49 protein-coding genes, 2 tRNA genes and 1 pseudogene (2 of these 52 running past the window's edge) are annotated in these 56,471 nt (G+C 72.6%); 17 read left to right on the top strand and 35 right to left on the bottom strand.

Annotated elements, in window-relative coordinates; translation table 11 throughout:
- Both ACTWM8_RS23250 and ACTWM8_RS23255 read right to left on the bottom strand, forming a co-directional pair.
- A protein-coding gene (locus tag ACTWM8_RS23250) for an FAD-binding protein (RefSeq protein ID WP_446210883.1) crosses the window boundary here: on the bottom strand, nt 1–712 show its 5' portion. It extends 533 nt beyond the left edge of the window; the window shows 712 of its 1,245 coding nt (coding positions 1–712); the start codon lies at nt 710–712; the stop codon falls past the left edge of the window.
- Complete coding sequence (locus ACTWM8_RS23255) at nt 709–1,455, bottom strand: hypothetical protein (protein WP_446210884.1); 747 nt, start codon at nt 1,453–1,455, stop codon at nt 709–711. Before ACTWM8_RS23255 ends, ACTWM8_RS23250 begins: the two co-directional genes overlap by 4 nt.
- A 79-nt stretch (nt 1,456–1,534) precedes the next feature.
- Between ACTWM8_RS23255 and ACTWM8_RS23260 the strand changes: the two genes are divergently transcribed.
- The gene (locus ACTWM8_RS23260; protein WP_446210885.1) at nt 1,535–1,933 is read left to right on the top strand and encodes a hypothetical protein; all 399 of its coding nucleotides are present in this window, start codon (nt 1,535–1,537) and stop codon (nt 1,931–1,933) included.
- Nucleotides 1,934–1,945: 12 nt separating this feature from the next.
- Here ACTWM8_RS23260 and ACTWM8_RS23265 read toward each other — a convergent pair whose 3' ends face one another.
- Complete coding sequence (locus ACTWM8_RS23265) at nt 1,946–2,875, bottom strand: LLM class F420-dependent oxidoreductase (RefSeq protein WP_446210886.1); 930 nt, start codon at nt 2,873–2,875, stop codon at nt 1,946–1,948.
- 96 nt (nt 2,876–2,971) lie between these two features.
- Between ACTWM8_RS23265 and ACTWM8_RS23270 the strand changes: the two genes are divergently transcribed.
- Nucleotides 2,972–3,277 (top strand): ArsR/SmtB family transcription factor, encoded by a 306-nt coding sequence (locus ACTWM8_RS23270; protein WP_446210887.1) that lies wholly within the window; start codon nt 2,972–2,974, stop codon nt 3,275–3,277.
- A gap of 2 nt (nt 3,278–3,279) precedes the next feature.
- Nucleotides 3,280–3,822: an SRPBCC family protein gene (locus ACTWM8_RS23275; RefSeq protein ID WP_446210888.1), complete on the top strand. Its 543-nt coding sequence runs from the start codon at nt 3,280–3,282 to the stop codon at nt 3,820–3,822.
- 17 nt (nt 3,823–3,839) lie between these two features.
- On the opposite strand, the gene ACTWM8_RS23280 is transcribed toward ACTWM8_RS23275, so the two are convergent.
- Nucleotides 3,840–5,054: an FAD-dependent monooxygenase gene (locus ACTWM8_RS23280; protein WP_446210889.1), complete on the bottom strand. Its 1,215-nt coding sequence runs from the start codon at nt 5,052–5,054 to the stop codon at nt 3,840–3,842.
- A 71-nt stretch (nt 5,055–5,125) separates the two neighbouring features.
- On the opposite strand from ACTWM8_RS23280, the gene ACTWM8_RS23285 reads away from it, so the two are divergent.
- Nucleotides 5,126–5,704, top strand: coding sequence for a TetR/AcrR family transcriptional regulator (locus ACTWM8_RS23285; RefSeq protein ID WP_446210890.1), 579 nt, complete (start codon nt 5,126–5,128; stop codon nt 5,702–5,704).
- A gap of 176 nt (nt 5,705–5,880) precedes the next feature.
- Here ACTWM8_RS23285 and ACTWM8_RS23290 read toward each other — a convergent pair whose 3' ends face one another.
- From ACTWM8_RS23290 to ACTWM8_RS23300, 3 genes are all read right to left on the bottom strand, one after another.
- Nucleotides 5,881–6,918: a hypothetical protein gene (locus ACTWM8_RS23290; protein WP_446210891.1), complete on the bottom strand. Its 1,038-nt coding sequence runs from the start codon at nt 6,916–6,918 to the stop codon at nt 5,881–5,883.
- Nucleotides 6,918–7,187 (bottom strand): hypothetical protein, encoded by a 270-nt coding sequence (locus ACTWM8_RS23295; protein WP_446210892.1) that lies wholly within the window; start codon nt 7,185–7,187, stop codon nt 6,918–6,920. The genes ACTWM8_RS23290 and ACTWM8_RS23295 overlap by 1 nt, the downstream gene beginning before the upstream one ends.
- 437 nt (nt 7,188–7,624) lie before the next feature.
- Nucleotides 7,625–8,179: a Uma2 family endonuclease gene (locus ACTWM8_RS23300; protein WP_334570305.1), complete on the bottom strand. Its 555-nt coding sequence runs from the start codon at nt 8,177–8,179 to the stop codon at nt 7,625–7,627.
- Between the two features lie 177 nt (nt 8,180–8,356).
- Here ACTWM8_RS23300 and ACTWM8_RS23305 point away from each other — a divergent pair, with 177 nt between their 5' ends.
- Genes ACTWM8_RS23305 through ACTWM8_RS23315 form a run of 3 tightly spaced genes read left to right on the top strand, consistent with a single transcriptional unit; the run spans nt 8,357 to nt 12,224 of the window.
- Nucleotides 8,357–9,091 carry an NUDIX hydrolase gene (locus tag ACTWM8_RS23305; protein ID WP_446210893.1) on the top strand — a complete coding sequence of 245 codons (735 nt, stop codon included), beginning with the start codon at nt 8,357–8,359 and terminating at the stop codon, nt 9,089–9,091.
- A complete protein-coding gene (locus ACTWM8_RS23310; RefSeq protein ID WP_446210894.1) occupies nt 9,088–10,242 on the top strand; it encodes a 5'-methylthioadenosine/S-adenosylhomocysteine nucleosidase family protein in 1,155 nt (384 codons plus the stop codon). Before ACTWM8_RS23305 ends, ACTWM8_RS23310 begins: the two co-directional genes overlap by 4 nt.
- A complete protein-coding gene (locus ACTWM8_RS23315; RefSeq protein ID WP_446210895.1) occupies nt 10,239–12,224 on the top strand; it encodes a hypothetical protein in 1,986 nt (661 codons plus the stop codon). The genes ACTWM8_RS23310 and ACTWM8_RS23315 overlap by 4 nt, the downstream gene beginning before the upstream one ends.
- A gap of 91 nt (nt 12,225–12,315) precedes the next feature.
- On the opposite strand, the gene ACTWM8_RS23320 is transcribed toward ACTWM8_RS23315, so the two are convergent.
- Both ACTWM8_RS23320 and ACTWM8_RS23325 read right to left on the bottom strand, forming a co-directional pair.
- Nucleotides 12,316–12,702, bottom strand: a complete 387-nt coding sequence (locus ACTWM8_RS23320; RefSeq protein WP_446210896.1) for a hypothetical protein — start codon at nt 12,700–12,702, stop codon at nt 12,316–12,318.
- A 47-nt stretch (nt 12,703–12,749) separates the two neighbouring features.
- Nucleotides 12,750–13,553 carry a class I SAM-dependent methyltransferase gene (locus ACTWM8_RS23325; RefSeq protein ID WP_446210897.1) on the bottom strand — a complete coding sequence of 268 codons (804 nt, stop codon included), beginning with the start codon at nt 13,551–13,553 and terminating at the stop codon, nt 12,750–12,752.
- A gap of 305 nt (nt 13,554–13,858) precedes the next feature.
- Here ACTWM8_RS23325 and ACTWM8_RS23330 point away from each other — a divergent pair, with 305 nt between their 5' ends.
- The 3 genes from ACTWM8_RS23330 (at nt 13,859) to ACTWM8_RS23340 (ending at nt 17,797) form a co-directional block, all read left to right on the top strand.
- Complete coding sequence (locus ACTWM8_RS23330) at nt 13,859–16,687, top strand: ricin-type beta-trefoil lectin domain protein (protein ID WP_446210898.1); 2,829 nt, start codon at nt 13,859–13,861, stop codon at nt 16,685–16,687.
- A gap of 239 nt (nt 16,688–16,926) precedes the next feature.
- Nucleotides 16,927–17,472: a hypothetical protein gene (locus tag ACTWM8_RS23335; protein WP_446210899.1), complete on the top strand. Its 546-nt coding sequence runs from the start codon at nt 16,927–16,929 to the stop codon at nt 17,470–17,472.
- Nucleotides 17,408–17,797, top strand: coding sequence for an ATP-grasp domain-containing protein (locus ACTWM8_RS23340; protein ID WP_446214640.1), 390 nt, complete (start codon nt 17,408–17,410; stop codon nt 17,795–17,797). The genes ACTWM8_RS23335 and ACTWM8_RS23340 overlap by 65 nt, the downstream gene beginning before the upstream one ends.
- Nucleotides 17,798–17,857: 60 nt before the next feature.
- On the opposite strand, the pseudogene ACTWM8_RS23345 reads toward ACTWM8_RS23340, so the two are convergent.
- Both ACTWM8_RS23345 and ACTWM8_RS23350 read right to left on the bottom strand, forming a co-directional pair.
- Nucleotides 17,858–18,128, bottom strand: a pseudogene (locus ACTWM8_RS23345) (hypothetical protein); the annotation flags it as partial.
- A gap of 3 nt (nt 18,129–18,131) precedes the next feature.
- Complete coding sequence (locus ACTWM8_RS23350) at nt 18,132–18,632, bottom strand: hypothetical protein (protein ID WP_446210900.1); 501 nt, start codon at nt 18,630–18,632, stop codon at nt 18,132–18,134.
- Nucleotides 18,633–19,404: 772 nt separating this feature from the next.
- On the opposite strand from ACTWM8_RS23350, the gene ACTWM8_RS23355 reads away from it, so the two are divergent.
- Nucleotides 19,405–19,554: a hypothetical protein gene (locus ACTWM8_RS23355; protein ID WP_446210901.1), complete on the top strand. Its 150-nt coding sequence runs from the start codon at nt 19,405–19,407 to the stop codon at nt 19,552–19,554.
- A gap of 93 nt (nt 19,555–19,647) precedes the next feature.
- Here the strand turns inward: ACTWM8_RS23355 and ACTWM8_RS23360 are convergent, their stop codons facing one another.
- On the bottom strand, nt 19,648–20,163 hold the full coding sequence (locus ACTWM8_RS23360) for a GNAT family N-acetyltransferase (protein WP_446210902.1): 516 nt from the start codon (nt 20,161–20,163) through the stop codon (nt 19,648–19,650).
- A gap of 163 nt (nt 20,164–20,326) precedes the next feature.
- Here ACTWM8_RS23360 and ACTWM8_RS23365 point away from each other — a divergent pair, with 163 nt between their 5' ends.
- Complete coding sequence (locus ACTWM8_RS23365; protein ID WP_446210903.1) at nt 20,327–20,887, top strand: YciI family protein; 561 nt, start codon at nt 20,327–20,329, stop codon at nt 20,885–20,887.
- A gap of 13 nt (nt 20,888–20,900) precedes the next feature.
- Entirely contained in the window at nt 20,901–21,056 is a 156-nt protein-coding gene (locus ACTWM8_RS23370) for a hypothetical protein (protein WP_446210904.1), read from the top strand.
- Nucleotides 21,057–21,070: 14 nt separating this feature from the next.
- On the opposite strand, the gene ACTWM8_RS23375 is transcribed toward ACTWM8_RS23370, so the two are convergent.
- The 4 genes from ACTWM8_RS23375 to ACTWM8_RS23390 all read right to left on the bottom strand — a co-directional run bounded on the left by ACTWM8_RS23375 (nt 21,071) and on the right by ACTWM8_RS23390 (nt 25,034).
- Nucleotides 21,071–21,147: transfer RNA gene (locus ACTWM8_RS23375), tRNA-Ile, on the bottom strand.
- Nucleotides 21,148–21,287: 140 nt separating this feature from the next.
- Entirely contained in the window at nt 21,288–22,529 is a 1,242-nt protein-coding gene (locus ACTWM8_RS23380; protein WP_446210905.1) for an NAD(P)/FAD-dependent oxidoreductase, read from the bottom strand.
- Nucleotides 22,519–24,642 (bottom strand): MMPL family transporter, encoded by a 2,124-nt coding sequence (locus ACTWM8_RS23385; protein WP_446210906.1) that lies wholly within the window; start codon nt 24,640–24,642, stop codon nt 22,519–22,521. Before ACTWM8_RS23385 ends, ACTWM8_RS23380 begins: the two co-directional genes overlap by 11 nt.
- A gap of 319 nt (nt 24,643–24,961) precedes the next feature.
- A tRNA-Asn gene (locus ACTWM8_RS23390) sits at nt 24,962–25,034 on the bottom strand.
- Nucleotides 25,035–25,319: 285 nt separating this feature from the next.
- Here ACTWM8_RS23390 and ACTWM8_RS23395 point away from each other — a divergent pair.
- From ACTWM8_RS23395 to ACTWM8_RS23410, 4 genes are all read left to right on the top strand, one after another.
- Nucleotides 25,320–25,712, top strand: a complete 393-nt coding sequence (locus ACTWM8_RS23395; protein ID WP_446210907.1) for a hypothetical protein — start codon at nt 25,320–25,322, stop codon at nt 25,710–25,712.
- 284 nt (nt 25,713–25,996) lie between these two features.
- Complete coding sequence (locus tag ACTWM8_RS23400; protein ID WP_446210908.1) at nt 25,997–29,317, top strand: ThuA domain-containing protein; 3,321 nt, start codon at nt 25,997–25,999, stop codon at nt 29,315–29,317.
- Nucleotides 29,318–29,404: 87 nt separating this feature from the next.
- Complete coding sequence (locus ACTWM8_RS23405) at nt 29,405–30,475, top strand: sugar phosphate isomerase/epimerase family protein (protein ID WP_446210909.1); 1,071 nt, start codon at nt 29,405–29,407, stop codon at nt 30,473–30,475.
- 107 nt (nt 30,476–30,582) lie between these two features.
- Nucleotides 30,583–31,767: an ROK family protein gene (locus ACTWM8_RS23410; protein ID WP_446210910.1), complete on the top strand. Its 1,185-nt coding sequence runs from the start codon at nt 30,583–30,585 to the stop codon at nt 31,765–31,767.
- Nucleotides 31,768–31,847: 80 nt separating this feature from the next.
- On the opposite strand, the gene ACTWM8_RS23415 is transcribed toward ACTWM8_RS23410, so the two are convergent.
- The 19 genes from ACTWM8_RS23415 to ACTWM8_RS23505 all read right to left on the bottom strand — a co-directional run.
- Entirely contained in the window at nt 31,848–32,855 is a 1,008-nt protein-coding gene (locus ACTWM8_RS23415) for a sugar phosphate isomerase/epimerase family protein (RefSeq protein WP_446210911.1), read from the bottom strand.
- Between the two features lie 217 nt (nt 32,856–33,072).
- Nucleotides 33,073–34,044, bottom strand: coding sequence for a sensor histidine kinase (locus ACTWM8_RS23420; RefSeq protein WP_446210912.1), 972 nt, complete (start codon nt 34,042–34,044; stop codon nt 33,073–33,075).
- A 114-nt stretch (nt 34,045–34,158) separates the two neighbouring features.
- Nucleotides 34,159–36,273, bottom strand: coding sequence for a ThuA domain-containing protein (locus ACTWM8_RS23425; protein ID WP_446210913.1), 2,115 nt, complete (start codon nt 36,271–36,273; stop codon nt 34,159–34,161).
- 73 nt (nt 36,274–36,346) lie between these two features.
- Nucleotides 36,347–39,214 carry a PQQ-dependent sugar dehydrogenase gene (locus tag ACTWM8_RS23430; RefSeq protein ID WP_446210914.1) on the bottom strand — a complete coding sequence of 956 codons (2,868 nt, stop codon included), beginning with the start codon at nt 39,212–39,214 and terminating at the stop codon, nt 36,347–36,349.
- Nucleotides 39,215–39,553: 339 nt separating this feature from the next.
- Nucleotides 39,554–40,621 carry a polyprenyl synthetase family protein gene (locus tag ACTWM8_RS23435; RefSeq protein ID WP_446210915.1) on the bottom strand — a complete coding sequence of 356 codons (1,068 nt, stop codon included), beginning with the start codon at nt 40,619–40,621 and terminating at the stop codon, nt 39,554–39,556.
- Nucleotides 40,618–42,108: an alkaline phosphatase family protein gene (locus ACTWM8_RS23440; RefSeq protein WP_446210916.1), complete on the bottom strand. Its 1,491-nt coding sequence runs from the start codon at nt 42,106–42,108 to the stop codon at nt 40,618–40,620. Before ACTWM8_RS23440 ends, ACTWM8_RS23435 begins: the two co-directional genes overlap by 4 nt.
- A gap of 37 nt (nt 42,109–42,145) precedes the next feature.
- On the bottom strand, nt 42,146–43,351 hold the full coding sequence (gene eboE / locus ACTWM8_RS23445; protein ID WP_446210917.1) for a metabolite traffic protein EboE: 1,206 nt from the start codon (nt 43,349–43,351) through the stop codon (nt 42,146–42,148).
- Nucleotides 43,351–44,205 carry a TatD family hydrolase gene (locus tag ACTWM8_RS23450; protein WP_154942557.1) on the bottom strand — a complete coding sequence of 285 codons (855 nt, stop codon included), beginning with the start codon at nt 44,203–44,205 and terminating at the stop codon, nt 43,351–43,353. The genes eboE and ACTWM8_RS23450 overlap by 1 nt, the downstream gene beginning before the upstream one ends.
- Entirely contained in the window at nt 44,206–44,805 is a 600-nt protein-coding gene (locus ACTWM8_RS23455; protein ID WP_446210918.1) for an EboA domain-containing protein, read from the bottom strand. It lies immediately after the preceding gene.
- Between the two features lie 31 nt (nt 44,806–44,836).
- Entirely contained in the window at nt 44,837–45,808 is a 972-nt protein-coding gene (locus ACTWM8_RS23460) for a sugar phosphate isomerase/epimerase family protein (RefSeq protein WP_446210919.1), read from the bottom strand.
- Nucleotides 45,805–46,827: an SCO3242 family prenyltransferase gene (locus tag ACTWM8_RS23465; RefSeq protein ID WP_446210920.1), complete on the bottom strand. Its 1,023-nt coding sequence runs from the start codon at nt 46,825–46,827 to the stop codon at nt 45,805–45,807. Before ACTWM8_RS23465 ends, ACTWM8_RS23460 begins: the two co-directional genes overlap by 4 nt.
- Nucleotides 46,828–46,903: 76 nt before the next feature.
- On the bottom strand, nt 46,904–48,052 hold the full coding sequence (locus ACTWM8_RS23470) for an inositol-3-phosphate synthase (RefSeq protein WP_446210921.1): 1,149 nt from the start codon (nt 48,050–48,052) through the stop codon (nt 46,904–46,906).
- Nucleotides 48,053–48,560: 508 nt separating this feature from the next.
- Entirely contained in the window at nt 48,561–49,736 is a 1,176-nt protein-coding gene (locus tag ACTWM8_RS23475) for a Gfo/Idh/MocA family protein (RefSeq protein WP_446214641.1), read from the bottom strand.
- 53 nt (nt 49,737–49,789) lie between these two features.
- Nucleotides 49,790–50,842 carry a substrate-binding domain-containing protein gene (locus tag ACTWM8_RS23480; RefSeq protein WP_446210922.1) on the bottom strand — a complete coding sequence of 351 codons (1,053 nt, stop codon included), beginning with the start codon at nt 50,840–50,842 and terminating at the stop codon, nt 49,790–49,792.
- 123 nt (nt 50,843–50,965) lie between these two features.
- The gene (locus ACTWM8_RS23485) at nt 50,966–52,078 is read right to left on the bottom strand and encodes an ABC transporter permease (RefSeq protein WP_446210923.1); all 1,113 of its coding nucleotides are present in this window, start codon (nt 52,076–52,078) and stop codon (nt 50,966–50,968) included.
- A gap of 31 nt (nt 52,079–52,109) precedes the next feature.
- Entirely contained in the window at nt 52,110–53,621 is a 1,512-nt protein-coding gene (locus ACTWM8_RS23490; protein ID WP_446214642.1) for a sugar ABC transporter ATP-binding protein, read from the bottom strand.
- Nucleotides 53,622–53,862: 241 nt separating this feature from the next.
- Nucleotides 53,863–55,041, bottom strand: a complete 1,179-nt coding sequence (locus tag ACTWM8_RS23495; protein ID WP_446210924.1) for an ROK family protein — start codon at nt 55,039–55,041, stop codon at nt 53,863–53,865.
- A gap of 209 nt (nt 55,042–55,250) precedes the next feature.
- On the bottom strand, nt 55,251–56,336 hold the full coding sequence (locus tag ACTWM8_RS23500) for a YihY/virulence factor BrkB family protein (RefSeq protein WP_446210925.1): 1,086 nt from the start codon (nt 56,334–56,336) through the stop codon (nt 55,251–55,253).
- Nucleotides 56,337–56,400: 64 nt separating this feature from the next.
- Nucleotides 56,401–56,471, bottom strand: partial view of an ABC transporter permease gene (locus ACTWM8_RS23505; RefSeq protein WP_446210926.1) — the final stretch only. 739 nt of this gene lie beyond the right edge of the window; only the last 71 of its 810 coding nucleotides appear in the window; its start codon lies off the right edge, out of view — the gene reads right to left on this strand; its stop codon occupies nt 56,401–56,403.

Below are 56,471 nucleotides of genomic sequence, written 5' to 3' on the forward strand. Positions count from 1 at the left end.
CGGTGGTGCCGAGCCAGTCCGCCGGGGGCGGCGGCTGGTCGGCGAGCTGCTTGCGCCAGACCTGGTCGATCGCCGACGACCGCCAGGTGGTGAACCCGCTGACGCTGTACGCCGAGGCGAACGCCGCGTCGAGCCGGTCGGCGGGCAGGTCGCGGCGGACGTACTGGCGGATCGCGAAGGTCGGCACCACGTCCAGGGTGACCCGGGTGACGACGCCGAGCGCGCCGAGCGACACCACCATGCCGGCGAACCGGTCGCCGTCGGCCCGGCTCACGGTGAGCAGGTCACCGTCGGCAGTGACCAGTTCCAGCCCGGCGACGGCGGCGGCCAGGTTGCGGTTGCCGTCGCCGGAGCCGTGGGTGCCGGTCGCCACCGATCCGGCCACCGAGATGTGCGGCAGGGAGGCGAGGTTGGCCACGGCCAGCCCCTCGGCGTGCAGCCGGGTCGCCAGGTCCCCGTACCGCAGGGCGGCGGCGACGGTGACCGTGCCGCGTTCCCGGTCCACTTCGACGGTGGGTGGCAGCCCGGCGAGGGTGACCAGGTCGCCGGTGGTGTCACCGAGCCGGTTGAAGGAGTGCCCGGTGCCGACCGCCCGGATCCGGTCGCTGCCGGCCACCAGCCGACGCAGCTCGTCCAGGGTGGACGGCCGGTGGAAGCGGCGGGCGGCGTACGCGACGTTGCCGGCCCAGTTGCGGCGCGCGACGTCGGTCACGAGGGCTCCCGTTCGGCGGGCTCGTCGGCCAGCGCCGCGCCGAGGGCGTCCAGCGCCTCGTCCACCTGCAGGGTGCTGTAGCCGCGCAGGTCGACCGGCAGACCGGCCCGCCGGGCCTGGTCGATCTCGGCCCAGGCCGTGCGGCGCCGGGTCGGGTCGCCCGAGGCAAGCGCCTCCTGCCCGCCCCGGATCAGCGCGTCCACCACGTCGACCCGGTAGCCACGCAGGCCGACGGCGAAGTCGGGGTCGGCGAAGGCGGCCCGGCGCAGCGCGCGGGCGTCGAGGAAGCGCTCGCCGGCGTACCGGGCGAGCGTCGCCGCGATCTCCCCCGGCGACTCCCGGATCCCGGCGAGGTCGAGCAGCACGACCGCCGGACGCTCGTCGAGCGGGTGCCGGGCGTCCAGCGGGCCGATTCCGGCGCCGGTGGCCGGCACGGCGAGCAGGCGCGGCGCGGCCGGTACGCCGGAGCGGGGCGCCGGCTGGTCGAGCACCACCGCGGCCAACTCCGGCCAGCGGATCGTCCGGCGCAGGCCCGGCCGGCGGACGGTCAGGCCGTCGGCGTCGACGACGAACCGGAACGGCCGCAGCGCGCCGACGAGCACCACCCCGCCGAGCGCGATCCCGCCGAGGGCCACCAGGGTCCGCAGCAACCGCCCGCCGTCACCGAGCGTCAGCAGGACGATCCCGGCCAGGATGCAGATCGCCGGTAGCAGCAGCCGGCCCGGCCTGCGGTGCAGTTCCACGTCGTACCCCCGTCCGCGATCGTGTCGGAGTGCATCATCCGGCACGCTTGGCGACGGCGTCCATGGGAAGAATGGGTGGATGAGCAGCTACCGCGACCCCACTCTGCACGGCGACGTCTACCCGTCCGAGGAGGAGATGGACCCGACCGGCGTGGGCCTGGAGCCGACGAGCACACCGCCGGCGGCGTATCCGGATCGGACCGAGCCGGTGCCGCCGCCGACGCCCGAGCCGGAGCCCACCCCGCCGACCCCCGGTCCGCCGCCGCGCGCGGCCGGGCCGGGTTCGGTCTCGATCGTCACCCACCACGTGGACGGGTCGACCCAGGTGGTCACCGACCTGGACGGCGACGGGATCGCCGACGTGGTGCAGTTCGACCTGGACGGTGACGGCGTCCCGGACATCACCTATCTGGACAGCGACCGGGACGGCCGGCTGGACACCGTGCTGCGCGAGCCGGGCGGCCTGCGGGCGCGCTGACCGGCCGGGCGCTCAGAGCTGCGGCATCACCTCGGCGGCGACCAGCTCCAGCTGGTCCAGGTCGGTGAGGTCCAACAGCTGGAGATAGATCCGCTCGCTGCCGGCCTCGGCGTACCGGCCGATCTTGTCGACCAGTTCGGCCGGGGTGCCGGCGAGGCCGTTCTCGCGCAGCTCGGCGGGCTCGCGGCCGATCGCCTCGGCCCGGCGGGCGACCTCGGCCTCGTCGCGCCCGCAGCAGAGCACCAGGGCGTTGGACCAGCGCATGGTGGCCGAGTCGCGGCCGATCTCCGCGCACGCCTCGCGCACCCGGCCGATCTGCGCGACGGTGTCCTCGATCGAGGCGAAGGGCAGGTTGAACTCGTCGGCGTAGCGGGCGGCCAGGCGCGGGGTGCGCTTCGGGCCCATCCCGCCGAGCAGGATCGGCGGGCGCGGCTGCTGCACCGGCTTGGGCAGCGCCGGCGAGTCGGTGACCGGGTAGTACGTCCCGAGGTGGTCGAAGGTCTTGCCGACCGGGGTCTCCCAGAGCCCGGTGATGACCGCCAGCTGCTCCTCCAGCCGCGCGAACCGCTCCCCGAGCGTCGGGAACGGGATGCCGTACGCGGTGTGCTCCTCGGCGTACCAGCCGGTGCCGATGCCCAGCTCGACCCGGCCGCCGCTCATCTGGTCGACCTGCGCCACCGTGATGGCGAGCGGGCCGGGCAGCCGGAAGGTGGCCGCGGTCATCAGCGTGCCGAGCCGGATGCGGGAGGTGTCGCGGGCCAGGCCGGCCAAGGTGGTCCAGGCGTCGGTCGGCCCGGGCTCCCCGCTCACCGAGCCCATCTTCAGGTAGTGGTCGGAGCGGAAGAAGGCGCCGTACCCGGCGTCCTCGACGGCGCGGGCCACGGCGAGCAGCTGGTCGTAGCTGGCGCCCTGCTGGGGCTCGGTGAAGATCCGCAGTTCCATGTTCCGAGCATATGGAGGCGGCGGCGCCGTCGCCTCCGTTCCCGGACAAGCCTTCATTCCTTGACAGGCATATGAACGATGCGGCATATTGTGGTGGTGTCCGTCGACGCCTTCGCCGTGCTGGCCGAGCCCACCCGACGCCGGATCCTCGACGCGCTGCGCCGCTCGGAGCACAGCGTCGGCGAGCTGGTCGACGTGCTGGGCATGAGCCAGCCGGCCGTCTCCAAGCACCTCAAGGTGCTGCGCGAGGCCGGCTTCGTCTCCTGCCGCACCGCCGCCCAGCACCGCATCTACCGCATCGACGTACGCCCGTTCCGCGCCGTGGACGGCTGGCTCGCGCCGTACCGCGAAATGTGGACCGCGCACCTGGACGCCCTGGAGCGCCACCTCGACAAGGAGTGACCATGGACCGCGACTCGTTCCGCCCCGGCCCGCCGGCCGAGATCGACGCCGAGCCCGCCGGCGACCGGTGGACGCTGCTCTTCGTCCGCGAGCTACGACACGCGCCGGAGAAGGTGTGGGCGGCGCTGACCGACCCGGCCCGACTGCGCGAGTGGGCGCCGTTCCTGGCCGACCGCGACCTCGGCGCCCCGGGCGCCGCGACGCTCACCCTGGTCGACGGCGACACGGCCGTGCCGCAACCCGCGACGGTACGCCGGGCCGAGCCACCCCACCTGCTCGAATACACCTGGGGTGACGACCTGCTCCGCTGGGAGCTGACCCCGTCCGGCACCGGCACCCGGTTGCTGCTGCGACACACCCTCGCCGAGCGGGGGATGCTGCCGATGATGGCGGCCGGCTGGCACCTCTGCCTCGACGTCGCCGACCACCTGCTGGCCGGCGACCCGGTGGGCCCGATCCGGGGCGCGGAGGCGAAGAACTTCGGCTGGGCGGAGCTGCGCGACACGTACGCCGACCGGCTCGGCGGGCAACCGCCTCGCCCCTGATCCGCCGTCCGCCTGCCTCAGGCGCCACGCTGCGCCGGGGCGGGATCGGGCAGGGCGATCGCGTTCGCGGCCCGGCGGATCGGCCCGGCGACCCGCCCGATCATGCGGTCCCGGCCGGGCAGGTGCGGCATCAGCCGGAGCATCAGGAACTGGAACCGGATCTGCGCCGTCGAGCCGAGCACCATCCCCCGGAGGTTGCGGTCGGCGAGACGCTGGTTCGCCTCGACGAAGGGACGCATCCGCCGCTCGTAGTCGGCGAACCCGACGGCCGGATCGCCGCCCGCCTCGGCCAGGGCGGTGGCCAGCACGTACGCCCCGACCAGGCCGAGGCTGGTGCCCTGCCCGGAAGCGGGCGACGGCGCGTACGCCGCATCGCCGACCAGTGCGACCCGCCCGGCGGACCAGCGCCGCATCCGTACCTGGCTGATCGAGTCGAGGTAGAAGTCCGGCGCGTCGCGCATCGCCTCCAGCAGCCGGGGCACCTGCCAGCCCTGACCCGCGAACGCCTCGGCGAGCAGCGCCTGCTGAGCGGCGACGTCGCGGTCCCCGTCGCCGCCGGTCGGGGACCGGAACAGGAACAGCGCCCGAGCGTCGGGTGCGCCGGCCGTGCGGTAGACGCCGACGCTGCGCCCCGGGGTGACGTGCATCAGCTCGGTGCGGTCGAGGCCGAACCGTCCCGGCACCGAAAAGATCGCGATGTGGTGCCCGAGCGAACGCAGCGGGGACTCCTCCGGCCCGAAGGCCAGCCGGCGGACCGTCGAGTGCAGCCCGTCGGCGCCGATCACCAGGTCGAACCTCCGGCGCGCGGAGCGCGCGAAGTCGACCTCCACCCCGCTGTCGGTGGGGGTCAGCCCCGTGACGGAGTCGTCGAAGACGTACTCGACGTCGTCGGCGGTGGCCGCGGCGAGGACGCGGGCCAGGTCGCCGCGCATGATCTCGACGTCGTCGCCCACGCGACCGCCGAAGAGCTGGGCGTCCATGGTGGCGAGCCGGTTGCCGTCGGCGTCGACGAAGTGGGCCAGTCGCATGCCGGTGTCGTGCCGCCGGACCTGCTCGCACAGCCCCATCCGGTCGATCACCGCCAACGCCGCGCCCCGGATGTCCACCTTGTAGCCGCCGTCGCGTGGCGCGGGAGCGCGCTCGACCACGGTCGGACGGAAGCCGTAGTGGCGTAGCCACCAGGCCAGTGCGGGGCCGGCGACGCCGGCGCCGGAGATGAGTACGTCGGTCATGGCGGCGACTGTACAAACGTTTTAGACAGTTGTGCAAGACGTTTGTTCTACAGATCCGCTAGGGTGGCGCCATGGGAAACCGGGAAGACCTCCTCGCCGGCGCCAAGCGCTGCCTGATCGAGAAGGGGTACGCCGCCACCACCGCCCGCGACGTCGCCGCCGCCGCCGGCACCAGCCTCGCCGCCATCGGATACCACTTCCGGACTACCCGGGCGCTGCTCGACCAGGCCCTGTTCGAGGCGATGGCGGAGTGGGGCGAGGAGCTGCAACGCACCCTCGCGGTGGAGGTCGCGCCGGACGCCGGCCCCGAGGAGCGGTTCGAGGCCGCCTGGACCCGGATCATCGAGTCCTTCGCCCGGCTCCGGCCGCTGTGGGCCGTCCAGTTCGAGCTGATCGGCCAGATGGACCGGTCGCCGGAGCTGCGGGAGGCGTTCGCCACCGCCAACCACCAGGCCCGGCTCGGGCTGGCCGAGGTCTTCCACCGCCTCGACCCCGTCGCCGACGAGTCGCAGGCCCTCGCTCTCGGCGCCTTCTACCAGGCGCTGCTCGGCGGGCTGGCGGCGCAGTGGCTGGTCGACCCCGACCGCGCCCCCTCCGCCGCCGACCTGACCCGCGCGCTGCGCACCGTCACGGCAGAGTTCGGCAGCTGAGCCGGCGCCCGGCTCAGGGCTGCCCCAGTCCCGCCTCCCGGGCCCGGACGATGGCCTGGCTGCGGTCGGCATCACCTCGCGGGCGAAGAGCCCGCCCGGCAGGGCCGTGCCACGTGCGCCCGCCGGGCGAGCGGGGTCACGCCGGCGGCGCCGGGTGCCGACGCCGCCGGCTCCCCTCAGACGTATGGCCTGGTCCCGTACGCCGCCCGCAGCGCCGCGAGCCCGTCGGTGCGGGGCGCCAGGGTGCCCCAGCTCGAGTTGAAGTAGTTGGTCCGGACGATGCGCGGGCCGCGCTCGCTGTTGAGCCGGGCGACGGCCGCCGGCACGGTGGCGATCCAGGCCGCCTGGTCGGGGATCTCGGCGGCCCGTACCCCCCACTCGGCGATGATCACGGGACGGGAGAGCGCCACCGGCCCGAGGTCGGCGACCGCCCAGTCCTTCGCGCGGCGGAACCGGGCGAGTGGGGTGTGGCTCGGGTCGGTGGCGTAGGCGTTCCACTGGAGGAAGTCCAGCGTGGCCATCAGCGACTCCGGGTGGGTGCGCTGGAAGCAGGCCCGGTCGAAGCCGCCCGACCCGACGGAGAAAGTGGTGTCGGCCGGCAGCGCGCGGGCCCGGAACCAGTTCACGATGTAGGTCATCGCCTGCACCGCGCGGGCGTCCGACTCCGCCCAGCCGTACGACACCCCGGACTCGGTGGTGCCGAACTCGTGGTCGGTGTCCAGCTCGGAGGCGAGCTGGATGTTCACCCCGAAACCCATCGTCCGGTACTGCGACAGCGCCCGGGCGAAGAGGCCGTCGCAGAGCCCGGCGAGCACCTGGCCGTACCCGTACGCCTTCGGCCAGGTCGTCCCGGGACGCTGCTGGATGGTCATCGCCGGCGCCGGGACGGTGTAGCTGACGCCGTCCACGGCGAAGGTCTGCGCCGCCGTGGTGGCCGCGCCGTAGTGCTTCAGCTCCAGCACCATGTTGATCGCGAACCCGCTGCGGCCCAGGCTGAGCAGCCAGGGCTTGTTGTAGCCGGGGAACGTGTAGCCGTCGGCGAAGCTGCGGTACTGGGTCAACGAGCGGAAGTTGCCGCCGGCCATGTCGGCCGTCGGGTCGGCGTTGCCCGCCAGGTAGTAGCCGCCGAGGACCGGTGGGGCGAGGGCGTAGTCGGCGGTCGCGGTGGCGGTGCGCCCACCGTTGTCGCGGACGGTCACGGTGACCCGGGGCATCACGCCACCGCCCGGTAGACGGCCACCGACCCGTTGTCCGACGCCCGGGTCCAGGTACGTCCGGAGTCGTCGGTGACGGTGAGGGTGAGCGGGTCGATCACGGCGGTGACCTTGACCGGGGCGCTGCTGTTGCCCTGCGCGTCGGTCACCACGACGGTGACGGTGAGGGGCCTGCTGTCCGGGTCGCCGTAGGTGACCGTGAGGGTCATCTGGTCGCCGGGGGAATAGGTCGCGGCGTTCAGGCTCGCGGTGACGGTGGGAGCGGCCATGTCCGCCCCCTCCTTCCTGGCTCGTGCGCCCGGCTCTCGCCGGTGCGCCCGGTCGAGGCGCGGGACTGCCGCCGGTCAGGGCGGAGCGGACGCGCGACGGCGTCGACCGGAGGTGATGACGTCCTTGTCCTGGTGGAAGCTGACCCCGGCCCTGGCGTCCGGGACGGGGTCCACCGGGACGCGACGTGGCCGTGGGCGCGGTCGGACCGGCGCGGCCGTGTCCGCCGCGACGGCCGGGCCGGGCCCGGCGATGGCGGCGTCCGACGGCGACCGTGCTGTCGCCGTCGGGGTGAGGGATGGGATGTGGCCCGCCATCCGCAGCCTCTCCACCTGCATAAACAATGCGTCGGCAGGGGGTACGGCGTCCTGTCGGCTATCCGTCCCCGGGGTTGGCCGTGTGGCCGATTGCGACCCCGGCTGTGGCGTGCGGTGCCGGCTCAGTCGAGGTGGTCGGCGGGCGACGTCTGCAGCAGCCAGGCCAGCGGCATTCTCGCCCGCTCCTCGTACCCGCCCTGCCCGGTGAGCCGGTGCAGCGTGACGGTCTGTCCACCGTCCCGGTCCACCACCCAGTACTGGGGGATGCCCGCCGTGGCGTACTCCCGGACCTTCGTCACGGAGTCCATGGCCTCCGAACCGGGCGAGACGATCTCGATCACCAGGGCGACGTCGGCCACCGCAGACCAGACTCCGCGAGGTGGGGGCTTGCGCCACACGGTCAGGTCGGGGATCCGGCCGCCGTCGCCGTCCGGCCCCGGAATGCGCACACCGGCCGCCTGGAGCACCTGCTCGGCGGGCCACCCGGCCATGATCAGCCAGGCGAAGAGGCGACTTGCGATCATCGCGTGTTCCGAGTCGGGCGGCGGCATGACCGACAGGACCCCCTCGGGGCTCGTCTCGTAGCGATGACCGTTGGGGTCGGCGGCGTTCATCGCCGCGACGTCGTCGAGCGTGACGACGGCGGGCATGTGCATGCCGACGGCCTCAGCGCTCATGAGTCCCATCCTAGGCGACGCGCGACGCTGACCCGGTCAGCGCGACGCCGGCCGGGCGAGCCGTGGTGCGGTGTGGCTCCGCCGACCCAGGTACCGCCCCGCTGAGCGCTCGGTGTGCCGAAAGCCGACAGCCGAGAGGGCTTCCTGTCAGACTGACAATAAGCCTAGGGTGCATCCATGTCCGACGATCGTTGGGTTCCTCCCACCGTGCTGCTCGCGGTGGACCTGGTCATCCTCACCCTCCGCCAGTCCGGCCTTGAGGTGCTGCTCGTGGAGCGTGGGATCGAGCCGTACCGGGGCGCGCTGGCCCTTCCCGGCGGCTTCCTCAATCACACGGATGAGGACCTGCTCGCGGCGGCTCACCGGGAGTTGTCCGAGGAGGCCGGTCTCGACGCCGGCCAGCTGCACCTCGAACAGCTGGGCGTGTACGGCACGCCGGGGCGCGACCCCCGGGGACGCGTCGTTTCGGTGGCCTACCTGGCGATCGCGCCCCGACTGCCCGAGCCGGTCGCCGGCACGGACGCCTCCGACGCGTGCTGGACGCCCACCGACCGCGCGCTCTCCGCCGACGTCCGGCTCGCCTTCGACCACAGACGGATCATCGCGGACGGCGTGGAGCGGGCCCGTACCAAGTTGGAGCACTCGGCGCTGGCGACCGCGTTCTGCGGCCCGACGTTCACGATCTCCGAGTTGCAGGAGGTCTACGAGGCGGTCTGGGGCGTCCGCCTCGATCCCCGCAACTTCTACCGCAAGGTCCAGAGCGTCAACGGCTTCATCGTCCCCGCCGGCCCCACGAGGAAGACGGACACCGGGCGTCCCGCACGACTGTTCCGCCCCGGCCCACGCACGGCACTTCACCCCCCGATGACCCGACCTACCGGTGCGACAGACAAGGAGACGGCAGAAGCATGAACAGCAGTCTCGTCGTGATCCTCACGGCCCTAAACCTGGAGTACGAGGCGGTCTGGGAGAAGTTGACCGACCTGCGAGTCCACCGGCATCCGGCCGGGACCCGGTTCGAGGTGGGCCGGCTCGGCAGGAGCGGATGTCGAGTGGCGCTGGGCCTGGTGGGCAAGGGCAACCACCCGGCGGCAGTGCTGGCCGAACGCGCAATCGCCAAGTTCACCCCGGCCGCGGTGCTCTTCGTCGGCGTGGCCGGCGGCCTGTGGCCCAACATCCGGCTCGGCGACGTGGTGGTGGCGACCAAGATCTACGCCTATCACGGCGGCACGAGCGAGGACGACGGCCTGAAGGCCCGGCCGAAGGCGTGGGAGATCCCGCACGGCCCGAGCCAGATCGCCCACCACCTGGCGCGGCGCGGTGACTGGGCTCTTGGCCTTTCCGCCGGCAACCCGCCGGCCGTTCACTTCGGACCGATCGCCGCCGGCGAGATCGTGCAGGACTCCGCGGTCTCCGAGCAGGCCCGTTGGGTACGCGATCACTACAACGACGCGGTGGCGATCGAAATGGAGGCGGCCGGTGTCGCCCAGGCCGGCCACCTCAACCATGCCCTGCCCGTGGTCGTGGTACGCGGCATCAGCGACCGCGCCGACGGGAGCAAGACGATCACTGACGGCGAGAACTGGCAGCCACGGGCGGTGGCGCACGCCGCCGCGTTCGCGACGGCACTGGCACAGGAGCTGATAGCCGAGGGCGCGGCCGACCGGCCGTCGTTGGCCGGCAAGGGCGGGAGTGAGTCGATGAGCATGACCAACCGGAACATCGCGACGGGTAACGCCCGGGTGGGAGTTCAGGCCGGGCAGATCTACGGCAACGTCACGGTCGGCCCCGACGGGGATCGGCCGGTCGACCTGACGGCCGGTATCGCCGAGCTACGGGACCGGGTGAGGAAGGCCCACCGGGACGGTCAGCTCGACGAGGAGACGTACGCGGCAGCAGAGTCGGAGCTGGACGTCGCGAGTGACTGCCTCAAGGAGGACACCGTCCGCAGCAGAGGCACCTTGATGGTGACGCTCAAGAGACTGCGCGGCCTGGTGGCCGATGTGGCGGAGCTGGCCGCGAAGCTGGCCGCACTGATAGCCGCGGCAAAGGGGTTGTCATGACTGCCCCGATCATGGCCAACATCGCCCAGGACGGCGCGCAGGTCGGGGTGCAGGCCCAGGCGATCCACGGCGACGTCTACTACCAGCTGCCCCCGGATGCCTCTCCAGAACACAAGTTCCGGGTAGGGGTCAGGTATCTCAACGCCCGGGTGCGGGACAGGGCGCGGCAGCTCATTGAGGAGGCCGCCGCCGAGGGGTACGTGACCGACGAGGTCCAGTTCCACCGCCTGCTCGCCCTGCTGAGCGGGCGTACCCTGCGGCAGTTGGGCGAGGACTTCGACCACCTGACCGCCATCTGCGACAGCCTCCCGCACCTCGACGGGGGCGATGAGTGGAGGGCTGGGCTACGGGCCGTTCTGCGGCTGCTCAATTCCCTGAACACCGCCGAGACCGAGCTCGTGATCAAGGAACTCGACGAGCTGAAGCGCGGTCAGCGCGACAAGATCGTGGATCACCTCGGGGTGCTGCTCGAGGGTCCGATGGAGGACCAGATGTGGCGCCGCTCGGTCGAGCGGGCCAGCGCCGGTCGTCTGGCGGGTGACAGGGCGGGACGGATCTGGAAGTTCTTCCACCCCTCACCCGTGCCGCCCCGGGTCCTGCCCGTCGAGCCGGCGTCGACTCCCCTGGGCGAGTGGGCGCGTGCCGCCGTGGGAACAGCCGCGTTCGTGCTCGCCGCCGGCAAGGTCGCCACGTTGCTGCTGCACCGCGGCGAGCTGTCCCCGATCCTCGGCTACCTCGCCTGTGTGGCCGGTCTCGCCGCGTTCGCCGTGGGCGGTGCCGACCGGCATTTCCGGCAGGCACGCCGCAGAGCCAAGGAATCGACGTTCACGCCACCCCGCCAGCGACGGGCCGAGGCGCCGGCGGGCGGTTTCGCCCGCAAGGTGGACCGGTACTTCGATGACTACTTCAGGCGGTACGTGCCCAGCGACACCGACCGCTCCCACTGGCTGACCCAGACCACCGGCATCCGCCGGCACCTTCGCAACGAGGTCGTCGAGCTCTACCGGGAAGAGCGGGTCGGCGCCGAGCGGGTCGCCTGGCTGATCCGTCATCTCGTCAGTGACGTGCGACAGCGGTGGGAGCAGGACACCCTGATGGCGCACCGGGTCGAACTCCGTGTCCCGGTCACCACGACAGCCCTGCACCTGGGCGGGCTGGCGGTCCTTGCCGTAGGAGCTTTCTGGATGGTGCCGGCCACCGTGCTGACCGCCCCGTTGACCGGAACGGCGTGGCTGCTGCTCGCCGCGGCTGCCGCGGTGATCGGGGCACGGGCCTGCTTTCGTATCATGGCGGAGCGGCGGCGGGTGGCGGCGGACGAGGCGGAACGGGCCCGCCAGTTGGCGGCACGGCGGGAGGCGTTCGACCGCTGGCGGCAGAAGCTGTCGAACAAGCCGTCGGACGCGGAAATGGCGTCGTGGCTGGAGTGTGACCGCAAGATCCTGGTGAACGCGGCCATGCGGCACTACCGGCTCCGGCCGAGCCAGGTGATCGCGCAAGCCTTCATCGAGGCGCCCGCTCGGTCGTACCAGCGGGCACGGGTTCCCCACGGGCCGTGGCGCTACTCGCGGTACCGGCTCCTGCTCTTCCTCCTGACCGACGACGGCGTCCGCCAGGTGAACATCGACCTCGACTTCAAGGATGGCGATTACCGGACTACACAGCGGCTGAACTACCGCTTCGACGCGGTCGCCGCTGTTCGGATCGACGGCCTGGAGACGCAGCAGCAGACTTTCGAGCTGACCCTGTTCAACGGTGAACCAATCTCGGTCCGGGTGACCGAATCCATCACGGAGGGCGTCCAGCCGGACGAGGACGCGTCGATGCTGGCCAAGCTCTCGCTGGACGCGTCCGGACTCGTCCACACCCTCAACGTCCTCGAGGGGATCGCCGCCGAGGGGAAGGAGTGGGTCAGGCACCAGCGCCGTCGGGCGGACGAGCGGCTCGCCGAACTCACGGCGACCGTCCGAAATCTGATCGATTGAGCCGGGACCACGAACGACCACGAGGTGCTGGTGTGCTGCCCGGCACCTCGTGGTCCAGCCGTCGCCCCTGAATAGCTGACCGTTGCCGGCCTCAGCCCCGCCGGCGCCGCAGCAGGTGGGCGACCCCGCTCACCACCGTCGTCCCGAGCCCCGTGCCGACCAGCACCAGCGCCGCCCCCACCGCCCAGAGCCCGCTGCCGTCGGTCGAGGCGGCGTGCACCGTCCAGGCGGCGGTGAAGGCGACCGTCAGCACCGGGGCGACCAGCCACGGCCGGAGCCGCCAGCCGCCCACGGCGGCGACCAGGGCGAGGGTGAGCACGCAGCCGGCCACCTGCCACGGCTGGTAGGGCCCGCTGACGGCGCCCGTCTCGGGGTCGATGGTGTAGCCGGTGTCCCACCCCAGCCAGGCCCACCAGGTGGCGACCGCCGCCACGGCGAGGACGAGAGCGGCGAGGAGGGCGCGCGTCACGCTGTTCACGCCCCGATCCTCGCGGTAAGGACGGCGTCGCGGATGAGCATTCGTACTCACGATCGGGGTGCCGGTGCGGTCCCCCGGACCGCCCAGGCGCGGGCGGTGAGTCGGATGGCGCCGTCCGGTCCGGCCGGCACCCGGGCGCGCAGCAGCTCCCGCAGCTCGGCCCGGTCCGGCTCGGCGAGCGAGCTGACGTAGCCGGGCGCGGACCCCTGCCCACCGAGGAACGGCGTCCAGTAGTCGGCGAAGTCGGCGAAGACGGTGGACACCTCGACGGGCCGCACGGTCACGTCGCGGAGCCCGGCGCCGGCCCAGAGCGCGCGTAGCGGCTCCGGTTGGCACAGCGAGTAGCGGCGACCCTCGTCCAGCTCCGCCGCCGCCGGGTCGCGCGCCGCCGCGGCGTCCCAGAAGTGGCGCATCATCACCATGCCGTCGGCGTAGTCCCAGACGTAGGCGGCGGCCACGCCGCCCGGGGCGAGAACGCGGGCGAACTCCGCCACGGCGCGCGCCGGGTCGGGCACGAAGTTCAGCGCCAGGCCGCTGACGACGACGTCGACGGCGGCATCGGGCAGCGGCAACGAGCGGGCGTCGCCGACGTGGAAGACCACGCGCGGGTCGTCGACCCGGGTACGGGCGTGCGCCACGAAGCCTTTAGAGGGGTCGACGCCGTCCACCCGGGCCGGCTCGGTGCGGGCCAGCACCGTGGAGGTCAGCGCGCCGGTGCCGCAGCCCACGTCCAGCCAGCGCAGGCCGGGCGGCTGGTCCAGCCCGGCCAGGAAGTCCGCCGCCACGAGGCGACTCCACCGGCCCACGTACGCCTCGTACGCCGCACCGTCGGCCCATACCTCGCGCGCCATGCGGACACCTTACGTACGCCGCAGCCGGCGCGTTCCCGGCAGTGACCCCGGGTGTCCACCGTAGACCTTCTGTCCACAAGCGGAGGTAAGCCGCGAACTTCCGCAGGGTGTTAACGAACTTTTGCATCTATGAACGAAAGGCATGGGCCTGTAGATAGAAGTTTGTTAATGTTGTCCATCACCGCAGCTCCGGACGCGTCATTCGTCGGCGTCGATGACTCGTCCGGGCTCGCCCGGCGGCTACCGCTCCCCCAACCGCATCCCACGGCATGCCGCCGGACCACCCCGACCTCCCAGGAGGAGCAATGGGCACACGGCTGCTGCGCCGATTCCGCAGTCCTGTCCTGACCACCATCGCCGCACTCGTCATGGCCACCGGCGTCTGGGTGACCCCCGCCCACGCCGCCCCCGCCCAGGAACCGGGCGTCACGCTGCGCGTCTTCGACGTGCAGGTGCCGCTGAACGAGATCTGCACCCTCAAGCCGGGGCAGACGCCGAACGTCGACAAGCTCATGCCCACCATCAACTGGACGTCGACCACCGACTTCGGCTTCGACCAGTACTTCGTCTCCCAGGTGCTCGGCAACCTGAACATCGCCCAGGCCGGCAGCTACACGTTCCGGCTGACCAGCGACGACGGCTCCCGGCTGTCGATCGACGACAAGGTCGTCATCAACCACGACGGGCTGCACGGGCCGACCCCGGCAAAGGAGGGCACCGTCACCCTCACCGCCGGGCTGCACCCGCTGCGCATCGACCATTTCGAGCGCGAGGGTGGGCAGCAGATCACCCTGGAGTGGAAGACCCCGGGCTCGTCGGCCTTCGTCGTGGTGCCCAACTCGGCGCTGAGCACCGATGCCGGTGTGGTGCGGGTGACCGCCCCGGGCCGGAAGGAGTGCGAGGGCCTCACCGACTCCCCCGGCGACGGCCTGCCGCTGACCGGCGTGTATCCCGGCTACACCCTGACCAACCTGCGGCCCAGCGGCTTCCAGCCGAAGGTGACCGGGATGGACTGGCTGGCCGACGGCCGCCTGGTGATCTCCACCTGGGGCGGCAGCGACCAGTCCGGCACCTCGCAGGACGGCGAGGTGTACATCCTCAACAACACCGGCGGGTCGACCGGCCCGGGCAGCGTGACCATCAAGAAGATCGCCGGTGCCCTCAAGGAGCCGATGGGGCTGAAGGTCGTCGACGGCGTGGTCTACGTGTCAGAGAAGCAACGGCTGACGAGACTGGTCGACACCAACGGTGATGAGGTCGCCGACCGCCTCGACACGGTCGCCACCTGGCCGTACGGGGGCAACTTCCACGAGTTCGCCTTCGGCCTGCTCTACCAGAGCGGGTACTTCTACCTGAACCTGTCGGTGTCGATCAACTACGGCGGCGCGACCACCAACCCGCAGCCGGCTCCCAACCGGGGCACCACCATCAAGGTGAACAAGGACACCGGTGCCGTCTCCTACGTCGCCGGTGGCCTGCGTACGCCGCACGGCATCGGCTGGGGTCCGGAGGACGGCATCTTCGTCACCGACAACCAGGGCGGCTGGCTGCCGTCGTCGAAGCTGCTGCACGTCAAGCAGGGCCGGTTCTTCAACCACTACATGAACCCGGCCGGCCCGTTCGACGCCAACCCGGTGACCCCGCCGGTGCTCTGGATGCCGCAGAACGAGATCGCGAACTCCCCGAGCACCCCGCTGTACCTGAAGTCCGGCCCGTTCGCCGGGCAGTTCGTCATCGGCGACGTCACCTACGGTGGCCTCCAGCGTGCGTACGTGGAGAAGGTCAACGGCGAGTACCAGGGCGCCCTGTTCCGGCTCACCCAGGGCTTGGAGGCGGGCGTCTCGGAGGTCAACCTCGGCCCGGACGGCGCGATCTACGTCGGTGGCCTCGGCGCCGGCGGCAACTGGGGTCAGAGCGGCAAGCTCTCGTACGGCCTGCAGAAGCTGACCCCGAACGGCACCACCGCCTTCGACATCCTGGCCATGCGCGCCACCACCGGCGGATTCGAGCTGGAGTACACCCAGCCGCTCTCCGCCGACACGGCCGCGAACCTGGCCGGCCACTACAAGGTCAAGCAGTGGCGCTACGAGCCGACCGCCAGCTACGGCGGCCCGAAGATCGACGAGGAGACGCTGACCGTCACCTCGGCCACCCTCTCGACGGACCGCAAGAAGGTCAGCCTGGCCGTCGACGGGCGCAAGGCCGGCCGGGTGGTGTACGTCCGCTCGCCCCGCCCGTTCACCTCCGAGAGCGGCCAGTCGCTCTGGAGCACCGAGGCCTGGTACACCCTCAACGCCATCCCCGGCAGCACCCCGCCGCCGACCGGCGGAAGCAACCTGGCCCTGAACAAGCCGGCCACCGCCGACAGCTCCTGCACCACCACGGAGGGCCCGGACAAGGCGGTCAACGGCTCCGTCGCCGGCGGCACCACCGACAAGTGGTGTTCGAAGGGCACCACGAAGTACCTCCAGGTCGACCTCGGGGCCAGCACCAACGTGAACCGGTTCGTGGTCAAGCACGCCGGCGCCGGCGGCGAGAACACCGCCTGGAACACGAAGGACTTCACCATCGCCACCAGCACCGACGGATCGAACTGGACGACCCGGACCACGGTGACCGGCAACACCGCCAGCACCACCACGCACGACATCGCCGCGGTGACCGCACGCCACGTACGCCTGAACATCACCGCGCCGACCAGCACCACCGACCCGGCGGCCCGGATCTACGAGTTCGAGGTCTACGGCCCGAGCGGGTCCGGCACCATCACCGGCATCGCCGGCAAGTGCCTCGACGTCAGCAACGCGGCCACCGCCGACGGCACGAAGATCCAGCTCTGGACGTGCAACGGCACCAACGCCCAGAAGTGGAGCCGGGTCGGCGACACCTATCGGGCGCTGGGCAAGTGCCTGGACGTCGACAACGGCGGCACCGCCAACGGCACCAAGGTCCAGCTCTGGACCTGCAACGGCACCGCCGCGCAGGTCTGGCAGCCGCAGAGCAACGGATCGCTGCTCAACCCACAGTCCGGCAAGGTCCTGGAGACGGCCGGCGCCGGCACCGCCGACGGCACCCAGGCCCAGATCGGGACGTACGCCGGGGGCGCCCACCAGCACTGGGTGGTCAACGGCTGAGCGATGACGGCGGGCCACCGGTGAAGAGGTTCCTTCGCCGGTGGCCCACCGGTTTTCATACGCCGGGTCAGCGCTCGACGCCCGCGTCGAGCAGCGGATGTCCAGCCCGTACACGGCTCCGGTCCCGGTCACCCGTCCATCGGCGGTCCGTCCTGGAGTCAGTCCGCTTCGATGCCGCCGGCCACCGGCGGTGCCTCCCGGGCGCGCGGCTCGTGGGCCGACGAGCCGTGGTGACATGCGTGTCCGTCCTGAAGTCCGTTTATCGTCTGGCGGTGACGATCTTCGCGCCGCACGGCGGTCGGCCTCTGGTCCGGTTACGCGCGCATGGGCAACTGGCGTCCCCGGTCGCGGGTGATGTGTTGGTGACAGCCTCGGTCGGCCCATCCGGGGAGGCGATCACGCTGTGGGCGGATCCCGCTGGCCGGGAGGCGTTGCTGACTCCCCCGGGATTGGCCGCGTCCTGCGCCAGACAGCCGGTCTCCGCCCGCGTGGTCGTCCAAGACGCGAGCACGACGACGGTTACCGCCATCGCCGCCCTGGATCTTCCCTTCAGTCATGTCCAACCGCTACCTGGCGGAAGAATCCTGGTGGTGCCGACCAGGGGCGGCAGGGCTACGGTCTTCGATGCCGCCGGTGATCCCGTGAAACAGGGCGATGTCGGCGACGGGATCGAGCATGTGCTGACCACACCTGAAGCACTACTGGCACGAGGCGGCGTTCATCCCCAACCTCGCCGATGGCGAGACGGCCTGGAAGGTGGCAAGCCGCCTGCGGCACCTTCGTGAGGACGACTTCGTCGGCGGGTTCGTCCTACGCCGCTATGAGCGATTCACCTCCGCCGAGGCGCGTACCTGGTGGGTCAACGGCGGTTGCGTCCTGGTCAGTTCGCACCCGGACACCCCGAACGACTCCCCGCACCTGGACGTAGACCTTGACGCGGTTGCACCGATGATCACCGCGCTGGGCCTGCCGTTCATCACGGTGGACCTTGCCCTACGCGCCGACGGAGTCTGGCGGGTCATCGACATCGGCGACGGGCAGGTCAGCGACCGTCCGGCCACCACCGAGCCCAGCAAGCTGATCACAGCGCTGCTCGCCCGCACCCCCTGACTGTCATACATGCACCGCCTGCCGGGGCATCCGCTTCTGCCGCAGATCGTGCACGCCAGCCTACGGCGCGCTTCTCACCGTCCATGTCAGCTCGGGGTTATGGACGCCGACCGCAACGTCCGGACATGCTTGACGAAGAACGAGGATCGCGGCGATCACGGCGGTGGCGTGTTGCTGGCAGCAGTGCAGCTTGTTCAAGTAGTTCCAGGCTTTGAGGGTGGCGATGACTCGTCGGCCGATGGCACGGATCTTGGCGTGGCTGCGGTTGACGGCGTGTGTCGGCGTGACAGTGGCGGCGTTTGAACGGTCTGCGGAGGCTGCCGCCGACGCCGGATCAGTCGCTGACTCCAAGGTGCAGCAGCCATACCCGGTCGCCCACGCGGACCACGAGATCGACGTAGGCCGCCTCGTACCAGTCCCGGGTGTCCACCGTGAGAACCCAGGACTCGGCGGAGTCCGGCCAGAGTCGCCCCATCAGTGCCACCGCCCAGTCCGTGAGCGCTTGGGCCAGCCCCTGCGCAGCCGACTGCTCGGCCCAGGCTTGCGGCTGCCGCCCCGGAACGAACAACCCAGGCAGCGCCTCACGGACCAGCGCGGACCAGGAATTCACCGACTCCAGCCCCGAGACCCGGCAATGCGTCGGTAGCAGCACGTTCACCGATGCGACCACGTCGTCGTCAGTCAGCGGACCGTCCACGAGCGTGAATGTGCACGCGTGGTCGACCTCTTCCAGAAGGTCCTCGAGGACCTGCAGGGCGTGGCTAATCATCTCCGGAACCGCGTCCAGCCTCGCGATCCTCGCCGCCGACAGCGCGGCCCAGTCGAATCCCGTCACGTCGATCAGGCTAATGATCATCGCCGTCGATCACCACGCCAAACTGTTCGAACATCATGCTGCCGGCTCGCATCGCCGAATTGCTGACCAGCGGACCGCTCCAAGGCCGCCGCGCCGTGCACACATCTGCCGCTCCAGGCGTCCTGGCGTTCATCGCCGCTGGGGACGCACGGTGATGTATGGCTGTCTTTCCTGCTCCCGCTGCCGGTGTCGTACCTGATCAGCTTGTTTTGCGCGCCGCGGTGTCCGCCTTTCTGGGGCCGCTACCGTGGCCAGACTCGCGTCCATACCGAGTCCGACCTGCGAGTCTTCCTACGCTGATGCACCGACCAGGACCTCGACCCGCTGGCTGCGGCACGGGTGGACATCGAGCGGTACGTGCGCTGGCTGCAGGACGTACGCCGGTACCAGCCCTCGACGGTCTCGCGGCGCCTGTCCGTCGTGGTCGGGTTCTGTCGGATCTGCGTCATCGACGCCATCCTGGACCACTCGCCGGCCGATTACGCCCGCCGGCCCACAGCGCCGGCCGAGTCGCCGACCCTCAGGCTGGGTCACCTGCAGTTCGAGGCCCTGATCACCACCGCCCGGCTGTCGACCAACCCGAACGACTTCGCCCTGGTCGCGCTTCTGGGCCTGCTCGGCCTGCGGATCTTCGAAGCCTGCGGGGCCAGCATCGCCGACCTGGGCGAGGAGCACGGACACCGGGTACTGCGCGTGCGCGGCAAGGGTGGCAAGGTCGTGCTCGTCCCGCTGCCACCCGCGGTGGACAACCATGCTCGACGCCGGCGTCAGCCTGCGCGACGTGCAGATCGTCGCCCGCCACGCCGACCCGCGAACCACCATGCGCTACGACCGGGCCCGCAAGAACCTCGACCGGCACCCCAACTACATCCTGGCCGCGTACCTGGCCTCCGGGGCATAGCCAGCCGCTCGTGGCTCTGCCGATGAGCGATGGACGGTTCCGAAGGACCACCGATCGCGCGGGAGCTACGGGCTGCCCCAACGGGCGATCGGGCTACCGCGTCTGAGCCGGTCGCGAAGGGGCGTCGAGGAGTACCTCGTATAGGTAGAGGTCACCGTTGGTGCCTTTTTGGCGGAACCCGGCACGTTCGAGGGTCCGCTGGGAAGCGACGTTGTCCCCGGTGGTGTCGGCGACAACTCGGGACAATCCGTGATCGGCCGCGACGTTCAGCAGGGCGACGAGTGCCTCCGCCGCATAGCCGTGACCACGGGCTGATGGGGCAAGGCCGTAACCGACCTCGACACATCCGTCGTCCGGCTGACCCTTGAAACCGATTCCACCGATGGCCTTCCCGTCGACGGTCCGGGTGATCCGGTAGTGCCCGAAAAGGCGCTGGTCCCCGTGGGCAGCCGTAGCTGTGAGAAAGGCCGTGACGCCGATGACGTCGCCGTCGAAAGGAAAATCCTCGGCCCAGGCATCCCCCGCTCCGGCGCGCCGCCCGACGATACGTTCACCCTCTGCTGTGTCGATGGCGTGCAAGCACAGTCGCGGCGTTCGAAGCTCGGTCACGGGCAACAGCGAAGCAGCCCCTCGACACTCCGCACAAGCCGATTACGCCACCTCGGAAAAGACCGGTCGCGGAACCCCTTGGGACACGCGCACATGCCGCCGATCGTGAGCGCCGACCGCCGCACCCCTGGATCAATCAGACATCTTGCGACCTCGCCGGACCGTGACACAGCCAGGTAGCACCCGCTACCACCGCGACCGGCCCAGCTCGGTGGCGCTGCGCGACGAGCTGCTGGAAGAACATCGGTCCTACCTGGATCGCTACTCGAGAGAAATGATCGCTCGCGGCCCGACCCTTGCCGGCGACGGCGACACGCCCACCGGCAGCGTGCACATCGTCGACCTGCCCGATCCCGCCGCCGCGCGCGTGTTCGCCTTCGACGAGCCCAACTATCAGGCCGGCGTGTACCGGGACGTGCTGCTGCGCCGGTGGCGCAACGCGCTGGGCCGCACCATGTGGGACTTCCCCGGAGGCCGGACCGGTGGTAACCGGTACCTGGTGCTCGGCCTCGGCGCGGGGCAGGCCGCCGACCTCGCGGTGCCGCCCGACCGGGACGAGCTGATCGCGTACGGGCCGCTGCTGTCCGACGACGGCGCCACCTGGCTGGGTACGGCGGTGCTTGTCCGGACGCCGAATCCGGACAAGGCGCGCGCCGTGCTGACCCCGGACCGCTACGCCGACATCGAGGTGCACAACTGGCAGTTTGGCGGGCGGCCGGCATGACCCGAGGCTGGCTGTGGACTTGGTGCAGCGGATGCTCGGGCACGCCTCGGCGGCGATGACGCTGGACGTCTACGCGGACCTGTTCGAAGACGACCTGGGCTCAGTGCGGACCGACGCCGTTGGTCCGGATCTTGACGCGGTTCGCTCAGGTCACCGGCAGCATGCCTGAGCAGGGGTTTTGCGTGGTGGGGCGGGCGGGACTCGAACCCGCGACCGAGGGATTATGAGTCCCCTGCTCTAACCGGCTGAGCTACCGCCCCGATACCGCGCCGGATCGTAACCCGCTCGACGGATCACCGGCCACCACCGAAACGGCCGACACAGACACCCGACCGGCACGATGGGCTACGCGAGGATAACAGTCAGCAGCGGTCCGCAAGACCCCCCGCACCGGCCCGGATCACCCCACCGCGCGCAGCTCCGCCAGCACCGCCCCGGCGGTCCGCCAGCCGCTGGCCAGCGCCCCCTGGATCGATGGGCTGTCCCGGTGGTCGCCGGCCACGAACAGCCCGTCGCCGAGCGCCACCGGCTTGCGCAGTCGCCCCTGCGGCGGCGGCGCGGCGGGCAGCGCGTCGGGGACCTCGACGGTCGTCAGGTGGGTCCAGTCCGCGGTGGAGCGTCCGTAGAGCCGGTCCAGCTCACGCCGGATCGCCGGCTCGGGCGGGGCGCTCGGGCCGACCACCGAGGTGGCCACCAGGTGCCACCCGTCCGGCGCGTACGTCGGGGCGGCGTGGCTGACCACGACGGTGTTGGCGACCAGCTCCCGCCGGTCCCCGTCGACCAGCAGGATCGGCTCGGCCAGCGGCGCCTCCGGCGCGCTGTGGTAGTAGGTCGTGTAGCTGTGCATGCGTACCCGGGCCAGGGTGGGCAGCAGCATTCCCGCCGCGGGCGGGTCGACGGCGACCACGACGGCGCGGCAGCCGATGTCGCCGGCCTGGGTGCGGACCCGGCCGGGCGCGACCTCGGAGACCGGGGTGTCCAGCTCGATCAGGTCGGCGGGCAGCGGTTCGGCGACGGCCCGGGGCAGCGCGGCCATCCCCCGGGCGGGCAGGCCGATCCGGCCGCGCGCGAAGGAGCGCAGGATCATCGCCAGCACGTGGCTGGAGGTCTCCAGCTCCCGGTCGATGAGGACGCCGGAGAGGAACGGCCGCAGCAGCTCCTCGATGATCGTGTCGGAGAGCCCGGCCCGGCGCAGCGCGGCCTCGGTGGTGGTCTCGGGCGCGGTGAGCAGGCGGCTCTTCGGCAGGGTGGCGCAGCCGGTGGCGAGCGCGGCGAAGCGGATCCGGTCGAGCAGCGAGCCGATACCGGCCAGGGCCGTGCCGGGCGCGCCGCCGGGCTCGCGCAGCGGGTTGACCAGCCGGTCGAGCCGGTCGCCCCGGCGCACCAGCACCCCGGAGGTGAACCAGCCCAGCTCCAGGCTGTCGACGTCGAGCAGGGTGCCCAGCCTCGGGTAGGCGGTGTTCAACACCTGGAAGCCGCGGTCGAGCAGGTAGCCGTCGACCGCGTCGGTGGCGACCCGGCCGCCGAGCCGGCCACCGGCCTCCAGCAGCCGCCAGGGCACGCCGGCGCGGTGCAGCCGGCGGGCGGCGGCCAGCCCGGCGAGGCCGCCGCCGACGATGACGACGTCCGTCTCAGCCAGCATGCCCGGCCTCCGTCCCGGTCCGGGCCGTCCGGGCCAGCCGGCTCGGCCACCAGATTTTCGGCCCGATGTCGTACGACAGCGCGGGCACCAGCAGCGAGCGGACCACGATGGTGTCCAGGAGTACGCCCACCGCCACCGCCACGCCGAGTTCCACCAGCACCACCAGCGGCAGGACGGCCAGCGCGGAGAAGGTCGCGGCGAGCACGATGCCGGCGGAGGTGATCACTCCGCCGGTGACGGCGAGGCCGGCCAGCACCCCGCCCCGGGTGCCCCGCTTGAGCGACTCCTCGCGGACCCGGCTCATCAAAAAGATGTTGTAGTCGATGCCGAGGGCGACCAGGAAGACGAACGCGAAGAGGGGGAAGGACGCGTCGACCCCGGGGAAGTCGAAGACGTACCGGAAGATCAGCGCGCACAGCCCGAGGGTGGCCAGGAACGACAGCACCACGGTGGCGATCAGCAGCACCGGGGCGAGCAGGGCCCGCAGCAGCAGGGCCAGGATCACCGCGATGACCAGCAGCACCACCGGGATGATCACGTTGCGGTCCCGGGTGGAGGCGGCGGAGGTGTCCACGTTGATCGCGGTGAACCCGCCGACCACCGCGTCGGCGCCGGCGACCCGGTGCACCGCCACCCGCAGGTCACGGATGGCCCGCTCCGCGCCGTCGCTGTCCGGCGGGTCGGACAGCGTCGCCTCCAGCTGCACCTTGCCGTCGACCACCTTGGGGGGCGCGTTCTCCTCGGGCGGCCCGGCCCGCTCACCGGTCACCGGCCGTACGGCGGCGACGCCGGGGACGCCCTGGGCCACCCGGGCGACCTCCTGGGCGGCCTGCTGGTTCGTGAAGATGGTCGCCGGGCTGCCGGTGCCGGCCGGGTAGTGCCGGGCGATGACCTCCTGGCCGGCGACCGAGTCGGTCCGGTTGGTGAACAGGTCGGACTGGCCGAGGGTGGTGACGCCGAGCTGGGTCAGGCCGAGGGTGAGCAGGGCCAGCGCCGCGGCGGTCACCAACCAGACCGGGCGGGCGCGCCGGGCGACGAAGCCGGCGACCCGGGTCCAGATGCCGTTTTCGGCCCGCGGGTCGGCCTGGTCGGCGCGGGGCCGGCGGGGCCAGAAAGCCCATCGGCCGCCGAGCACCAGCAGCGCCGGCAGGAAGGTGAGCATCACGACCAGCGTGGCGGCGATGCCGACGGCGGCGACCGGGCCGAGCGCCCGGTTGGAGTTGAGGCTGGACAGCAGCAGGCAGAGCAGGCTGACGATCACCGTGGCCCCGGAGGCGATGATCGCCGGGGCGGCGCCCCGCCAGGCGGTCTTCATCGCGTCCCAGGAACGGTCGTGCCGGTGCAGTTCCTCCCGGTAGCGGGCGATCAGCAGCAGCGCGTAGTCGGTGCCGGCGCCGAAGACCAGCACGGTCAGGATGCCCTGCGCCTGCCCGTTCAGTTTGATCACGTCGTTCTTCGCCAGGTAATAGACGAACACCGACGCCAGCGCGTACGACATCCCCGCCGCGAGCAGCGGAAAGAGCCAGAGCACCGGGCTGCGGTAGACGATCAGCAGGATCACCAGCACCACGACCAGGGTGACCAGCAGCAGCGGCCCGTCGATGGCGCCGAACACCTCGATCAGGTCGGCCAGCAGCCCGGCCGGTCCGGCGACGTCGACGGTGAGCCCGTCCCGGTCGCCGCCGGCGATCCCGCGCAACTCCTCGACCACCCGGCCGATCGCCTCGCCCTCCGCCTCGTCGATCGGTACGACGACCTGGAGCGCCTGACCGTCCTGGCTGGGAATCGGCGGCGGCAGCGGCCCGAGCACGCCCGGGACCTGGGCGAACCGCGCGGTGTCGGCGGCCGCCCGCTGCCTGTCGGCGTCGGTGATGCCGGAGCGGCGTTCGTAGACCACCAGCGCCGGGGTGCTCTCCCGCTCCACGAAGCCGCCGGCGAGGTTCTGCGCCCGGGTCGCCTCGGCGTCGGCGGGCAGGAACGAGGCGTTGTCGTTGGTGGCGACCTCGCCCAGTTTCCCGGAGTACGGCCCGGCGATCCCGCCGACCACCAGCCAGCCGAGCACCACCAGCACCGCGATCAGCGTCGCCGCGCCAGGTCCCCGTCTTCCGGCCATCTCCAACCGTCCTTGAATCGACGCACCAATCGACGCAGCGGGAGTCCAAGTCGACATCGCCCATCCTGCCGCCCGAGCACACCCCAGCGGGCCGAAACCGGACGCGGGACCCCCGCACCCTCTCCACGGTCCGCCCTCGTCGGTGATCAAGAAGTTTGCGTCTGCGGACGGCCCGTCGGTGACGCAAACTTCTTGATCACCGGGGAGGGCCGCGGCCGGACTGGGGCCGAGGTGGTGTGCGGCCGGCGGGGCGGGGGGCAGAGCCGTGGGAACGAGAAACGCCCGTCGGCGGGGCCGACGGGCGCGGGTGGAGCGGGAGCTCCCCCGTTTGGACTCGAACCAAAAACCTGCCGGTTAACAGCCGGCTGCTCTGCCAATTGAGCTACGGGGGACTGCTTGTCACCGCGCTCCGGATCTCCCCGGCGCTCGGCGACGGCACAAGAGTACAGGATTCCCGGGGGGTCTGGTCCAGGGGGTTACCTCCACGAACCCCCGCTGCGGAGGGGTGCGACACGGCAGGAATAAAACCGGACAAATCGTCATCACGGCACAACCAGGCATGAGCGCGGAGCAGGATGGGTAGTTAGCTGCCGACAGAGGACTAGGGCGCGACATGGTCGGACCCAACCGGATCTCCGGGCGGGAACGGCGGAGCGTCAGGTACGAAAGGAGCCGCCATGCGCGGAAAGATCATGTTCCTTGGCGGGCTGGCTGCGGGCTTCGTCCTGGGCGCCCGTGCCGGCCGGGAGAAGTACGAGGAGCTGGTCGTCCGGGGCCGTAAGGTGCTCGACCACCCGACCGTCCAGGAGGCGGCGGGTGTCGCGCAGGCCCAGGCGACCCGGCTCTACAGCGAGGGCAAGGACAAGCTCGGCCAGTCCAAGCTCGGCGAGAAGCTGGGCACCGGCAACGGCAACAAGCAGGAGCTGACCGCGGCGGACGATGCCTTCGCGGGCACGCCGGCCACCGTCGGCGCGAAGTCGGGCAGCTCGTCGAGCTCCCCCAGCTCGTCGTCGTCCACCACCCCGCGGCCCAAGCCGTCGGGCACGGGCACCAACGCCAGCACCCTCTAACCGCACCTTCCCAGCGGGCCGGTCGTCGTCGACGACCGGCCCGCTGGCGTGTGGGGCGGAAACAGCGGCAGCTCCGGCGGCTGTCCACTCCCGCCGATGCCACTTTCGCCGATTTGAAGCAAAAGTTCGCACCGAACATCGAAAACTTCTGCCGTCAACCTCTTCTCTTTGGTCCGCCGCGCAAATATCGTCCTGCGTAGAACCTGGCCAGGCTCTTGGTACTCGTAGCGACCCTCCTCAGCGACGGCGCTGAGGCGGACCCGCCCCGACCAGAGCGAGGTTCGATGCGCAGACCCACCGGCCGAAGGGCCATCGCCTACCTCAGCCTTCTCACCCTCGTCGGCGCGACACTCGTCGCGACCGCACCACCGCAGCCGACGCCGGCGCTCGCCGCCCCGGTGCCCGCCAGCAACGGCATGGACTACAAGGTCCTCGTGTTCACCCGGTCCGCCGGAGGCAGCCACGCCGCCACCGCCGCCGGAGTGGACGCGATCCGGCAGCTCGGCAACGACCGGCGGTTCACCGTCGAGGTGACCGACGACGCCCGCAAGTTCGACGAGCCGCATCTCAAGCAGTTCCGCGCCGTGGTGTTCCTGAACACCTCCGGCGACGTCCTCACCGACGGCCAGCAGGCCGCGTTCGAGCAGTACTACCGCGACGGCGGCGGCTTCGTCGGCGTCCACTCGGCCATCGAGGCCGAGCCCGGCTGGTCCTTCCTGGACAAGGTCCTGGGCACTCGGGCGACCGGTGCCGCCACGTCGGCGAGCCCGGCCACCGTCACCGTCGCCGACCGGGTGCACCCCGCCTCGGAGCGGCTGCCGGAACGGTGGACGCACACCGACCGCTGGTACAACTTCGCCGACAACGTCCGGGGCGTGTCGCACGTACTGGCCACCGTGGACGAGAAGACGTACGCCGGCGGGTCGATGGGCTTCGACCACCCGGTCACCTGGTGCAAGGACTACCAGGGCGGTCGCTCCTTCTACACCGGACTCGGCGCGACGCCGGAGAGCTACGGCAGCACCGACCTGCGCGCCCACCTCGGCGGGGCGATCCAGTGGGCGGCCGGCGTGACCGACGGCGACTGTGGCGCGACCGTGCTGGCCAACTACCAGATGACCGTGATCGGGGCCCAGCCGAACGTCAACGAGCCGATCGGCTTCGACACGCTCCCCGACGGGCGGGTGATCCAGACCGACCGCCGCGGCGGCGTACGCCTGCACGACCCGGAAAGCAACCAGACCACCGTGCTGGCCCAGATCCCGGTCTACACCCACAGCGAGGACGGAATGTACGGCCCGGCGATCGACCGGGACTTCGCCACCAACAAGTGGGTCTACCTGTACTACGCGCCCCCGCTGGCCACCCCCGCCGGAGGCGCGCCGACCACCAGCACCGACCCCACGACCTGGGATCAGTGGAAGGGCTACTTCCAGCTCTCCCGCTACAAGTTCGTCGACGGCGAGACCCCGTCGCTGGATCTGAGCACGGAGCAGAAGATCCTCCAGGTGCCGGTGGACCGGGGCGCCTGCTGCCACGTGGCCGGCGACATCGCGTTCGACTCCAAGAACAACCTCTGGCTGGTCACCGGGGACGACACCCCGGCCGGTGGCGGCGGCTCCGGCGGCTTCTCGCCGCACAACGACTCGGTCAGCGCCACCGGCGTCTACCAGGCGCCCTTCGTGGACGCCCGGCGCAGCTCCGCCAACACCAACGACCTGCGGGGCAAGGTGCTGCGCATCGCGGTGGGGGCGGATGGCTCGTACACCGTCCCGGCGGGCAACCTCTTCCCGGCCGGCGCCGAGAAGACCCGACCGGAGATCTACGCGATGGGGCTGCGCAACCCGTTCCGGATCACCCTGGACAAGAACGACGTCGCGTACGTCACCGACTACTCCCCCGACTCCTCGACGGCCGCGGTCGGCCGGGGACCGGCGGGCACCGGGCGGATGATGGTGATCGACAAGCCGGCGAACTACGGCTGGCCGATGTGCGTGCAGCCGAACCTGCCGTACATCGAGATGAACTGGACCACCAACCCGATCTCGCCGGTCGCGCCGTTCGACTGCGCGGCGCCGAAGAACACCTCGCGGCACAACACCGGCCTGACCGACCTCCCGACGGTCGAGAAGTCCGAACTCTGGTACTCCTTCCAGGCGCCGACCCCGTGCCCGGAGTCCTACCTGTCGACACCGACGCAGACCTGCCCGGTGCTCTTCCCCGAACTCGGCACCGGCGGCGTCGGACCGCACGGCGCCGCCCGCTACGACTTCGACCCGGAGCTGAGGTCGGAGACGAAGTTCCCCGAGTACTACGACGGCGCGGTCTTCTTCGGCGAGTTCACCCGGGACACCCTCAAGGAGGTCCGGCTCGACGCCAAGGGTGACATCCTGAAGATCAACAATGTGCTGAACTGCGGCCAGGCGCCCACCACAGCGGCCAAGCCGTTCCTCTGCGACAACCCGATGGACATGAAGTGGGGCGCCGACGGCAACTTCTACCTGCTGACGTACGGCGACGGGTTCTTCAACGTCAACCCGGACGCGGCGATGCTGAAGTTCAGCTACGTCAAGGGGCTGCGAGCGCCGAGCGCGGTGCTCACCGCGACGCCCACCAACGGCATCGCGCCGCTGACCGTCGCCTTCTCCAGCGAGGGCTCCAAGGACCCCGACCCGGCGGACTCGATCTCGTTCGCCTGGGACTTCGACAGCAACGGCACCACCGACTCGGTCGACCCGAACCCGTCGCACACCTACACCGCCAACGGGGTGTACACCGCCCGGCTGACGGTGACCGACTCGAGCGGCAAGAGCGCGTCGGCGAACACCACCATCACCGTCGGCAACACCGCGCCGACCGTCACGGTCAACACCCCGCTCGAAGGCGGCTTCTTCAGCTGGGGCGACGACATCCCCTGGTCGGTGACGGTCACCGACCCGGAGGACGGGCCGGTCGACTGCGCCAAGGTGGAGGTGACCTTCGTCCTCGGCCACGACCAGCACGGCCACGGCGAGGCCAACCAGTTCGGCTGCTCCGGAGTGCTGCCCACCGACCCGGACGACGCGTCCCACGGCGGCTACATCTACGGCGTGGTCAGCGCGTCGTACACCGACGGCGGCGCGAACGGCCAACCGGCGCTGACCACTGTCGACCAGCAGATCGTCCAGGCGAAGCGGCAGGAGGTCGAGTTCGCCACCGACGAGTCGGGCACCACCGTCGGGACCAGCGCCGACACCGGCGGCGGGCAGCAGCGCGGCAGCCTCGACCCGGGCGACTGGATCGCGATCAACAACACCGTCAACCTGCTCAACATGCAGTCGATCACGCTGCGGACCTCGGGCGGCAGCGCGGCCACCGCCGGGCAGCCCCGGTTCGGCGTCCAGCTGCGGCTGGACTCCCCCACCGGCCCGCTGCTGACCACCGCCGTGGTCAACGCGACCAGCGGCAACAACGCCTTCACCAGCACAGGCGTGCCGATCACCGACCCGGGCGGCACGCACCGGCTCTACCTCGTGTTCACCACCGTCCCCGGCGGCCCGACCAGCGGTTTCGGAAACCTGAACTGGGTCGAGTTCGCCGGCCAGGGCATCGGCGTCACGCCCTAGCGACGCCGTGGCCGGGGGCCGCCGCCGGCGGCCCCCGGCCGCTCCACCTGTCACCACGCACACCGGAACCGAGAAAGGCAGCAGCAGATGAACGACAGTCAGCACGGAATGAGCCGGCGCCGGATGCTCGGCGCCATGGCCGGCGTCGCCGGCGCGGCCGCCGTCGGGGCCGCCGGACTGGGCTCCCCGGCCTTCGCCGGCAACGGCCTGCTCGTCCCGACCGGGAAGCGCGGCATCATCCTCTACAGCGTCCGGGACCGGGTCAGCGCCGCCCCGGACGCCACCGGCGTGCCGTACGGGTTCGAGCGGGTGCTCGGCCGACTCGCCGAGATCGGCTACAAGGAGGTCGAGTTCGCCGGGTACACCCAGCACACCTCGATCCTCGGCCGGCAGATCACCCCCGAGGAGATCCGCAAGATCCTCGACGACAACGGGCTGCGCGCCAACGGCTCGCACGCCTCCGTCCCGGGCACGGTCACCCCGGACACCATCGCCGCCTTCGAGCGGACGCTGGACACCGCCGAGATCCTCGGCATGACGCACATCGGCACCGGCAACGACCCGACCGGCAGCAACTACAAGGCCGATTGGGACGCCGCCGTGGACCGGTGGAACACCTTCGGCGAGATGGCCGCGGCCCGGGGCCTGAAGCTGTACACGCACAACCACGACGCCGCGTACAACTTCCTGCTGGACAGCGGGCCGCTGGACGCGCTGGGCCGGCCGACCCGGTCCTCCGGCGTCCGCAAGCTGGAATACTTCATCGCGCGGACCAACCCGGAGTGGGTCTGGTTCGAGATGGACATCTACTGGGCGCACGTGGCCCAGCACCGGTTCCGCAGCTACACCGACCCGGACGGGGTGACCCAGACCAACGTCTTCGACCCGCTGGCCGTGGTCGCCGCCCAACCCATCCGGTTCCCGCTGTTCCACGCCAAGGACGGCACGTACGACCCGGCGAGCGCCGCCGGGTACGCGATGGTGCCGCTCGGCGAGGGCGACATCGACTACGGGAACTTCTTCGCCAACATGGGTGCCAAGGGCTACCACAACCCGATGTGGGAGCAGGACAACGCGCCGGGCGGCAGCGCCGACCCGGGCCGCTCGCTGCGCTACGCCGAGGTGAGCTACCAGCACATGTCGGGTCTGCGGGGCTGACGGACCCGACCGTCGATCGAGTGGCCGCACCCAAGCGTACCGGGTGCGGCCACTCGCGCCATCGGACGTAACACCGCCGTGGAAGACTCCGGCCGGAGGTGGTGGCGATGGTTCCCGTCCGACCGGAGAACGCGTACCAGGCCCGGCTGCTGCGGATGCTGCGCGACGACGGCCCGCGGTCGCGGGTGGAACTGGGCGACGCGGTGGGCCTGTCCCGGTCGAGGCTGATCGCGGAGGTGGACCGCCTCGTGGAGCTCGGCCTGGTCGAGACCGCCGGGCCGGCGGCCTCCCGCGGCGGCCGGAGGTCGTCGCTGCTGCGCGTCGCCGGCACGGTCCGCTTCGCCGGCGTCGTGATCGGCACGGACCGGCTCACCGTCGCCGTCACCGACGGCGAGCTGAACGTGCTGGCCGAGCTCCGCGAGCCGGCCGACGTCCGGTCCGGTCCGGGGCCGGTGGTCGCCCGGGCCGGGGAACTCGTCGGCAAGCTTCGGGCCGAACTGGGCCTGGCCCAGCTCACCGGCGTCGGCGTCGGGCTGCCGGGGCCGGTCGCCTTCCGGGAGGGCACCCCGATCGCACCCGGCGTCCTGCCCGGCTGGCACGGGTTTCCGGTGCGGGACACCCTCGGCGCGGAGCTGGGCTGCCCGACGCTGGTCGACAACGACGCCAACGTGATGGCGCTCGGCGAACAGCACGCCGGGATCGGCCGTACCTTCGACGACTTCCTGTACGTCAAGCTCGGCACCGCGATCGGCTGCGGCCTGGTGCTGCGGGGCGCGCCGCACCGGGGCGCGACGAGCGGCGCCGGCGACATCGCCCACCTGCGGCTCGCCGACGACGGCCCGGGCTGCGCCTGCGGCGAGGCGGGGTGCCTGGAGGCGTACTGCGGCGAGGCCGGGCTGGTCGCCGCCGCGCTGGACGCGGCGGGGTCGGGCCGCTCGCCCGCCCTGGCCGACCGGCTCGCCGGGACCGGCTCCCTGACCATGGCGGACGTCGCCGGGGCGGCGGCCGGAGGCGATCCGGCGGTCCAGGCCGTCGTGCGGGACGCCGCCCGCCGGTTGGGCCAGGTGCTGGTCGGGCTGGTGAGCTTCGTCAACCCCGGCATTGTGATCATCGGAGGCGCCCCGGACGGCCTCGGGCACACCCTGCTGGCCGAGATCCGGGCCGTGGTCTACCGCCGGTCGGCGCCGCTGACCACCGGCACGATGCCGATCGTCCTGTCCGACCTCGGCGAGCGGGCCGGCGTGGTGGGCGCGGCCCGGTTGATCAGCGAGCAGGCCTTCGCCGCCGAGTGACCGGCCCCGCCGGGCAGCCTGACCGACCACCTCCCGCCGCACCGTGCGGGCAGGGAGGCGGTCGATCGGGCCGGGGCGCGTCAGTCCTTGCTGCTGAAGGCGGCGTCGAACGCCGCCGCGGGGGCGTCGAAGGCGAGCCGGCGGACGAACTGCAACGCCTCGGGCGCGCCGACCAGCCGGTCCATCCCGGCGTCCTCCCACTCGATGGAGATCGGCCCGTCGTAGCCGATCGCGTTGAGTGCCCGGAAGCAGTCCTCCCACGGCACGTCGCCGTGGCCGGTGGAGACGAAGTCCCAGCCCCGGCGCAGGTCGGCCCAGGGCAGGTGGGACGAGAGCCGACCGCGCCGCCCGTCGCCGGTGCGTACCTTCGCGTCCTTGCAGTCCACGTGGTAGATCCGGTCGGCGAACTCGAGGATGAAGTTCACCGGGTCCAGCTCCTGCCAGACGAAGTGCGACGGGTCCCAGTTGAGCCCGAACGCCGGCCGGTGGCCGATCGCCTCCAAGGTTCGCCGCGTCGTCCAGTAGTCGTAGGCGATCTCGCTGGGGTGCACCTCGTGGGCGAAGCGGACCCCGACGGAGTCGAAGACGTCGAGGATGGGGTTCCACCGGTCGGCGAAGTCCCGGTAGCCCCGCTCGATCATCTCCGGCGGCACCGGCGGGAACATCGCCAGGGTGTGCCAGATGGACGAGCCGGTGAACCCGACCACCGTCTTCACCCCGAGCTTCGCCGCCGCGCGGGCGGTGTCCTTCATCTCCTCGGCGGCGCGCCGGCGTACCCCCTCGGGCTCGCCGTCGCCCCAGATCCGGGCCGGCAGGATGCCCTGGTGCCGCTCGTCGATCGGGTGGTCGCAGACCGCCTGGCCGACCAGGTGGTTGGAGATGGCGTGGACGCTGAGGTGGTGCTTGGCGAGGGTCTCCCGCTTGCGCTCGACGTACGAGTCGTCGGCGAGGGCCTTGTCGACCTCGAAGTGGTCGCCCCAGCAGGCGATCTCCAGCCCGTCGTAGCCCCACTCGGAGGCGAGCCGGCAGACCTCGTCGAACGGAAGATCGGCCCACTGGCCGGTGAAGAGCGTGATCGGTCGCGCCATCGTCGTTGTCTCCCCTGTTGTGATGGGGATTCCTCAGCATGGGCGGGGCGAGGGGCCACCAGTGCGGAGGCGTCACGAGTCGCCGGTGGGTGCGGCACGCACCTGGGCCCCGACGGGTTGCGCCTCCCGCCGGGTCACCGGCCACCTCGCGGTCGCCGCCCTCACTCTAGGACCGCCGGGACCGGCTGGGAAGGGCCCGCCCAGGACCCGCGGACGGTCAGTCGGCCTGCTCCTCGGCGGCGGGCAGCTCGGCGCGCACCGACCAGCCGCCGTCCGGGTGGGGGCCGGCGGTGAAGGTGCCGCCGACCGCCTCGGCCCGCTCGCGCAGGCCGGGCAGGCCGAGCCCGGCGGTCGGTTCCGGCGCCGGGGGCGCCTCGGCGCCGGTGTCGCGTACCTCGATGGCGACGCCGTCGGGGTCGTAGCGCAGCCGGACCGCGACCGCCGCGCCCGGCGCGTGCCGGTGCGCGTTGGTCAGCGACTCCTGGATGATCCGGTACGCCGCGACATCCACCTCGGTGGGCAGCGGGCGGGGCTGGCCGGCCACGGTCCAGCGCACCGGCTGGCCGGTGCTGAACCCCTCCACCAGCGCGTCCAGCCGGTTCAGGCTGGGGGCCGGCTCGGTGGGCGCCTCGGCGACCCGGCGCACCGCCTCCTCCGCGCGGATCCGCTCGGCGCGCCGGGCCCCCTCCTCCCGCACCGTCACGTACGCCCGCCGGCTGCGCACCGCGTCGCCGACGGCCACCGCGACGCCGAACCAGAGCAGCAGCACCACCACCGCCGGGTCCAGCCCGACCACGCCGAGCGTGGCGATCGCCGCCGCGCCGACGGCCAGGGCGCCGACCAGGCCGGCCACGGCGGCGGTCCGCCGGTCGGCGCGGGTGGCGACGGTGTACGCGGCGATCGCCACGGTGAGCACCATGGGCCCCCGGGCGACCCCGGCGAGCTGCGCGAGCACCACGCTGACGGCGGTCACGGCGAGCACCGGCAGCGGGTGGCGGCGGCGCACCGCCAGCGCCCCGGAGCCGATGGCGGCGAGCAGCACCGCGGCGAGGCTGAGCGGCGCCTCGGGCGGCCCGCCGGGCGGGTTCACCGGCAGCAGGCCGGCCACGAAGAGCGCGGCGGCCAGCAGCGCGTCGACGACCGCCGGGTGCGCCCGTGCGATCCGGCGCCACTCCGCGAGCCGTCCCATGCGGTCAAGGTACGGCAGCCGCCCGGCCCCGGACGCGGCACCGCCGGGGTGCGTGGGCACCCCGGCGGCGTCGGTGTCGATCGGGCCGGCTCCGTGGACGACCCGGTCAGTGGGTCAGGGCAGGGTCCACTTCTGGTTGGCGGCGCCGGTGCAGGTCCAGAGCTGGACCGGGGTGCCGTCGGCGGAGTTGTTGCCGGCCACGTCCAGGCACTTGCCGGACTGCGGGTTGCGCAGCGACCCGTCGGCCTGGGCCGACCAGTTCTGGGCGCCGCTGCCGTTGCAGGTCCAGAGCTGGATCTTGGTGCCGTCGGCGGAACCGCCGCCGGAGACGTCCAGGCACTTGCCCAGCGCCTTGATCGTCGAGTTCGGCGTCACCGTCCAGGTCTGCGCCGTGGTGCCGTTGCAGGTGTAGAGCTGGATCTGGGTGCCGTCGGCGGTGCCGCTGCTGCGGACGTCCAGGCACTTGCCGGCGAGGCCCTTGATCGGTCCGGTGCCGCCGGTGCCGCCGCCACCGCCCCGGACCAGGGTGAAGTCGTCGACGTCGAAGAGCCCGGTGCCGGTGCCGGTGTAGGTCAGGTACAGGTTCTGGCTGCCGGACGGCACCCCGGTCAGGGCGGTGGTGACGTCGGCGTACGTCGTCCAGCTGCCGGTGTTGGGCACCGCGACCGAGCCGAGGACGGTGCCGGTGGTCAAGCCGGTACGCACCTGGATGGTGCCGCCGGGCCCGCCGGAGACGACCCGCGCCCGGAACGACGTCACCCCGGTCAGGTCCACCCCGTTGTACGCCGACCAGTCACCCGGGTCGATGTAGCCGAGGGTCTGCCCGCCGTTCGCGCCGGCCTTCGTGAACGGGGTGACCCCGCTGGCCGAGCTGAACGCCTCCGCCTGGACGGTGGTGTTGCCGCCCGGCGGGGTGGAACCGAGTTCCTTGATCCGGATGTTGCGGAACGAGGCGTCGTCGCCGGTGCCGTGGTTCTGCAGGCCGATGTGCCCGGCGAGCGAGCGGACCGGGTTGGTGTTGGTGAAGTCGTTGATCTTCACACCGTTGAGGAAGACCTGGAGCCGCTCGCCCTCGACCAGCAGCTCGTAGGTGTTCCACTCGCCCGGCGGGTTCAGCGCCGCGTCCCGGGCGGCGATGTCCGCGGACTTGAAGGTGTAGACCGCGCCGGTGGTGCGGTCGGCCGCGTCGGTGGCGTCGATCTGGATCTCGTAGCCGTTGTTCACCGCGGACCAGGGGTCGGTCGACGGCGGGAAGCCGATGAAGACCCCGGAGTTGTCGTCGCCGGCGAGCCGCCAGTCCAGCTTGAGCGAGTAGTTGGTGAACTGCTTCGCGCTGTACCAGTAGAGACCCATCCCGCCGACCGAGGTGAGCGTGGCGTCGGCATTGGTGAAGCTGCCCGGCCCGGCCTGCGACCAGCCGGTGGTGGAACCGTTGTAGAGGGCGGTGTAGCCGGCCTCCGGCCGGCAGTCGGCCTTGGCGCGGCCGGCCGCGTAGCGGATGCCGCCGAGCAGGTGGGCCCGGAACGCCGGTTCGGCGTACGACGCCTGGGTGTGCCCGCCGCCGGTGTAGAAGGCCCGGCCGCCGCTGTAGGTCTTGCACCAGGAGTGCGGGTGGTCCGCGCCCATCCCGCCACCGGAGTACGACGACTCGTCCAGGGTGGCCAGCACGCGGGCGGTGGAGCGGGCGTTGGTCTGGTAGTTGTACCACTCGTCGGTGCGGGTCCAGGTCTGCGGCAGGTGCGCGCTGGCCGGGTGCGCCCGGTTCTCCACCTTGACGTTGGCCTGCTGAATGGCCGGGTGCGAGGCGAAGTACGCCCCGACCAGGTTGCCGTAGAACGACCAGCCGTACTCGGTGTCGGCGGCGGCGTGCACGCCGACGTACCCGCCGCCGGAGCCGATGTACGACTCGAAGGCGGTCTGCTGGCTGGCGTTGAGCACGTCGCCGGTGGTGTTGAGGAAGACCACCGCCTCGTACTGGGCCAGGTTGCCGGTGGTGAACGCGGCGGCGTCCTCGGTGGCGGTGACGGTGAAGCTGTTGGCCGCGCCCAGGTCGCGGATGGCCTGGGTGCCGACGGCGATGGAGTCGTGCCGGAACCCGGCGGTCTTGGAGAAGACCAGCACGTCGTACGGGGCGTCGGCGGCGGACGCCGGGGTGGCGGGGGTGGTGCAGGCGATTGCGGCGAGGACGGCGGTGGCCGCGCCGAGGACGGGACGCAGGAGTCTGCGCATGTCGCTCTCCTATCGGTGGGCGGGGGCCCCGGGCGGGCCGGCGGGCCGGGCGGGACCCCGCGCGTTCACTCGGTTACGGCAGGGTCCACTTCTGGTTGGCGGCGCCGGTGCAGGTCCACAGGTGCACCGGGGTGCTGTCGGCGGAGTTGTTGCCCGAGACGTCGAGGCACTTGCCGGACTGCGGGTTGCGCACCGTGCCGTCGGCCTGGGCGGACCAGTTCTGGGCGCCGCTGCCGTTGCAGGTCCAGAGCTGGATCTTGGTCCCGTCGGCCGAGCCGCCGCCGGAGACGTCCAGGCACTTGCCCAGCGCCTTGATCGTCGAGTTCGGCGTCACCGTCCAGGTCTGCGCCGTGGTGCCGTTGCAGGTGTAGAGCTGGATCTGGGTGCCGTCGGCGGTGGCGGCACTGCGGACGTCCAGGCACTTGCCGGCGAGCCCGACCACCGGCCCGGTGCGCACCGTCGCTCCCGTGGCGAAGGTGAACGAGTCGACGTCGTAGAGCGCCCCGGTGCCCGACCCGGCGAAGGTCAGGTAGAGCGTCGTGGTGCCCGCCGGCGCCCCGGAGATCGCGCCGGTGACCGTGGTGAAGGAGTCCCAGGCGCCGGTGACCGGCACCGTGGCGGAGCCGAGCACCGTGCCGGTGGCCGACCCGGCCCGGACCTGGAGGGTGCCGCCCGCGCCGGCCGAGGAGACCCGGGCGCTGAACGAGGTGACGTCGCCCAGCTGGTACGGCTGGAAGGCGATCCAGTCCCCGTTGTTGATGTCGCCGACGGTCTTGCCGCCCTCGGCGGTCGCCTTGTCGAAGGTGTTGATGCCGGACGAGGTCTTGAAGTGCTCGGCCTGCCGGTGCCGGGGCTGGAGGGTGTGCTGGGTGTGCGTGGTCAGCCCGCCCGCGTCGGTGTACTCGGCGTCGAAGATGGCGAAGATGTTCGCCGCGTCGTCGTGCTCACCGTCGACCGGGATGGCGATCGAGCCGGAGCAGCCGGTCTTCGAGGTGATCTGGTGGCCGTGCTGGTCGTGGCCGAGCACGTAGGTCATCTTGACCTTGGTGCAGTCGATCGTGCCGTCCTCGGGGTCGGTGACGGTGATGCTGAAGGGCACCGTGTCGCCGTAGGAGAAGAGCTTGCCGTTGCCGGGGCTGTTGATCGTCACGGTCGGGGCGGTGTTGCCGACGCTGATCACCACGCTGGCGCTGCCGGTGGCGTTCTGCGGGTCCTTGACCGTCAGGGTGGCGGTGTACGTCCCGTTGGCGGTGTAGGTCTTCGACGGGTTGGCGGCGGTGGAGGTGGTGCCGTCGCCGAAGTTCCACGCGTACGTCAGCGCCCCGCCCTCCGGGTCCGACGACCCGGCCGAGGAGAAGGCGACGGTCAACGGGGCGGCGCCGGAGGTCTTGTCGGCGGTCGCCTTCGCCGTCGGCGCCCGGTTGCCGCCGCCGATGTGGTCGAAGCGGTAGAGCGCCGAGTTGGCGTCGCCGTTGAAGTAGCCGGTGCCGTAGTCCAGCACGTAGTACGCGCCGTCCGGGCCGAAGGCGGAGTCCATCACCTGCTTGCCGGTCCACGGGAAGCTGTCGATGGCGCCGCGCGAGCCGTCGGCGTTGACGTGGATCGGCTTGATCCAGCCGCGGCCGAACTCGGTGGCGAAGAACTGCCCGTCGAACGACTGCGGGAACTTGGTGGTCGAGGTCGACGACGCGTTGTAGCGGTAGACCGGGCCGGCCATCGGGGACTCGGAGCCGCCGCCGAACTCGGGCGGGCTGCCGGCGTCGCCGCCGTACCGGATCCAGGCCGGCTTGGCCGCGGGCAGCGTGCTCTGGCCGGTGTTGCGGAACGAGTTGTTGGTGGGGCCGCCGGTGCAGTTGTACTTGGCGCCGCCGGTGCCGGTGGCGAAGTCCCACTCGTTGTAGGTCTCGGTGCTGGTGTTGGTGCCGGTGCAGTACGGCCAGCCGTAGTTGCCGGGCGCGGTGACCCGGTTGAACTCGACCTGGCCGGAGGGGCCCCGGGTGGCCGAGGTGGTGCCGGCGTCGGGGCCGTAGTCGCCGACGTAGACGATGCCGGTGGCCTTGTCGACGCTCATCCGGAACGGGTTGCGGAAGCCCATCGCGTAGATCTCGGGCCGGGTCCTCGCGGTGCCGACCGGGAAGAGGTTGCCGGACGGGATCGAGTACGACCCGTTGGCGTTCACCTTGATCCGCAGGATCTTGCCGCGCAGGTCGTTGGTGTTGCCGGCGCTGCGCTGCGCGTCGTACCCGGGGTTGCGGTTGGTCCGCTCGTCCAGCGGGGCGTAGCCGGCGGAGTCGAACGGGTTGGTGTCGTCCCCGGTGGACAGGTAGAGGTTGCCGGCGGCGTCGAAGTCGATGTCGCCGCCGACGTGGCAGCACAGCCCCCGGTCGGCGGGTACGTCCAGCACGTCGACCTTGCTGGCCTGGTTGACGGTGAAGTCGGCGTTGAGGGTGAACCGGGACAGCCGGTTGACGCCCTGCCAGGCGGAGAAGTCGCTGCCGGTGGCCGGTGCGTCGCCGGCGGGGGTGGACAGCGGCGGGGCGTAGTAGAGGTAGATGTGCCGGTTGGTGGCGAAGTTCGGGTCGACGCCGACGCCCTGCAACCCCTCCTCGTCGTGGGTGTAGACGGACAGGGTGCCGATCACCGAGGTGGTGCCGTTGGCGTCGGTGCGCCGCAGGGTGCCGTTGCGGGCGGTGTGCAGGACCGAGCGGTCCGGCAGCACGGCCAGGGACATCGGCTCGCCCGTCTCGGCGACGCCGCGGGCCAGCTCGACCTGCTGGAAGTCGGTGGCGGTGATGACATGGGCGGCGGCCGGGGCGGGGCCGCCGAGGGCGGTCGGGCCGGCCGTGACGCCGACGGTGCCGACGGCCGCCACCAGGAGCAGGGCGGACGCGGCGGAGGACCATCGTGGGGAGCGGAGGGTGGGTGCGTCCTTCATGGACATGCTGTGCTGTCCCTTCCTGACGAGTGACTGCCAGGGTGGGGCGCGCGCCGTCGCGCCGGTGCCGGGTACGGGGATGCGGCAGGGCCGTCCGGGCGGCGCCGGACCGGCCGTGACCACCGGTCGGGGCGGGGGGACCGCGCGCCCGGAGGCCACCAGTCGATGGGTTACCGCGCCGCCGGTTCACCTCGACGAAACATGTTCGTGATGCCACGAACATTAAGGCTTGTGAATGTGTCTGTCCATACCTTCTGCCGCACGGAAGCGAACTTTTGCTCAATCGGCTGAAAGCTCGCGGGCGCGGCGAGGAAAGGCCCCGGCGGGCCGGGGCGCGCGCCGGCGTCAGCTCCGGCGGTGCACCGCCTGGTCGGCCAGCGCGGCCAGCGCCGCCAGGGCCGGCTCCTGCAGCGGCAGCCGGTCCAGCGCCGCCCGGGCGGCGTCCGCGCGCAGCAGGATCAGCCGCTCGATCTGCTCCCGGGCCCCGGTCGCCTCGATGATCGCGCGCAGTTCGGCCGCGCCGTCGGCGTCCAGGCCGGGATTGCCGAACAGGTCGCGCAGCCGGGCGCTCTGCGCCCGGTCGGCCGCGTCGCGGGCCAGCGCCATCATCACCGTCGGCTTGCCCTCGCGCAGGTCGTCCAGGACGGACTTGCCGGTCACCGCCGGGTCACCGAAGACGCCGAGCACGTCGTCACGGAGCTGGAACGCGTCGCCGAGCGGGTCGCCGAAGTCGGTGAGCGCGGCCACCAGCTCCGGCTCGGCGCCGGCCAGCGCCGCGCCGATCTGCAACGGGCGGGTGACCGTGTACCGGGCGGCCTTCATCCGGATCACGGTGAGCGCGCTGGCCACCGAGCCGTCCCCGACACCGGAGACCAGGTCCAGGTACTCCCCCGCGATCACCTCGGTCCGCATCCGGGCGAAGACCGCGTACCCCCGGCAGACCTGCGCGGTGCTCAACCCGCACTCGTGGAACATCTGGTCCGACCAGGCGGCACAGAGGTCCCCGCAGAGCAGCGCGGTGTTGCGCCCGTACGCCTCCGGGTCGCCGCGCCAGGCGGACCGGGTGTGCAGGTCGGCGAAGAGCCGGTGCACCGACGGCGCGCCCCGGCGGCGGTCGCTGCCGTCGAGGATGTCGTCGTGGATCAGGGCGAACGCGTGGAACAGCTCCAGCGCCGCCGCGGCGACCACGATCGGCCGGTCGTCCCCGCCGCCGGCGCCGCGCCAGCCCCAGTAGCAGAACAGCGGGCGCAACCGCTTGCCGCCGGCCAGCACGAAGCGGTGCAGGGCGGCGAAGATGCCGCGCGGCGCGCCGTCCGGCCAGTCCGGCCCCTGCCGGTCCAGGAAGGCCACCAGTTCGGCGTCGAAGCGCGCCCGCAGCCCGCTGGTGTCGGTCGGGGGCGCGGTGACGGTCACCGCCGCTCCCCCGGTCCCGGCGGCGGTCCGGCCGGACCGGGCGGTCGCCCGCCCGACGACGCCACGGGGGACGGCACCCGCGCCGCACCAGCCGGGGCGGATGGCGGGGCCAGCCCGGCCAGCTCCAGCAGCAGCGCCTTCACCTCGGTGGCCGCGAGCCGGTCCCGGGCGGCGGCCGGGTCGGAGCAGAGCAGCACCGGGGCGTCCGCCGGGTCGGCGGGAAGCCGACCGTGCGAGCCCCGGACCGCCCGCGCCCCGGCGTCGAGGCCGACCACGCTCATCAGATACCGCATGCCCAGCTTCTTGCGGGCCAGCGCGACCGCCGCCCGGCGCTTCGCCGCCCCGGGCGCGGCTGGGTCGAAGAAGAGCTCCGCCGGGTCGTACCCGGGTTTGCGGTGGATCTCGACGAGCCGGGCGAAGTCCGGTGCGCGGGCGTCGTCGAGCCAGTAGTAGTACGTGAACCAGGCGTCCGGCTCGGCCACCAGCACCAGCTCGCCGGCGCGCGGATGGTCCAGCCCGGCCGCCGCCTTGTCGTCGGCGTCGAGCACCTCGGCCACCCCGGGCAGGCCGGCGCAGAGCTTCGCCACCGCCGGCACGTCGGCCGGGTCGCGGACGTAGACGTGGGCCACCTGGTGGTCGGCCACGGCGAAGGCCCGCGACGTCCACGGGTCCAGGTATTCCATCCCGGCCTGGGTGTAGACCCGGAGCAGCCCCTCGGCCCGCAGCAGCCGGTTGACGTCCACCGGGCGGGAGACGTCGGTGATGCCGTACTCGGACAGCGCCACCACGGTCGCGTCCCGCGCGCGGGCGGCGTCCAGCAGCGGGCCCAGCACCGCGTCCAGCTCCGCCGCCGCGGCGGCGGCCCGGGGCGAGGACGGGCCGAAGCGTTGCAGGTCGTAGTCGAGGTGCGGGACGTAGACCAGGGTGAGGTCCGGGGCGTGGTCGGCGAGGATCCGCTCGGCGGCCTTGCAGATCCACGCCGAGGAGGGCAGCCCGGCGCCGGGCCCCCAGTAGGTGAAGAGCGGGAAGGTGCCCAGCGCGTCGGTGAGCGTGTCGTGCAGCTCCGGCGGGTCCGTCCAGCAGTCCGGTTCCTTGCGCCCGTCGGCGTGGTAGACGGGGCGCGGGGTGACCGTCCAGTTCACGTCCGCGCCCATCGCGTACCACCAGCAGACGTTGGCCACCGTGTAACCCGGTTCGGCCCGGCGGGCGGCCTGCCAGAGCTTCTCCCCACCGACCAGCGCGTGGTGCTGCCGCCACAGCAGCACCTCGCCGAGGTCGCGGAAGTACCAGCCGTTGCCCACGATCCCGTGCCCGGCGGGCGGCTCCCCGGTGAGCAGGGTCGCCTGCGCCGAGCAGGTCACCGCGGGCAGCACCGTGCCCAGGCCGGCGGCGCACCCCTCGTCGGCGACCGCGCGCAGCCGGGGCATGTGCGCCAGCAGCCGCGGGGTCAACCCGACCACGTCCAGCACCACCAGTCGACGGCTCATGCCGGCACCTCGGAATGTCGGTCGGCCATTCGTTCGCTCATCGTCGTACCCCTCCGGTCGTCGGGACGGGACTCCCCGGTGTCAGGCCGAGCGCGACCAGCTCGTCGCGGGCGAAGGCCAGCTCGGCGGCGATGCCGGCGGCCAGTTCCGCGTCGGTGCGCGGCCGACGCGCCGCCGGCAGCACCCCCCACGTGTACGTCTCGACGTCGAGGTGGTCGCAGCCGGCGCCGGGACCGGCGAACAGCTCGGCCAGCGCGGTGCGCAGCACCGGCACGGTCGAGGTCAGCGGTGGTTCGGGCGGGGCGTGCAGCGGCACGTGGTAGTGCACCCGCCACGGCCCCGGCGGCCGCCCGGCCAGCGCGCCGTCCAGGTCGTCGGCGGCGTACGCCGGGTCGGCCGGGTCGGCGGCGTGGGCGGTGCCGGCGGCCCGGGTCTGGTGCAGGAAGCGGGGCTCCACCCAGCGCGCCAGCGCGTCGGCGGCGGTCGGCGGGTGAGCCGCCTCCAGGGCGGCGGAGACCTGCACCTTGACCACCGGGAGCCCGGCGGCGCGCAGCCGGGCCAGCGCCTCGGCCGGCTCCTCCCAGGCGCAGGCGAGGTGCGCCAGGTCCAGGCAGACGCCGAGCCGGTCGGTGTCCACGCCGGCCAGCGCGGTGACCGCCTGGCCGGTGCGCTCGACCACGCAGCCCGGCTCCGGCTCGAAGCCGACCCGCACCGGGCGGCCGGTGTCCCGTTCGATCGCGGCGAGCCCGGCCGCGAGGTCGTCCAGCCGACGGCGGGCGGTGTCGGCGCGGGTGGCGTCCCAGGGCTGCCGCCAGGCCAGCGGCAGGGTGGAGACCGAGCCCCGGGCCGCGTCGTCGGGGAGCAGGTCGGCCAGGATCCGGGCCAGGTCGAGGGTGTAGCGCAGCCGGGCGTCGGTGGTCCAGTCCGGACGGTAGACCGCGCCCTTGACCACGGGTGCCTGGAAGGCCGCGTACGGGAAGCCGTTGAGGGTGACCACCTCCAGCCCGCGACGGGTCAGCTCGGCGCGCAGCCGGCGCCGGGCGGCCGGGTCGGCGGCCAGCTCGGCGGCGACCGGCGCGGCCAGCCAGAGGCCGAGCCCGAGCAGGTCGGCGCCGAGCGCCTCGCGCACCGGCTCGGCGTGGGTCTGCAGTTGGGCGAGGATGCCGGCGGCGTCCTCGGCGGGGTGCACGTTGGTGCAGTAGCCGAGGTGGACGGTGCTGCCGTCGGCGTGCCGCAGCCGCATCAGTCGCCGCCGCGCAGGATCGAGTTCCCGGCGAAGGTCCCGGCGGACGCGGCGTCCAGGTCGGTCAGGTCGAGCCGGCCGGACTGCCCGTAGAACTCCACCGGGTTGCGCCAGAGCACCCGGTCGACGTCGTCGTCGGTGAACCCGGCCAGCAGCATCGCCTCGCCGGTGGCCCGGGTCAGCAGCGGGTCCGAGCGCCCCCAGTCGGCGGCGGAGTTGACCAGCACCCGCTCCGGCCCGTACGTGCGCAGCAGCTCCACCATCCGAGGCGGGGACATCTTGGTGTCCGGATAGATGGAGAAGCCCAGCCAGCAGCCGGTGTCCCGGACCAGCTTGACGGTCACCTCGTTGAGGTGGTCCAGCACCACCCGGCCGGGGTCGATGCCGGACTCGGCGACCACCGCGAGGCTGCGCTCGACGCCCCGGGCCTTGTCCCGGTGCGGGGTGTGCACCAGCGCCGGCAGGTCGTGCGCCACGGCCAGGGCCAGCTGGGCAGCGAACGCCTCGTCCTCCTGCGGGGTCATCGAGTCGTACCCGATCTCGCCGACGGCCACCACGGTGTCCTTCTCCAGGTAGCGCGGGAGCAGGTCGAGCACCGGTCGGCAGCGCGGGTCGTTGGCCTCCTTCGGGTTGAGCGCGACGGTGGCGTGGTGCCGGACGCCGAACTGCCCGGCCCGGAACGGCTCCCACCCGATCAGCGAGTCGAAGTAGTCGGCGAAGGAGGCGGGGCTGGTGCGCGGCTGCCCCAGCCAGAACGCCGGCTCCACCACCGCGCGGACCCCGGCGGCGGCCATCCGCTCGTAGTCGTCGGTGGTCCGCGACGTCATGTGGATGTGCGGGTCGAAGATGCGCATTCACGCCTCCCTGATGGTGTGCCGGTCGAGCAGGTCGGTGGCGTCGGCGGGCAGTTCCCGGCCGGCGGCGTGCCGCTCCGCGGCGAGCGCGGCGAGCATCGCGGCCAGCTCGCCGTCGGCGCGGCGGTCCAGGTCGGCCACGACGGCCAGCGGCACGCCGGCGAAGACGCACTTGAGCACCGCCTGCCGCCAGGACGCCGGGTCCAGGTGCCGGGCGTACGGGCCGAGGGCGGCGGCCACCAGCCGGGTGTCGTTGGTGCGGATCGCGTCGTGCAGCAGCGGCACCCCGGCCGCGCCGACGGGCAGCAGCGGCAGGGCCTTGAGCACGGCCCGCTTCTCGGCGGCGTCGCCGTGCCGGTACAGCGCCTCGGCGTGCGTGGCGTGGTCGGCGGGCAGCGCGGTGAGCAGCAGCGCGCGGGCCGCCTCGTCGGCGGTCCAGCCGGGCGCGTCGGCCAGGTCACCCCGACCGCAGTGCCGGCCGGCGGCCGGGAAGAACCGCGCGATCGTCGCGGGTTCGGCCGCGACGCGGCGCAGCGCCGCCGCCAGCCAGTCGGGATCGGGTACGCCCTCGAGCGCGGCCCGCAGTCGATCCGGTGTCATCCGTCTCTCCTCCCCTGGTGCTGGTCGGTGTCTAGGCCACCTCGGTCGCCCGGTGCGGCAGGCCGGTCGGGGCGGCCCCGGCGGCTCGGCCCGCCTCGGCGGCGGCGCGCAGGAAGTCGATGGACCGGGCGGCGACGGTGGGCGCGGCGTGCGAGTGCCGGGGCAGCTCCACCGCCACCAGCCCCCGGTAGCCGGCGTCGGTGAGGGCGCGCAGCACCGGCGGGAAGTCGATCTCGCCGGCGCCGAACTCCAGGTGTTCGTGCACGCCCCGGCGCATGTCGTCGATCTGCACGTTGACCAGGTGCGCGGCCACCTCGTGGACACACTCGGGCACCGGGCGCGGCTCCAGGCAGCGGCAGTGTCCGATGTCGAGGGTGATGCCGAAGCGCGCCGGGTCGCCGAGGGCCTGCCGGAGCCGCCGCCAGCCGGCGATGTCCTCGACGAGCATCCCGGGCTCCGGCTCGAAGCCGAGGGTCACCCCGGCACGGTCCGCGGCGTCGAGCACCGTGGCGCAGCCGGCGACCAGCCGGTCCCAGGCGACGGCCGGCGGTACGGCGTCGGGGCGGACACCGGCCCAGCAGGAGACCGCCTCCGCGCCGAGGTCGGCGCCGATCCGGACCGCCCGGGTCAGGAAGTCGATCCGCCGGGCCGGCTCGTCGTGCAGCAGCGTCGGCGCGTGCTTGTGCCAGGGGTCGAGCAGGTAGCGGGCCCCGGTCTCGACGACCACGGCGAGGCCGAGCGAGTCCAGCCGGCGGGCCACCTCGTCGACCCGGCGGGCCAGCCCGGGCGCGAACGGGTCGAGGTGGTCGTGGTCGAGGGTGAGCGCGACGCCCTGGTAGCCCAGCTCGGCGATGACCGCGAGGGCGTCGTCCAGCCGGTGGTTGGCGAAGCCGTTGGTCCCGTAGCCGAACCGCGGCCCCGCCCCGGCCCGCTGCTCCGGGCCGACCGGGTCAGGGGTCGGCCGCGGCGGCGGGGCCGGCGGGCGGGGCCGCGGGGTGCTCATGTCGGGGAGACCCTGCGGGCCAGCCGGCGGCCCAGCGGCGCGGCGGCCGCCACCGCCAGGCCGAGCAGACCGGCACCGGCCCGGGCGGTGAGCGCGCCCTGCAACGCCGGCAGCCCGGTGATCCCGGCGCCGACCGCGGCGCGCACCCGGCCGGCGGACGGGTCGGCCGCCACCCGGACCTGCGCCCCGCCGTACCGGGCGGCGTACCAGCCGGCCAGCGCGACGGGCAGCGCGGCGGCGGCGCGGCGCGCACCGGCACCGGGGCCGGCGGTGGCCGACGCGACGGACCAGGCGGCGGCCGACGCCACGAGGCCGGTGCGAGCCGGGCGACCGGCGGCGGTCGACGCGACGAGCCCGACGGTGGGCGGAGCCGGGCGGGCCCCGGGTGCCGGGGCGGGGCGGGCGGCAGGGGCCGTGGACCGGCGGGCGGCGGCGAGCGCGACCAGGGCGGTGCCGACGAGGGTGCGCAGCGGCAGCGCGGTGTCCGCGCCGGCCACCTCGCGCCGGGAGAGCGCGGTGACGGTGACGGTGTGCGCGGCGACGGTGAGCGCCGCCGGCAGCGCCCGGACCGGCCGCCCGCCGGTCGCGCCGAGCAGCACGTCCAGCCCCCGGCAGGCGGCCATCACGGCCGGGCCGGCGGCGGTGTTCTTCGCCGCCAGGTCGTACCCCCAGATCGTCGCGGCGAGCGGGATCGCGACGGCGGCGGCCCGGCGGCCGCCCGTGACGGCGGCCAGACCCAGGCCGGCGGCGGTGAGGCCGGCGGCGAGACCGAGCGCGGTCGCGGACGAGACCCGGCCGCTGGGGATCGGCCGCTCGGGGCGTTCGACGGCGTCCAGCCGGCGGTCGGCCCAGTCGTTGGCGGCCATCCCGGCCCAGTACAGCAGCACCGACGCGCCGGCCAGCCCGGCGGTACGCGGACCGAGCGCCCCGGCCGCGGCGGCGCCGGCGACCACGTCGCCCGGTACGGAGAGCGCGGCCGGCGCCCGGACCAGCTCGGCCAGGTCGCCCAGCCTGCTCATGCCGTCGCCGCCCTTTGGTCGGCGACGCCATGAGGCTCCACCGCGCTGCGCTGAATGATTCGCTCGCTGCGCTCGCTCATGCCGTCGCCTCGGCGTGCAGCCGCCCGGTGAACTCGACCAGCCGCTGCCACTGCTCGCTCAGCGAGTGGGTGGGTGAGCCGAGCGGGTCCTTGAAGAAGAACGCCAGGTCGGTCAGGGGGCCGACCCGGCCGGCGGCATGCGCGGCGGCGGTCAGCCGGGCCAGGTCGAGCACGAGCGGGGCGGCGAGCGCGGAGTCGCAGCCGTGCCAGCTGAACTCCATCCGCATGCCGGTGCCGAGGAAACCGGTGAAGGTGATCAGGTCCCAGGCGGTCTTGAAGTCGCCCAGTTCCTCGACGTACTCGATGCGGGTGCCGCCCTGCGGCAGGTAGCCGAGGGTCTCGCCGAGGACGCGCTGCTTGCTCTCCACCTTGGCGGCGTTGGCGGCCGGGTCGGCGAGGGTGGCGCCGTCACCGCCGCCGAGCAGGTTGACCCCGGACCAGGAGCGCACGGCCAGGTGCCGCATCGCGAACATCGGCGCGAGCACCGACTTCACCAGCGTCTCCCCGGTCTTGCCGTCGTGCCCGGCGTACGGCAGGCCGCGCGCGACGGCCAGTTCGGCCAGCGCCGGCAGCCGCAGCCCGGTGGACGGGGTGAAGTCGACGTACGGGCAGCCGGCCTCGACGGCGGCGTACCCGTAGAGCGAGCTGGGCGGCAGCACCTCGTCGGGGCCGGCGAGCGCGGCCCGCAGGGCGGCCGGGTCGGCGTGCCCGGGGTGCGGCCGGGCGGCCGGTTCGGTGGCGGAGACGTCGACCATCACCACCCGGTCCAGCCGGTGCCGCCGGCGGAACGCGGTGAGGTCGGCGACGACGGCGGCGGCCCGGTCGGCCTGGGTGCCGCCGGTGGGGGCGGGTCGCAGGTCCTCCTCGACGGCGGTCAGCTCGGCGGCGAGGGTGGCGGCCAGCCGGCCGGGCAGCACGCCCGCGTCGGCCAGCGTCTCGGCCCGCTTGGTCAGCGGGGTGGTGACCAGGTCGTGGCCGCCGAAGAACAGGTCGGCGAAGGTGGGCAGGGCCGGCCCGCGCAGCGCGGGCAGCTCGGTGACGCAACCGGTCGGCGCGGTGAGTCCGGCCCGCAGGGCGAGACCGCCGACGATGCTGGTGGTCGCGACCGAACCGCGCGCCCCCACCAGCCAGACACCCGTACGCATGGTGCTCCTTCCGTCCGGAGGAACCGCCCCTTGCATCTAGCTACATCAATATCAGATGGTTCGCCGGAAAGATACCGGTCCGCCGGGGCCCCGTCCGCCCGGACGTCCGGGGCGGGACCGGGCCGCGGCGGCGACGTCGGCGGCGCGACGCCGGACCCGGTACCCCGCACGGCGTGCGGACGGGGCTGGCAGGCAGGGTCGGTCGGCGTCTCGGCCCTGCCTCCCCCGTATCCGGTCGACGGGCGGCGACGCGCCCCGCGACCGGACGTGTGGTGGTGGCGGCCCGGGCCCGGCCGGTGGCGGCCGGACGTGCTGCGGGTCGCCGGGACGGTGGTGGCGGTCCTCCGGTGCGGCCGGGGAATCCCGGTCCGGCCGCACCGGACGACCGTCGTACGCGTGCGCCGCCGGCCGTGTGGCCGGGGTGGCACGCCCTCCGGTGCCGATCCCGTCCCGTCCGCGGGGCGCAACCGCGGTCGGTCCTCGCCGGTCAGCGCCGGAGGTGGCCTGGTCAGACGGAGAGCGCGGCCAGCGCGGGCTCCACCTCCGTCCACCGGGAGCCCAGCTCCGCCGAGCGGGTCACCGCGTCCAGCACCAGCTGGACCTGCAACGCGTCGGCGAAGGAGGGCGTCGGGTCGACGCCGGTCGCGACCGCCTCGACGAAGTCGCGCATCTGGTGGGTGAAGGAGTGCTCGTAGCCGATGATGTGCCCCGGCGGCCACCAGGCCGACAGGTACGGATGCTCCGCCTCGGTCACCAGGATGCGGGTGAAGCCCTGCTCGGCCGTGGGCCGGGTGGCGTCGTAGAACTCCAGCTCGTTGAGGCGTTCCAGGTCGAAGGCGACGGTCCCGAGGGACCCGTTGATCTCCACCCGGAGGGCGTTCTTGCGACCGGTGGCGAACCGGCTCGCCTCGTACGTGGCCAGCGCCCCGTCGTCCAGCCGGGCGACGAAGACCGCCGCGTCGTCGACGGTGACCGCACCGGTGGCCCGGCCGTTACCGTCGGCCTGCGCGGCCAGGCCGCTCGACCCGCCCGGCAACGGCCGTTCCTTGACGAACGTCTCGGTCACCGCGCTGACCCCGGTGATCCGCTGGCCCGTGACGTACTGGGTCAGGTCGATGATGTGCGCGCCGATGTCACCGAGCGCGCCGGAGCCCGCCCTGTCCTTCTGCAACCGCCACACCAGCGGGAACTGCGGGTCGACGATCCAGTCCTGGAGGTACGCCGCCCGGACGTGCCGCAGCACCCCGAGCCGGCCCTCGGCGACGAGCTGCCGCATCAGGGCGACCGCAGGCACCCGGCGGTAGTTGAACCCGCACATCGACCGTACCCCCGCGGCCCGGGCGGTGGCCGCGGCGGCGGTCATCTCCCGGGCCTCGGCCACCGTGTTGGCCAGCGGCTTCTCGCAGATGACGTGCTTGCCGGCGGCGAGCGCGGCGAGCGCGATCTCGGCGTGGCTGTCCCCGGGCGTGCAGATGTCGACCACGTCGATGTCGTCCGAGGCGACCAGGTCCCGCCAGTCGGTGCTGTACGCGTCCCAGCCGAGCCGGTCGGCCGCGGCGGCGACCTTCCCGGCGTCCCGGCCGCAGATCGTCGCCATCCGGACCCGCGCCGGCAGCTCGAACACCCGGTTCACGGTGCGCCACGCCTGCGAGTGCGCGGCGCCCATGAACTCGTAGCCGACCATGCCGACCCGCAGTTCACTGTGCTGTGTGGACAAGGTGGGTCTCCCCCCGTGTGTCAGAACCCGAGCTTGAGGTAGTTGCTCGCGTTCTCCTTGGTGATCGTCTCGGAGGCGAGCACGATCTCCTTGGGCACCTGGAGTTCCACCAGGTCGGACATGCCCTTGCCCTGGCCGATCAGGCGCGCCAGGGAGATGGCCGAGGAGGCCATCGACGGGCTGTAGGTGACGGTGGCCTTGAGCACCGTGTTGTCGGACTGGATGTCCTCCATCGCCTTCTTCGAGCCGGCGCCGCCGACCATGAAGAACTCCTTGCGGTTGGCCTGACTGACCGCCGCGAGAACGCCGATGCCCTGGTCGTCGTCGTGGTTCCAGAGCGCGTCGATCTTCGGCAGCGCCTGGAACAGGCCGCTCGCCTCCTGCTGGCCGGAGTCGGCGGTGAACCGCGCCGCCCGCCGGTTGGCGACCTTGAGGCCGTTCGCCGCGAGGGTGTCGGCGAAGCCCTTCGACCGCTCCTGGGTCAGCTCCAGCTCGTCCATGCCGGCGATCTCCCCGATCACCGGGTTGCTGACGCCCTTGGCCTTGAGCTGCGCCACGATGTAGGTGGCCGCGGCCACCCCCATGCCGTAGTTGTCGCCCTTGATCTGCAGCCGGTAGGCGCGCGCGTCGGGGAAGGCCCGGTCCAGGTTGACCACCGGGATGCCGGCCTTCATCGCCTCCAGACCGAAGGCGTTGAGTTCCTTGCCGTCGTGCGGCAGCAGCACGATGACGTCGGGCTTCTGCGAGATCAGCGTGGACAGCGCCGCCCGCTGCGCCGCCGCGTCCGCGCCGGCCTCGACGGACTTGAACTCCACGTCCGAGTACGCCTGGGCCTGCGCCTTGGCGTTGTTGGTGATGGCGGCGATCCAGCCGTGGTCGGCGGCCGGGGCGGAGAAGCCGATGGTCACCTTCTTGCCCGGCTCGGCGTTGCCGCCGGTCGCGGCCGCCTTGGTCTGCGCGGCGGTGGGCTCGGTCTCGTTGCTGGTGCAGCCGGCGAGGAGCACGCCGGCGCCGACGGCGGCCCCGCCGAACAGCAACCGACGGCGGGACAGGTCACGACTGTGCTGGGTCATGACGACCTCCAAAGTGACGGTGGTGGAGCGAAAAGGGTGTGCGGATCCCGGCCACCGTCGTCAGGTGGCCGCCGAGATGCGGTGTGTCGTGAGGAGGGCGGCGCGTCACCGCGCCGCGGACGGTCAGGCGGTGGTGGCCCGGTTGCGGCCGAGGAACTGGGTCAGACTGCGGAACTGCACCTGCTGGACCAGGACGGCGCCGACGATGATGCCGCCCTTGACCATGTTCTGCGCCTCCGTGGAGAGGCCGTTGATGGCGAAGAGGTTGGTGATGGTGGAGAAGATCAGCACCCCGAGCAGGGAGCCGACGATGGTGCCCCGGCCGCCGCTGAGCAGCGTCCCGCCGATGATGGCCGCGGCGATCGCGTCCAGCTCGTACAGGTTGGCCATGGCGGCCTGGGCGGAGTTGGCCTGCGCGGTGAGCATGACCGCGGCGATGCCGCAGCAGAGGCCGGAGAGCGCGTAGAGCAGCAGGGTGTGCCGGCGGACGTCGATGCCGGCCAGTCGGGCCGCCTCCGGGTTGCCGCCGACGGCGACCGTGCGCCGGCCGAAGGTGGTGCGGTTGAGCAGCACCCAGCCCGCCGCGACCACGGCCGCCAGGATGTAGACCAGCAACGGGATGCCGAGCAGCTTCGTGCTGGCGATGTCGTTGATGAAGGTGTTGTTCGAGACCTGGGTCTGCTTGTCGGAGATCTCCGCGGCCAGGCCGCGGGCGGCGACCATCATGGCCAGCGTGGCGATGAACGGCACCAGTCGCCCGTACGAGATCAGCAGGCCGTTGACCAGCCCGACCGCCACGCCCACGGTGAGCGCGCTGAAGATCATGCCGCCGGCGCCGTAGCTCTGGGTGGCGACCGTGGTGCACCAGACCCCGGCCAGCGCGACGATCGCGCCGACGGAGAGGTCGATGCCCCCGCCGATGATGACGAAGGTCATCCCGACGGTCACCACGCCGACCACCGAGGCCAGCTTGAGGATGGTCAGGGTGTTGTTCCACACCCAGTCCGGGTCGGAGTAGAGGTCCGAGCGGGTGGCGGCGCCGATGACGACCAGCACCGCCAGCACCGCGATCAGGCCGAGGTTGCGCTTCGCGCCCTCGCCGCCGTCGCCGTGCCACCAGGACAGCCGGCCCGGCCCGGCGGACTTCCCGCCGGCCGCCGCCGTCTCGGCCGGGTCGACGGGCGGGGACTGCGCCGGCAGCTCCGCCCGGCTCTCCGGCGTCGCGGTCTCGCTCATGCCGCCACCTCGCTCCGCTGTGTGCGCTCGTTCATGCCGGCGCGCCTTCCATCAGAGACCCCGCCATGACGAGGTCGAGCACGGTGTTCTCGTCCAGTTCGCCGGCCGGCGCCTCGCGCACCCTCCGGCCCTCGCGCATGACCAGCACCCGGTCGGCCAGGCCGAGCACCTCGGGCACCTCGCTGGAGACCAGCAGCACCCCGACGCCCTGCGCGGCCAGGTCGCGGATCACCCGGTAGAGCTCGGCCCGGGCGCCCACGTCCACCCCGCGGGTGGGTTCGTCCAGCAGCAGCAGCCGGGTGTCGCCGAGCAGCCAGCGCCCGACCACCACCTTCTGCTGGTTGCCGCCGGAGAGCGTGCGCACCGGGCGGCGCACGTCCCGGGGCCGCAGCTGGAGGCTGTCGGCGATCCGTTCCGCCTCGTCGCGCTCGCGGCCGGCGTCGGTGAACCCGAGTCGGGCGTACCGGCTGAAGGTGGCGAGGGTGACGTTGCGGTGAATCGGCTCGCCGAGCAGCAGCGCCTGGCTCTTGCGCTCCTCGGGCGCCATCCCCAGGCCGGCCCGCACGGCCGCGCCGACGCTGCCCGGACGCAGCGCCCGACCGTCCACCCGGACGGTGCCGGTGTCGGCGCGGCGGGCGCCGAAGATGGTCTCCAGCAGCTCGGACCGGCCGGAGCCGACCAGGCCGGCGATGCCGACGATCTCGCCGGCCCGCACGGTGAGGGAGACGTCGGCGAACTCCCCGGCGCGGCCGAGCCCGTCGACCCGCAGCAGCTCCGCGCCGGCCTCGGTCGCGGCCGGGCGGTCCGGGAAGACGTACTCGATGGTGCGGCCGGTCATCTTCGCGACCAGGTCGCGGGTCGGGGTCTCCCGGGCGGGCAGGTTCGCCGCGGTGGTCCGGCCGTCCTTGAGTACGGTGACCCGGTCGCCGATCTCGCGGATCTCCTCCAACCGGTGCGAGATGTAGATGACCGCGATGCCCTGCGCGGTGAGTTCCCGGATGATCCGGAACAGGTTGCCCACCTCGTCGTGGGCCAGCACCGCGCTCGGCTCGTCCATGATGATCAGTCGCGCCTCGTGGGAGAGCGCCCGGGCCATGCTGACCACCTGCTTGCCGGCGGCCGGCAGTGCGCGGACCATCCGGCCGGGCGGGATCTCGCCGTGGCCGAGCCGGCCCAGGATCTCCCGGGTCCGGCGGGCCATCTGCCCGCGCCGGACGAAGCCGACCCGGCGCGGCTCGTGGCCGAGGAAGGCGTTCTCCGCCACCGAGAGGTCCTCGACCAGGTCGAGTTCCTGGTAGATGGTGGCGATCCCGGCACGCATGGCGGCCTGCGGGTCGGCGAAGGCGGCGGGCTGGCCGCGCCACTCGACGTGCCCCGAGTCCGGCCGGTGCACCCCGGCGAGCACCTTGATCAGGGTGGACTTGCCGGCGCCGTTCTGCCCCAGCAGGCAGTGCACCTCGCCGGCCCGCACCTCCAGCTGCACCCCGTCCAGCGCCCGTACGCCGGGGAAGGTCTTCACCACGTCGGTGAGGCGCAGGACCACCTCGCCCGCGACGGTGTCGGCGGGCGGGGTGACCAACGGAGCCGTCCCGCCCTCGGACGCGCTCACCGGGCCACCTCAGTTCGCGACTGCGGGGCTCGCAGACCCGGCTCACTCCTCGCGCTCACCGGGGCGTCTTCCGTTCGCGACTGCGGGGCTCGCAGACCCGGCTCACTCCTCGCGCTCACCGGGGCGTCTTCCGTTCGCGACTGCGGGGCTCGCAGACCCGGCTCACTCCTCGCGCTCACGATGCCTCCCCGAATGCGACGTCGCTCGCCAGCACCGCGGCGCCGGCGACACCGGCGCGGGGGCCCAGCTCGGACAGGACGACCGGCAGGTTGCCGGTGGCCAGCGGCAGCGACCGGCGGTAGACCACGCTGCGGATCTCGGCGAGCAGGATGTGACCGAGCTGGGCCAGTCCGCCGCCGATCACGATCATCGAGGGGTTGGTGAAGCTGACCAGGCCGGCCAGCACCTGGCCGACCCGCCGGCCGCCGTCGCGGATCAGCTGGATGCAGGTGACGTCGCCCTCGACCGCAGCCTCGGCGACGTCCCGGGCGGTGACCACGCCCCGGGCGGCGAGCCGTTCGGCGAGCGCCGGGGAGGTGCCGGCCCGGGCGGCGGCGATGGCCTCGCGGGCCAGGGCGGCCCCGCTGAAGACCGCCTCCAGGCAGCCGACGTTGCCGCAGGAGCAGACCGCGCCGTGCGCGTCGACCTGGATGTGGCCGATGTCGCCGGCGCAGCCGTCGGTGCCCCGGTAGACCTCGCCGCTGAGGTAGATCCCGCACCCTATGCCGGTGCCGATCTTGACGAACAGGAAGTCGTCGATCGAGTGGGCGACCCCGCCGTGCCGTTCCCCGATCGCCATGATGTTGACGTCGTTGTCGACCACCGCCGGGCAACCGTGTTCGCGGGTGAGCAGCTCACGGACGGGGAACCGGTCCCAGCCGGGCATGATGGGCGGCGAGACGGGCACCCCGTCGCGGAAGCTCACCGGCCCGGGAACGCCCACGCCGACGCCGTCCAGCTTCTCGTACGCCCCGTCCACCCGAGCCTTGTGCAACAGCTCGTTGACCCGGTGCAGGATCACCTTCGGGCCGGAGCGGATGTCGGCCGGCTCGGCGTACGCGGCGACCGGCTCCAGCCGGCCGTTGACCACCTCGACGTCGATCGAGCTGGCGCCGAGGTCGACGGCGGCGAAGCGCAACCGGGGGTCCAGCTCGACCAGGGTCGAGCGGCGCCCGCCCCGGGAGGCGGCCAGTCCCGCCTCGGCCACCAGCCCGAGCCCGACCAGCCGCTCCAGCTCGGCCAGCAGCCGGGGCCGGGGCATCTGGAGGCGGTCACCCAGCTCGGCCCGGGACGCCGGCCCCGCGTCGCGGAGCAGCCGCAACAGCCGTAGGTGCAGGGGTTCTGCCGTCCGCACGGGATCCACCTCCGCGTCGGGGTTCACACCGATGTGACGTCGATGTGTTGTGTCCGACACAGTAGGAGCCTTCCGTGCCTCCTGTCCATAGCTTCGGTCAATCCGCCGCCAACTTTTGTCCGTTAGGACAAAAGCTATAAGTGGATCAAGAAAAGGTCGACCCCGTCGCGCCGGACGCGACGGGGTCGACCTCGGGCCTGCCGGAGGGGCTAGCGCTCCCCGGCGGCGTTGCGCTTCTTCTTGAGCTTGCGGTCGTCGCGCAGCTCGACGTAGGGCTCCTCCTCCGGCGAGTGGCCGGCCGAGATGGCCCGGCCGCGCTCCAGCTCCGCGTCGAACTCGGCGCCGAGCAGGATGGCGATGTTGCTCAGCCACAGCCAGACCAGGAAGATGATCACGCCGGCCAGCGCGCCGTAGGTCTTGTTGTAGGACGCGAAGTTGCTGACGTACAGGGCGAAGAGGCCGGAGATCACCAGCCAGATCACCACGGCCAGCACGCCGCCCGGGCTGACCCAGCGGAAGCCGCCGTGCCGGGCGTTCGGCGAGGCCCAGTAGAGGATCGCGAACATCAGGCTGACCAGGAGCAGCAGCACCGGCCACTTGGCGATGTTCCACACGGTCACCGCGGTGGAGCCCAGTCCGATCGCGCTACCGACCTGCTCGGCGAGGCCGCCGGTGAAGACCACGATCACCGCGCAGGCCAGCAGCATCACGCCGATCACCGCGGTCACCCCGAGCCGGATCGGCAGGGTCTTCCAGATCGGCCGCCCCTCGGGCACGTCGTAGATGGTGTTCGAGGCGCGCATGAAGGCGGCGATGTAGCCGGAGGCGGACCAGAAGGCGGCGAGCAGACCGACGATCGCGGCGATGCTGGCCAGCCCGCCCGAGGCGCCCGCCTGCTCGATGGCGCCCTCGATGATCTTCCGGATGTTCTCCTCCGGCACCGCCTGGTTGACGGTGTCCTTGACCCCCTCGGTGGCCCGGTCGCCGAGCAGGCCGAGTAGGGAGATCAGCACCAGCAGCCCGGGGAAGATGGAGAGCACCCCGTAGTAGGTCAGCGCGGCCGCCCAGTCGGTGAGGTTGTCGTCCTGGAACTCCCTGACGGTGCGCTTCAGGGCCGCCACCCAGCCGGAGCCGGGCAGCTTGGCCGGGCTCTCCGGGCCCTCGTCGGGGCCGACCGGCCGGCTGCCGCGCGGGTTACGGCCCCCCGGGTCGCCCGAACGGGACCCGGCCGCGGTCGCGGTGTTCTGGTCGTCGCGGTCGCGCCCGGCCCGGGCGGACGTGTCGTCGGAGGCCATCGCCCCTCCTCGTGGTCAACGGTTGTCCCCCCGACATGCCCCGGGAAAGCCAGCCGTTAACCCCTCACTTGTAGAGCAGGCCCACCATCCGCCGGGACGCCACGGCCAGCCCGAGCGCGGTCAGCGCCAGCAGGT

It is taken from the genome of Micromonospora sp. IBSANI012 (assembly GCF_052814045.1).

Excerpts from the sequence above, each read along its gene's own strand:
- ACTWM8_RS23420 (WP_446210912.1), bottom strand. The coding sequence starts at position 34,044 with ATGGGACGGCTCGCGGAGTGGCGCCGGATCGCACGGGCGCACCCGGCG.
- ACTWM8_RS23275 (WP_446210888.1), top strand. The coding sequence starts at position 3,280 with ATGGACCGCGACTCGTTCCGCCCCGGCCCGCCGGCCGAGATCGACGCC.
- ACTWM8_RS23480 (WP_446210922.1), bottom strand. The coding sequence starts at position 50,842 with ATGACCCAGCACAGTCGTGACCTGTCCCGCCGTCGGTTGCTGTTCGGC.
- ACTWM8_RS23285 (WP_446210890.1), top strand. The coding sequence starts at position 5,126 with ATGGGAAACCGGGAAGACCTCCTCGCCGGCGCCAAGCGCTGCCTGATC.
- ACTWM8_RS23410 (WP_446210910.1), top strand. The coding sequence starts at position 30,583 with ATGGTTCCCGTCCGACCGGAGAACGCGTACCAGGCCCGGCTGCTGCGG.
- ACTWM8_RS23265 (WP_446210886.1), bottom strand. The coding sequence starts at position 2,875 with ATGGAACTGCGGATCTTCACCGAGCCCCAGCAGGGCGCCAGCTACGAC.
- ACTWM8_RS23355 (WP_446210901.1), top strand. The coding sequence starts at position 19,405 with ATGCTCGACGCCGGCGTCAGCCTGCGCGACGTGCAGATCGTCGCCCGC.
- ACTWM8_RS23325 (WP_446210897.1), bottom strand. The coding sequence starts at position 13,553 with ATGGCGCGCGAGGTATGGGCCGACGGTGCGGCGTACGAGGCGTACGTG.
- ACTWM8_RS23425 (WP_446210913.1), bottom strand. The coding sequence starts at position 36,273 with ATGCGCAGACTCCTGCGTCCCGTCCTCGGCGCGGCCACCGCCGTCCTC.
- ACTWM8_RS23465 (WP_446210920.1), bottom strand. The coding sequence starts at position 46,827 with ATGAGCAGGCTGGGCGACCTGGCCGAGCTGGTCCGGGCGCCGGCCGCG.
- ACTWM8_RS23450 (WP_154942557.1), bottom strand. The coding sequence starts at position 44,205 with ATGCGCATCTTCGACCCGCACATCCACATGACGTCGCGGACCACCGAC.
- ACTWM8_RS23405 (WP_446210909.1), top strand. The coding sequence starts at position 29,405 with ATGAACGACAGTCAGCACGGAATGAGCCGGCGCCGGATGCTCGGCGCC.
- ACTWM8_RS23330 (WP_446210898.1), top strand. The coding sequence starts at position 13,859 with ATGGGCACACGGCTGCTGCGCCGATTCCGCAGTCCTGTCCTGACCACC.
- ACTWM8_RS23470 (WP_446210921.1), bottom strand. The coding sequence starts at position 48,052 with ATGCGTACGGGTGTCTGGCTGGTGGGGGCGCGCGGTTCGGTCGCGACC.
- ACTWM8_RS23295 (WP_446210892.1), bottom strand. The coding sequence starts at position 7,187 with ATGGCCGCTCCCACCGTCACCGCGAGCCTGAACGCCGCGACCTATTCC.
- ACTWM8_RS23415 (WP_446210911.1), bottom strand. The coding sequence starts at position 32,855 with ATGGCGCGACCGATCACGCTCTTCACCGGCCAGTGGGCCGATCTTCCG.
- ACTWM8_RS23290 (WP_446210891.1), bottom strand. The coding sequence starts at position 6,918 with ATGCCCCGGGTCACCGTGACCGTCCGCGACAACGGTGGGCGCACCGCC.
- ACTWM8_RS23430 (WP_446210914.1), bottom strand. The coding sequence starts at position 39,214 with ATGTCCATGAAGGACGCACCCACCCTCCGCTCCCCACGATGGTCCTCC.
- eboE (WP_446210917.1), bottom strand. The coding sequence starts at position 43,351 with ATGCGGCTGCGGCACGCCGACGGCAGCACCGTCCACCTCGGCTACTGC.
- ACTWM8_RS23380 (WP_446210905.1), bottom strand. The coding sequence starts at position 22,529 with ATGCTGGCTGAGACGGACGTCGTCATCGTCGGCGGCGGCCTCGCCGGG.
- ACTWM8_RS23260 (WP_446210885.1), top strand. The coding sequence starts at position 1,535 with ATGAGCAGCTACCGCGACCCCACTCTGCACGGCGACGTCTACCCGTCC.
- ACTWM8_RS23500 (WP_446210925.1), bottom strand. The coding sequence starts at position 56,336 with ATGGCCTCCGACGACACGTCCGCCCGGGCCGGGCGCGACCGCGACGAC.
- ACTWM8_RS23310 (WP_446210894.1), top strand. The coding sequence starts at position 9,088 with ATGAACAGCAGTCTCGTCGTGATCCTCACGGCCCTAAACCTGGAGTAC.
- ACTWM8_RS23280 (WP_446210889.1), bottom strand. The coding sequence starts at position 5,054 with ATGACCGACGTACTCATCTCCGGCGCCGGCGTCGCCGGCCCCGCACTG.
- ACTWM8_RS23300 (WP_334570305.1), bottom strand. The coding sequence starts at position 8,179 with ATGAGCGCTGAGGCCGTCGGCATGCACATGCCCGCCGTCGTCACGCTC.
- ACTWM8_RS23385 (WP_446210906.1), bottom strand. The coding sequence starts at position 24,642 with ATGGCCGGAAGACGGGGACCTGGCGCGGCGACGCTGATCGCGGTGCTG.
- ACTWM8_RS23485 (WP_446210923.1), bottom strand. The coding sequence starts at position 52,078 with ATGAGCGAGACCGCGACGCCGGAGAGCCGGGCGGAGCTGCCGGCGCAG.
- ACTWM8_RS23315 (WP_446210895.1), top strand. The coding sequence starts at position 10,239 with ATGACTGCCCCGATCATGGCCAACATCGCCCAGGACGGCGCGCAGGTC.
- ACTWM8_RS23395 (WP_446210907.1), top strand. The coding sequence starts at position 25,320 with ATGCGCGGAAAGATCATGTTCCTTGGCGGGCTGGCTGCGGGCTTCGTC.
- ACTWM8_RS23455 (WP_446210918.1), bottom strand. The coding sequence starts at position 44,805 with ATGACACCGGATCGACTGCGGGCCGCGCTCGAGGGCGTACCCGATCCC.
- ACTWM8_RS23305 (WP_446210893.1), top strand. The coding sequence starts at position 8,357 with ATGTCCGACGATCGTTGGGTTCCTCCCACCGTGCTGCTCGCGGTGGAC.
- ACTWM8_RS23475 (WP_446214641.1), bottom strand. The coding sequence starts at position 49,736 with ATGGTCGGCTACGAGTTCATGGGCGCCGCGCACTCGCAGGCGTGGCGC.
- ACTWM8_RS23460 (WP_446210919.1), bottom strand. The coding sequence starts at position 45,808 with ATGAGCACCCCGCGGCCCCGCCCGCCGGCCCCGCCGCCGCGGCCGACC.
- ACTWM8_RS23400 (WP_446210908.1), top strand. The coding sequence starts at position 25,997 with ATGCGCAGACCCACCGGCCGAAGGGCCATCGCCTACCTCAGCCTTCTC.
- ACTWM8_RS23440 (WP_446210916.1), bottom strand. The coding sequence starts at position 42,108 with ATGAGCCGTCGACTGGTGGTGCTGGACGTGGTCGGGTTGACCCCGCGG.